Here is a 52,530-nt window from a genome sequence, read left to right on the forward strand (position 1 = left end):
GGAGATCTGAATGGCGTCGCTCACCGTACAGGTACCCTGCGTCACCGTCACCGAATAGCTGCCGGGATTGCCTATGGTGATCGTCGCGGTCTGCGCACCCGTGCTCCAGAGGTAGCTTGATGCCCCGGCTATGGTGGCATCCAGCACGAGCAGGTCCCCGTTGCAGATCACGGCGTCTGGGCCGAGGTTCACAGGGGTAGGGGAAGTCACGGTCACGGTGATTGCGTCCGTTGCCTGGCAGCCATTCGCGTCGGTCAGTTCAACGGCGACAATTCCGGCGGACCCCACCTGGTAAGTCGGACCCGTGCTGCCGTCCTGCCATAGGTAAGCCGCTCCGGCTTGGGTCACATCCAGGAGCACTTGGTCGCCGGGACAGAGGACCAGGTCGCCACCTAGATCGACTTGGGCGGAGGGGTGGGCGCCGATGACGATGGCGTCATCCGCCGAGCAGCCGTTCACCGTCACCTCCACGCTGTATGCGCCGGTGCCCGCCAGGAGGGTTGGCCCCGTATTGCCGGTGTTCCACAGGTAGGTGGCCCCTGGAGCGGTAGCATCGAGTATGGCCTGTTCCCCGGGGCAGAGACTGAAGTCGCTGCCCAAATCGACCGAGGGAAGGGGAGTTACCGCGAGCATGATGGTATCACGCACCGTGCAGCCATTCGTGGTGACGTCCAGCCAATAGGTCCCGGCCGCACCGGTTTGCAGGCTGCTCGCGGTTGCCCCTGTATTCCAGAGGTAGGTGGCGCCAGGGACGTTGGTGCTGAATATGGTCAGCTCTCCTTCGCAGATAATCTGATCCGGGCCCAGGTTGAAAACGGGCAGGGCGTGGTTACCTAGCGTCATCACATCGACTGTGGTGCAGCCATTGACGGTCACCTCAACGGCATAGACACCTGGGGTGCCAACCGTGATCGCCGAGGAGGTGGCGCCATTGCTCCAGAGGTAGGTAGCCCCGGGTACCGCAGCGTCCAGCGTAATGGTCTCGCCGGGGCAGATGGTCTGATCAGGCCCGATATCCACCACGGGAAGCGGGGTCACGTCCACATTCACCGCATCGGAGGCGCTGCATCCGTTGAGGTCAACCGTGACCCCATAGGTCCCTGGGGCGCCCACGGTCAGCACCGGATCCGTGGAACCGTCGCTCCAGAGGTAGGAGGCTCCCGGCAGCGTGGCATCCAGGAAAAGGAGGTCCCCCTCGCAGATGGACTGGTCCTGCCCCAGGTCGACGTTCGGCGTGGGATTGTAGGTGACTTCGGCCTCATCGTAGGCCGAGCAGCCGTTCACCGTAACCGTTACGCCGTAGATACCGGGGGCATCCACGCCATGGGTTGACCCCGTGCTTCCATCCATCCACAGGTAGGTGGCTCCGGGCGTGGTGGCATCGAAGCCGGTACTTTGACCGGAGCAAAGTGTCTGGTCCGGCCCCAGATCCACCACGGGGGTGGGATTGTAAGCGATATCGACGAGGTCTGACGCGGAGCACCCGTTGGCCGAGACGGTTACATCGTAGGTGCCGGGAGCGCTTACCGTGTACGTGGCGTTCGTGCTGCCGTCCTGCCACGCGTACGTGGCACCTGGCAGGGTGGCATCCAGAACCACCGACTGCCCGGTGCAAAGGGTTTGGTCGGGCCCCAAGTCGACCGCCGGGAGGGGGGTGACGAAGACATCCACTTGGTCCGTAAGCACCACGTTCGCTGAAATGGAGACATCATCGAAGCCGAAATCATTGCCGATTCCGTGGCCAGAGGATACCTGCACGCAGAAATCAGCCGAGGTGATGCCTGCCGGTGCTGTCCAAGTGGTGCTGAAGGTCTGCCAAACCCCCTGTGCACCTGGGGTGATGAAGTCCACGCCGGTCCACACGTTGTTCACGAACACCGCCAAGGTCGGATTCCCCTGGCCGGCCAGTGACGCGGCCCGGAAGGTCATCGTATAGGTCTGGCCTGGGCAAACGCTGATTGTCTGGCACCAGAACCGGAAGCCGGGATGCATCCATCCGGCATTCACCATCAGGAACGGGCCGTTCCCTGTCCCGCTCCATTGATTGTGGAAGGTGTTCGCATTTGATCCGATCCAGTAGTTGCCATCCGTGGTCAATGGCAACGTGTAGTTGAACATGGAGGAAAATCCCGTGTTGCCCGCACTGAAGTTGCCATTCACTGCCAGATTGCCCGTCGGGTAGCTCACCTGGCAGGTGTAGGTGCCGGCCGTTGAAACGGTGATGTTCTGGCTCGAAGCCCCGGTGCTCCATGCGTAGGACGGGAATCCCGGAGGCCCTTGCAGCTGCGCGGTCTGGCCGTCGCAGATGGTCGTATCGGGCCCCAAATCAATGGAGCAAACCTGGGCCGAAGCGGGTGGAATTCCGAAAAGGAGCGGAACGGCTCCCCATAACAGCCACTGTAATCCGCTGAGCTTCGGTCGATTCATTCTGAGCGCCGGTTCACAAAGGTCGGGCCATTCGGGTACTCCTCGGCGAATCTTGGCGAACTGCATTCAGCGGGCGATGAACACCCTATTGACGCCTTCCAGCCGCCATTCGTCCACCGAAGTGAAGACCCGCTCAAGGTTCGCCTTCACCTTGTCGCAACGGCGCCGGCTTGGACCATTGTAAGCCACTGTGTTGAAGCACAGTACGCCCTCGCACCGATTGCGGAGCGCGTGGGCGAAACCCATTGTATCCACCCCATTCGCAAGATCAAGGTCCGCGAAGAGGTCCACCACCACCAGGTCGAACCGTCCGGTCAGTCCATGGGCTTGGATTATCGCGTCCCCTTGGATGATTCTTAGCCCCGTGATGGCATCCAATTGGAAGTACCGCTGGGCCAGTTCCACCATCGCCGGGTCGATTTCCACGGCCGTAATCGGTGCCGCCACTCGGAGTTCTTGCCGGAGGATGCGTGCCACGCTGCCGCCCCCCAAGCCGAGCAGCAGTACATTCTGCGGGGGCGAATCCTTCAGGTTCAGCCGGTTGAAGACGGACTGCCACACCCGATGCAGGCTCCCGAACGATTGGTTTCCGCTGGGACTGTTGAGGACGAGCTGGCCGGCCTCATAACGCACCTCCAGCGGTCCATGCTTGCCCATCCGCTCTGCCACGGGTATGGGCCATGCCCAACTGAGCCACTTGGACCAAGGCCTTCGCATGCATCAAAGGTGCGGATCATGCAGCATGGTGCGCAGCACCGCCGGCCCAGACGATCTTAGCGGCATGAAGAAGCTTCTGGTGCTCGCCCTGCTGCTTGCCTTAGCCACGGCCGGTGCCGCGCAGACGGTCCATGAGTATGCATCGGTCGAATTCTCACCGGGCATTCGCAAGCTGGGCGTGTTCAGCACGGCAGCGCCTTCCAAGGTCATCGACCTGAAGACCGTGCACATGGGAAAGCGCGAACTGGACATGCTCTCCTTCTTCAAAGAGGTGCAGGACTTGGAGGGCCAAGGCTGGCAGGTGCTGAGCCAGGATGTGGTGGCGCTGGACAAGGGGGTGCACCTCTATGTCTGGACGCTGCGCCGACCGAAGAGCTGATCATCCGGCATCGCGGATCCGCTCGCCGCGCATACCTTCCGCACCGTGAAGGCAAAGGGCATTGGATCATTTCAGCTGCTGGATGGCCGTGCCTGCAGCGAGGCGCTCAAGGGTGTCATCGCCCATGAGGCCGCAGCGGTGACGGCCAGGAGGGGCAGGGCCCCGCATCTGGCCGCTGTGCTCGTGGGCGAGGACGGTGCCAGCAGGACGTACGTGGAGGCCAAGGTGAAAGCCTGCGCTGCCGTTGGCTTCCGCAGCACTTTGGTGCAGCTGCCCGGAAGCACCACCGAAGCGGAGCTCTTGGAACGGATCCAGGGGCTGAATCAGGATCCGGGACTGGATGGCTTCATCGTTCAGCTGCCCCTTCCCAAGCACATTTCAGCTGACCGGATCACATTGGCTATTCGGCCCGAGAAGGATGTGGACGGCTTTCATCCCGTGAACATCGGCAACATGGTGCTCGGGCACGACGGGTTCCTGCCCGCTACACCCAGCGGGGTCTGCGAACTGCTGAAGCACTTTGGCATCGAGACCGATGGCCGGCATTGCGTGGTGGTGGGGCGCAGCCACATCGTGGGGACACCGATGAGCATCCTGATGAGCCGGAATGCCGAGCCTGGCAATTGCACGGTGACCTTGGCTCATAGCCGGACCCGCGACCTGTCTTCCATCACCCGGCAGGCCGACATACTCATCGTGGCCGCGGGAAAGCCCGGAATGATCGGCGCGGCCATGGTGAAGGAAGGCGCCGTGGTGGTCGATGTGGGAATCCATCGCATCAAGGACGAGAGCCGCGCTTCGGGGTTCAGATTGGTGGGCGATGTACGATTCGATGAGGTGGCGCCCAAGTGCGCATGGATCTCTCCCGTTCCGGGAGGGGTGGGCCCCATGACCATCACCAGCCTGCTGCTCAACACCTTGAAGGCTGCGCGATAGCCTCGGCTCAGGCTCATCGGCGTTTCGTCGGAACCCCCGTCCTTTGCGGCATGCTTCGATTGCTCGTTGTCCCGGGCCTTCTCCTGGCCGCGGTTCCATCCAGCGGGCAGACGCCGATCTGCTCCATCCAAGGCAACGGCGCCAGCAGCCCGATGGCGGGCCAAACCATTACCGCAGTGGGCATCGTCACCGCTGTGTTTCCCGGCTCCGGGTCGCTCCAGGGCTTCTTCATGGAGGATCCAGGCTGCGATGCGGACAACCAGACCAGCAATGGCATCTTCGTCTATCAGCCGGGCGCCATCCCAGTTGTCCCGGGCCAGCGCGTCAGCGTGAGCGGCACGGTGGTGGAATTCCAGGGCCTAACGGAGATCGCGAGCGTAACGGGAATCACCGTGGTCGGTTCGGGTTCTGTTGCGCCTACGGACGTGAGTCTGCCCATTCCATCCGTGAATGACTGGGAGCGATTCGAGGGCATGCTCCTCCGGTTCCCCCAGCCGCTGATCGTGAACGGCAACGACGATTGGGCCCAGTACGGCGAGCTGACCTTGGCACCCTCCCGCCTGTATCACCCCACCGAGACCATCGATCCCAACGACCCTGTGGCCAGCGGCACAACCAGCACAGGGGGCATCAATGTGGCCGCCGTCAATGCCGCGGTGGATTTGCAGGCGAGGAGCGCCATCCTGCTCGATGACGGGATGACCGATTCCTACCCCGATCCGCTCCCATTCCTCGGTCCAGAAGGCACTGTCCGGTGCGGCAGTTCGATCACCGGGCTCACGGGCGTGATGCACTATGCCTTCTCCGCGTATCGTATCCAACCGACCGGTACGGTGCCGTTCCAGCACGCGTTACGCCCTACGGCACCATCAGTGGGAGGGGGACTGCGCGTGGCCTCTTGGAACGTGCGGAACTACTTCACGACGCTCGGGTCCAGCGGTGCCCAGTCCCCGTCGGAACTTGCCCGTCAGCGGACCAAGCTCGTCGCGGCCCTGCAAGCCCTCAATGCAGATGCAATCGTCCTCTGCGAGATGGAGAACAACTCCGCTGCTTGGCAGGATCTGCTCACCGGGCTCAACAGCGCCGTCGGTGCGGGCACCTACAGCGGCATCGATCATGAAGCACCCGGGTCGTATACCCGGTCGGTCATCTTTTACAAGCCATCCGTCCTCACAGCGGTCACCGCCACATTCGCCATCAATACGCCCACGTTCCAGCGGGCACACCTGACCCAAGGGTTCCAAGTGAATGCCACGGGCGGCCGCTTCCTTATCAGCACTGCGCACCTCCGCAGCAAGCTCTGCAACGATGCTTTCGGAGGCAACTTGGACCAAGGCGATGGTCAGGGCTGCTATAATGCACTGCGCCGGTCACAGGTACAGGAGCTCATGGGCCATTGGTCGGGCTTGCGGGCCAACACCTTCATCGCATCGCAGCTCATCGTGGGCGACTTCAATGCATACGACCAGGAGGACCCCATGGACCTGCTCCGGGCGAATGGCTACGTCGATCTCATCAGTGCGCTGCCGCAGCCGTGGACCTATCGGTTCGGCGACCGCTTCGGCTCACTGGATCATGCGTATGGCACGTCGGAGATGGCCGGTGCGATCACCGGCGCCGCCCCGTGGAACATCAATAGCGACGAGCCGCCCGCACTGGATTACAGGAGCTCGGCCTTGTTCCAGTCCGGTCCGTTCCGGAGCAGCGACCATGACCCCGTGGTCGTGAGCATAGATGCTGCCATGATACCGACCGGTATACCGGCTAACCCCGAGGCGCCCATCGTGCGATTCCGGTTCGACGGCATCCAGGGGCTAGCGGAGTGGGAGGGCGATGAGCCTTTCACGCTCGAAGTCTACGATGCCGCGGGCCGAGCGGTGATCCTACCCAGCCAGGCGCAGGGGCATCAACGCCGGGTCCGGCTCTCCGGTTTGTCGGCAGGAGCCTATGTGTGGCGCTGCAGGACCGCCGTAGGAAGTGGCACGGCCTTGGGACGCTTCGTGTCGCCCTGACTGCTAGTCCTGAAGGGCTTCCGCTCGCTTGATCTCCTGGTCAAGGATTTCATCCATCACCTTGAGTTCCTGTTCAGTCACCTTCGCATCCGTGCGGGCCTGCTTCTTCATGAACCGGAACATGGCCGCCTTCTTGATCTCGTAGGCCACATAAACCGTGTACTCTTGGCTGGTTTCATTGAAGAAGGTCTCTTCACCGACCTTTCGGAGATCGGCGAGGTCTGTGTTCATCACCTCCCGGATCAGGCTCTGGAACTTGTCCGCAACGTCCGCTGCGCGGGCATTCTCGGTCTGCCCCAAATACTGATCCGTGACGGCGCGCATGTTGGTGCCCACCTGAGCCGCCACCTGGTTCTTGGCGTCGATATCGGCCTTGCCCCGGGCAATGTTCTGCTTCACGCTGGCTCCTTGTCCCGTGCCGCGGAACCAGTTCGCGTTGCTCTCATACTTGTTACCGGAGAAGGGGGTCTTCACCTTCGTGCCTTGCGGACCGGCTTGCTTGCCCTTGCACGCGGGCAAGGAGGCCGCTCCGATCAGGATCATGAACAGGAGCGAGGGGAGTCGGAGGGTCTTCATAGCGATTGGGCTGAGGCCACATGTGAAGTGACCGATGGTTGGGCCAAGGTGTGAAAAATCCGTGCCGCGATGGGTGCCCCACTGATCTGGATCACTCATCTTTAGGTACCAAACCATCCTCCCATGAGAACCCTCAAGATCATCCTCATCCTCCTCGGCGCCTTGGTCCTGCTGGGCGTCATCCTAGTCGCGCTGGCCGAGCCAAGGTACCGCGTGGAGCGGAGCATCGTGGTGCATGCGCCAGCGGCAGCGGTCTATGCGAATCTGAGCAACCTGGCCGCCATGGACAAATGGGGACCTTGGAAGGAGGAGGAGCCCGACATGGTGGCCACCATTTCCGGTGCAGCGGATGGACAGGTCGGCGCCATCAGCCATTGGACGAGCAGTAAGAGCGAGGGCGAACAGGAGCTCGTTGAACTCGTTCCGGATCAGAGAGTAAGGACCAAGTTGCGCTTCATGAAGCCGTTCGCCTCGGAGAGCGCTGGGACCTTCGACTTGGAGGCCATGGGCGACAGCACGAGGGTCACCTGGGGCATGGAGGGGGAGAACGGCATACCCGGTCGCCTCTTCAGCCTGTTCATGGACATGGACAAGGCCATCGGGTCCATGTTCGAGAAAGGGCTGGCGAACCTCAAAGCCATCACGGAAAAGGAGCACGCGGATGCGGCGTCGGCGTTCCCCATCCAAGCGATCGATCGCCCGGCCATGCTCTACATCGGGAATCGGAAGCTGGTGAAGTGGTCGGAAATGAAGGCCTTCTTCACTGAACAATTCAGTGCAGGCATGGCTGCGCTCGGGAAGTCTGGATTGGCGCCGGCCGGTGCGCCGACCGCCATTTATTTCGAGTGGAACGAGGCCGATCAGACGGCTGACATGATTGCCGGCATACCGGCTCCGATGGAAGCCAAATCGAGGCTCAAGGGAGTGGATCTGTACGAGACCCCCGCCAGTAGAGCGTTGATCATCGACTACACGGGCGGCTATGCTGGAATCGGGAAGGCCCATGAGGCATTGGATGCGCACATGAAGGCCGCCAACCTGGAGTTCAATGCGAATGTCCTGGAGGAGTACATCACCGATCCCGGCAGTACCCCGGATAGTGCGCAATGGCACACCAACGTGGTTTATCTGGTGAAGTAAGCCAGCGCTGTTGATGAAAGCCGAAGCCCGGGCCATCCCCGGGCTTCGGGATCCATGGAAATTCGGCTGTGATGCTGCGCATCAGCTACTGCCCGTACCGCCTGCTGTTCAAACGGCCATTCGGCACCTCACACGGGGAGCGGAATGGCACGGACAGCCTCTTCATCCGCATCCGATTCGATGGAATAACCGGTTTCGGTGAGGTTACATTACCCCCTTACGTTCAGGAGGATGTCGTCGGAAGCGTGCGTGCGCTCTTGAGCATTGCAGGTCAGGGGGTTTGGGACATGCATGGTCTGATGGCATCCCTTGACCGCCTTCCGGAGTTGAAGGAAAGACCTGCGCTGCGGGCAGGTCTCCACATGGCCTTGGTGGATGCCTCGAGCAGGAAGATACAGGAACCTATTCACCAACTGGTGGGCGCAGCAAACCCCAAGAAGAGTTTGATGCTCATGACCTTGGGCATCTGCCCGCTGGATGAGGTTCCAGAGCGGCTGCGCGAACTTCCCGATACCGGTGCCCTGAAGCTGAAAGTGGGTGATGATGAGGGCCTCGCCAGGACCCAGGTGGTCATGGCCAGCTCTTCGGCCCGGATCCTCTTGGATGGCAATCAAGGACTGAGGTCCGTCCAAGAAGCTTCAGAGCTGGTCCGGGTGATCGGGGCCGATCGGTTATTGGGATTTGAGCAACCTTTCGAAGCGACCGATCGTGAGCGGTCGGCATCCTTGGCACGCGAAGCCGACTGCGTGATCTATGCCGATGAAGCCATTCAGGGATTGGCGGACCTCGAAGCCGAGGTAGGCATATTCCAAGGGGTGAACCTGAAACTCATGAAGTGCGGCGGCCTGGACAAGGCAGCGGCTATGGCGCGTTTGGCACAGAGACAGGGAAAGACGATCATGCTCGGCTCGATGAGTGAGAGCAGCTTGGGCTGCACCGCCATGGCGCATCTTTCCGGATGCGCCGAATGCCTGGACTTGGATGGCCCATGGCTGCTGCGCAATGATCCTTGGGCTGGCTTATCGCTGAGCCAAGGCCAGTTGGTAATGCCCGCTGGACTAGGCCTCGGGGTTGAGCCGGTCAGCGAACTGCCTTGGATTGACGCATAATTTATACTTCCGTAACCTGCACCGGCCTGGGCTACAGGCCGCAACGGGCGCGGCATGCAAGCGGCCTCGGGGCATGATGCAAAGCGCCTAGGCCCTTTGCACGGCTGCGCGCTGTTGCTGGCTTGCGGCTTGCCGGTCATGGGCTCAGCGCTTGCGCTCCAGTTCGTCCATGCGGCGCTCCAGGTCCTCGATGCGGTCCTCGATGTAGCGGCGCCGATAGTTTCCGGGCGGGTCCGCCGTTACGGTGGTGGCGGGCTCGGCATCGGCGCCTGGCTTGGGCGCTGGTGCGCTGAGCAGCTGCACCACCGTTAGGCCCATGGCCTCGGCCACGCGGCGCAGGAAGTCGTAGCGCTCGCTTCCGCGCTGGAAGATGCCGTAGTAGCTGCCGTTGGTCATGCCAAGGCGCTTGATCAGCCAGTCGGCCGGCAGCTTGCGGGCCGCCAGGTGCCGCTCGATGGCCAGCTGGGCCTCGGTCTTGCCCTTCTGGTCTTGATTCCGCGATGAAAGTCGCTTTTCCACGATCACCTGTTGAGAAGTAAAAGTCTCGGTTACACGACCTTGTGGGTCTCGAATCCATTACTTCGCCATCACCAAAATAGGTCATCAAATGCCCGTTAAGACCAACCACACAGCACAAAGTGCCGCCACTATTGGACTGTGGCCCAAGCTGGCGGAGCTCTACAGCGTTTATCAAAGCGCGCCCGGGGCACTCCGGCTTGACACCGAACGCGCGCCAATCAGGCTGGAAGCGCTCATGCGGCTCACCGATGCCGGCGAGCGCACCCGGCTCCTGGACAAGTACGGTTGGAGTCTCAGCGCCTGGCGCAAGTGGTGCGCCCGGCCGGTGAACCTGCCGGCGCCACTCTTGGGCGACATCATCGCCTATTGGGAGCATCGCACCGGCGAGACTATCCCGGTGGCCGAAGTGTGGATGCCCCTCAACGACTGAAAGCCCCCCCCCTGGCCATGCTCAACATCACCAAGGCCCCCATCGAGGGCACCTACGCCATCCACGGCATCACCTACGCCCAGCTTGTGCTGCTGCGCGACTTTTTCATGCTCGGGTGCGAGCGCATCCAGCACGGCCTGGCCGACAACGGCGGCCTGCCCCGCAACGAGGATGAGGCCGCCGGCGCCGCCTTCGCCCAGGACCTCTACCTGAAGCTCCGCGATGCGGCCCGCCGATGAAAGTGGAGCGCACAGCCGATAGCCTCGGCACCAGCTACGACCTGCTCGGCCTCACGCCCGCCCAGATGGAGTGCATCATTCAGGCCCTGCGCCGCGATGCCGCCAACCTGCGCCGCGAGGTGGCCGGCTATGAAGGCACCCTGTTGGGCCGCCGTGTAACGGAGGCCGCCATTGAACGCAAAGAGGAGATCATCAACACCATCAACGCCGCACTGCGATGAACCTGAGCCTCACCACCGCCAGCACTGGCAACGGAAAATGCTACACCCTGGCCTACGACTGCCTGGGCGAGCCTACCGAATCGAGCATGGAAACCACCCGCTCCGGCAGCGAAGAGCGCCGCCTGATCGTGGGCACCCTGCTCGTTCACGCATTCACCCGTAAGGCCGACCGTTTCGTGGCCACCGGCATGGACCTGGTGGCGCCCAACGATGGCGACCTGCGCGCCATGGCCGACAAGTGCGCGCACCTCGTCATCTGGCTCGACGAGGGATCGCACAGCAGCGCCGAGGCCCTGGAGGCCATCCGCAGCCGCCTGCCCCTCTTTGTGCGCCTGGTTGGGCACAAGGAGAGCATCAACCACGGCATGCGCCGCAGCGAGTGGCTGCAGCTCAACGACCTGGCCGCCCTCATCGGCCGCGTGGTGGAGGGCGAGGATGTATTCACCCAGTCCGGCCAGCTGAAGGCCGCCTAGCCATGAGCAGCCCGCAGCACCAGCCCGTTACGCACGAGCTGAAGATCTGGACCACCTTCTACGAACCACTGGCCAGCGGCCTGAAGCCATTTGAGGTGCGCCGCAACGACCGGCATCCGCGCTTCGAAGTGGGCGACATCCTGCGCCTGCGGGAGTGGCGCGTGGGCGCCCAGGAATACACCGGCCGCGAGTGCCTGCGCACCATCGCCTACATCCTGGCCGGTGGCCAGTTCGGCATTGAGCAGGGCTATGTGGTGCTCGGCTTCGAGCCGCAGCCCGCACCGCACCGGAACCAGTATGACGAGCTCATCCACTTCGTGCAGTGGCTGGCCGAGGCAGACCCCGTTGTGGGCCTTCGCCCTATGGCGCCATCGCCGGAGGCCGTCGCTGCATACTGCCGCGCCTTCAGCATCCCAATGCCCGCGGGAGCATGATCGACAAGCGCAGCATCGACGACCTGCTGGCCATGGTGCGGCTGGATGAGGTGGCCAATCACCTGGGCCACGGGCTTACCGTGAAGCGCGGCTATGCCCGCGGCAACTGCCCGGTGTGCAACGGCGCCGACAAGAAGACCAAGGAGCCCTTCAGCATCAACATGAAGGAGGGCTACTGGAAGTGCTTCAAGTGCGACTTCAAGGGCAATCGCGCCGTGAAGTACCTGCACGCCACCAAGGGCCTGGAGTGGCTGGATGCCATCAAGTGGCTGGCCGACTTCTACAAGGTGGAGCTGGCCCAGGCCACCCCCGGCGCCGAAAGCGGCGACACCGAGGCGCATGCCTACTTCCACCAGCGCATGGGCGAGCTAGGCTATGACCCCGCCAAGCCCGAAGAGAAAGGCCTGTTCCGCCCGCGCAGCGATGGCGGCATAGACATCCACTATCCGGCACTGCAGGCCGGCGCCTGGCAGGAGGTGGATGGCAAGCCATTCGTGCGCACCCGCCTGCACCCCACGCGCTGCACGCCCAGCCAGAAGTACAGCCAGAGCAGCGGCAGCGGCATCCACATCTTCATTCCGCCCGTGGTGGTGGCCGACTACCTCGCCGGGGTGGAGTGGCCCGCCATCGCCGTGGTGGAAGGCGAGTTCAAGGCCTACGCGGCCGCGGAGCCGGGGCGGCCTGTGGTGGGCATCGGCGGCATCGACCTCTACAACGCGGCCAAGGGCGATCGCACCCTGCACCCCGACCTGGAGGCCCTGCTGAGCCGTGCCAAGTGCGTGCATCTGGTGCACGATGCCGATGCCATGCAGGTGAAGTGGGACCCGGTGGCCGAGCCCGACAAGGACCTGGGCAAGCGCCTGCGCAAGTTCGCCGGCGCCGTAACCGGCTTCCGCAGGGCCGTGGGAACACTGGTGCCCAGGGTATGCTACCGCACCATCCGCAGCCCGTGGATCGCCACCGCCAAGGGCCTGGACGACCTGCTGCGCGTGGAGGACCGCGCCGCCGTGCTCGATCACCTGTGGGATGCCCAGCGCGCCAACAGCCACTTCGACCTGTACGACCTTACCGATGCCGACTGGCAGGAGGTGAACCGCATCTTCCGCATCAAGCTCAGCTACAACGTCCCCACGGACTTCTACGACAAGTACCAGGCGCTCATCGGGCAGCGTGAATTCCGCTTCCTGGGCGGCCGCTATCAGTACCGCGAGAAGTTCGACGTGAAGAGCGGCGCCACGGTGATGGGCCTGGAGCAGCTGGAGCACCCGGACAGCAAGCGCTTCGTGGCCGTAGGCACCGACTGGTACAAGCGCTGTTACCGCCTGGATGAGAACAACAAGCCCGTGCCCTACCTCGAGCACTGGAGCGAGAGCCGCCTGAAGCTCGATTACGTGCGCCGCGGGGTGCCGAAGTTCCTGGAGACGGTGGAGCATTTCGATGGCTTCACCAATCACCCCGGGCACCACGAGGACTACAAGGCCACCGTGATCGTGCAGCCCGAAGAGTTCGGCCCCGTCACCAAGCTCTACAACCGTTACGCCCAGCTCACCCATCCGGTGCGCAAGGGCGGCATACCCAACATTCAGCGCTACCTGAAGCACGTCTTCGGCACGCACAAGGTCTTCACCCTTGCCGCTGACGGCACCGTCCTGGCCGAGAGCGAGGCCTGGGAGGTGTACATGGACCGCTGGACAATCATGTACCGCATGCCCTGGGTGAAGCTGCCGGCCGTGGTGCTGGTGAGCGAAGAGTTCAACACCGGCAAGAGCACCCTGCTCTGGCTCAACCTGGCCATGTGGCAGCAGAACGCCGTGGTGATCGGCGGCGAGGCGTTCACCAGCAACTTCAACGCCCACTGGGTGGACAAGAAGTACGTGGGCGTTGACGAGGCGCTGATCCACAAGCGCGAGGACACCGAGAAGGTGAAGAGCCTGATCACCGCGCCCACCACCCAGCGCCGCGGCATGTACAAGGACAGCGAGGCCGCCACCAACTTCACCACCTTCGACCTTACCAGCAACAACGAGGACGGCAGCATCAACATCGGCGAGAACGAGTACCGCTACTGGGTGGTGCGCGTGCCCAAGCTGAGCGATGCGGAGAAGGATCCCGAGCTGCTGAGCAAGATGATCGCCGAGCTGCCCGCGCTCTTCTACGAGCTGCGGCACCGCGCCATCATCCACCCCAATCGCGACCGCCTCTGGTTCGCCGACAGCGTGCTGGAAACGGAAGCCCGCCAGCGCGTGGCGGCCGCCAGCGTGCCCTATCCCCAGCGCATGATCGCCGAGTTCGTGAACGATGCGATGTACGAACACCAGTGGCCCGAGCTCATCTTCACCCGCAAGCAGATCACCGAGGGCGTCAACAAGGTAGCCAGCCAGCGCATCGGCCTGCACGAGGTGGGCAAGCACCTGCGCATGATGAAGCACGTGGGCTTCTTCAAGGGCTGGGCGCGCAAGCCGCGCACCTACGCCCAGCGCAAGGAGAGCGGCATACTGGCCGACGAGCCGCTGAGCCAGGAGTGGTGGGTGTTCCGCGCGCACGACTTCGTAGGCGCCGAGCTGGCCGAGAAGTGGCGCGAGGATGCCGCTGCCGAATGGGTCAACAACGCCAAGAACGCCGACATCCTGGGCAAGCGATCGGCCGAGGGCACGCTGCCCGTGTACTTCAAGAGCCAGGAGCGCTACCAGGCACGCCAACCCGTGGAAGCATGAACCCCAAGGCATTCCGCAATCATGGCGAGTGGCTGGTGCTGGCCAAGGACCTGCAGCCCGGCGACCGCATCAAGCCGCTCTTCCGCAGCGAAGTGGAAGAGGTGGCCGCTGTTGAACTGTACGGCATAAGCGCCAGCATCACCTTCGTGAGCGGCGCCGCCGGCAGCGTGATGAACCAGAGCCAGCGCGTGGCGCTGCAGGGCGTGGGCAAGGTGAAGGCCAAGGCCAAGCCCAAGAAGCCTGACGTGCCGAGCACGGCATCGGTAAAGGACGCGCGCGCGGATGCAATGGCGCAGTTGCACCAAGACTTGTATGGAGAGCTTGACGAGTACGCCGGCATAACGCCACCTGCGCCGGTTGCCCTCTGGAAACCACACCCCGAGCACCCGGGCACCACATTGCCCAGGGACTGGCAGCACCCCAATAGACCCGAACTGAAGGGCTGGAACTGGTACCCTGTTGTGCAGCACGACGTTGAGCCTGTCCATATCATCCAGGTGGGAAAGAGTTGCATGGCTCAAGTGGAAGTATGCCAGCAGGATGGCTGCTGGGTAGAGGGCATTGATTACCGCATGGTGGACGGTGGCGGTGGCTACGCGCCTGGGCGTACTGGTGGCGAGCATCCGAGCGCCGTGCATGCGGAGCTATATGGGTGGGAAAGTGTTGTCAGGTCGATCGGCCGGCATCCAGAGAGCTCCAGGAACGCCAAGGATAGCCTGAAGCTGGTGGACGCCGTGAAGACCCGCATCCATGAGTTGCGCATGGCGCTTGGCATGCCTGCAGAAGCACCTGCAGCGCCGGCCGCACCCCTCGTTCCTGCCAAGCCCAAGCGCCAGGCCAAGCGCAGGAAGCCCCGCCAACTGGGCGACCTGCTGCCCGGCGGCGAGCTGGTGGCCGACCCCGCCAATGCCCTGCTGGAGCTCCACGACCAGGCCAACGGCGCACCGGCTCCGCAGCCGGCGCCAAGGGTAGACCATGTGCAGGTGTTCCATTGGCCCACCCCGCCCGTGGCCGTTGAGCGCCCCGCCAAGCTCTGGGACGTGGTGAGCGCCATCTACCCCACCAAGCCCCAGCGTGAGGCCGCCAAGCGCCGCCTGCGCACGCTCACCAACAAGCTGCAGCGCCTGCCCGATGCCGAGCGCCGCGCATTCCTCCAACACCTCAACACCCTTTTCCCATGAAGTTCAACCTGAAGGCCGACAAGATCGAGCTGGAGTTCAGCGACGATCAGCCCATCGTGGTGCATCCGGAGCCCCGCCGTTTCGTGGCCGACGTGCTCAACCGCCTGGTGAGGGCCGGCAAGCTGAAGCCCGAGGATGCCGCCAGCGCCCAGCACGAAGCCGAGCAAGCCCAGCAGCCATGAGCCTCAGCCTCTGCCCCTGTTGCAACAAGCTGGTGCCGCCCTCGCACTTCCGCCGGGCGTGGAGCCGCGAGGACCTGGCCGAACTGCTCAACAGCCCGCAGTTCCTGGGTATGATGCGCAGCGCCATCAAGGCCGAGCTGCTGGCCACGGCGCCAACGGAGCAGCTAGGGCCAGAGCGCTACTTCGTCAAGCTGGTGCCACCAGGCTGGTGGACCAACGAGCAGGCCGCCGCCGAGCTGCGCAAGGCGCACCCATCGGCCACCCGCTTCACCCAGCGCAGCATCGACAAGCTCATCTGCATGGGCCGCGTGGAGGGCGGCAAGGGCTTCGTGCTGGCCAGCAGCATGCAGGCCTACATACAGCGCTACGATGCCGCCCGCGGCGTGCGCCGCAGCCGTCAACGCAAAGAAGAGCTTCAGCGATGAGCATCACCACAGACATCAACACCTTGGCGGCCATCGCCGCCATTTGCACCACCTGCGTGGCCATCGTGCTGGTGCGCACCAGCTACCAGCTGGCCAGGCTGCGCCATGCGGCAGCCAGCGCCGCCCAGTGGGACCGACTGCAGCGCGATGTGGTGCAGGAAGTCATCAACCGCAACCGCCCGGTGCAGGTAAGCGCCGATGGCATCACCATCAACCCCAAGTAGCGCCATGCGAGCAACCCTTTCCCTGTTCTTCGCGATCAACGTGTACCTGTGCCACGCCCAGGAGCCCTGCACCGTGAAGGCCGGCAAGTGGAGCCGGTGGAGCACCTGCCGCTGGATGCTGGTGCCCTGCGCCATCATCGCCTGGCCCGATACCGTGGTGGTAAAGGACACCGTGGAGTGGCGCTGGGTGCAGCTGCGCACCGCGCCCAACAAGCTGCAGCCCGGCAGCCCCAGGCCATGCCGGCGCAACACCTACGGCCGCCGCAGCGAGTGCCGGGACTGCGTGCCGGCGCAGCTCATGCGTAGGGAGTAACGAACCTGCCACCAACCGCGAACGACGATGGTGATCATCAAAGACAGCGATGGCAAAGCGGTGCTTCAGCTATCAGCACAGGAGGCATTCGATGCGTCCCAGGGCTTACGGCATGGCCTTGACACCAATGATGGCGGTGGATGGGTCAAGTCATATAGGAATAAGCTAGTTCGGCTATACACCTTGCTTCGATATGCACATCAACAGATCAGCGATAATCCGCCCGAGTACATCCATGTAATGAACGAGAACATGGAGAGTTACGAACGACAGTTGCTACGTGAGTATCCGGGCGAGTAATTGCATGGCGCAGAACGGTCCAGCAGCTATGCGGCGTGAGCATCGGTCGTGCGTTCGGAGAATGCCGCATAGGTGCATGTTCTTGGCAGGCGTGGTAATTGGATTTCAAGCAAACGGCCTTGGGCGGCCTTGTAAAACCCGATCAAGATGGAAGAGAAGACGTTGCACAATTCAGATGTGTCCGGAGCGCGGCAGAATGTCAAGGACATTCAGGTCGTAGGTAACGGCGATATGTTCCGCCTGCTCTGCAAGGCATCGAGCCAAGCGCAGGGGTGGATGAAGAGCACAAAGGCGATGGAGGTGCCGGGCGGGTGCGTGGTGCAGGTGACTACCCAGCAGCGGAACCCTGACGGTTCCTATGCCGTTGCCGAGGCCCTGACGTATGTGCCTGGCGTGCAGATCGTGAACGATGTGGATGGTGGCCGCAAGCTCATTGACATCAACGCGAACCACGGAGGGTAGGTCGTTTTGCCCCGGCGCGTGGGATGGGCCTGCGCGTCGGGGCATTCGCTTGCCAAGAACGTCACAGCAGCTATGCGGCGTGAGCATCGGTCGTGCGTGGGGAAAATGCCGCATAGGTGCATGTTGTACGCCGCCTTTTCATTCTCTGAACCGCTGAACAATGGACTACCGAATTATTGAAGGGGACTGCATCGAAGGCATGCGAAGGCTTGAAGTCCAGTCGGTGCATTGCGTGGTTACAAGCCCGCCCTACTTCGGGTTGCGCGACTACGGCGTCGATGGGCAGATCGGCCTGGAGCCGACGCCGGCCGAGTACGTGGAGCAGATGGTGGCGGTGTTCCGTGAGGTGCGCCGCGTGCTGCGCGATGACGGCACGGTGTGGCTCAACCTGGGCGACAGCTACGCGAATGGTGGGCGGGCCACACGGGACGCCGACGACAAGCTACTGGAGCGCGGAATGAACACGAGGCCGGATGACGGTGCCAAGCCGAAAGACCTGTTGGGCATCCCGTGGCGCGTGGCTTTCGCCTTGCAAGCGGACGGATGGTACTTGCGGCAGGACATCATCTGGCACAAGCCAAACCCGATGCCTGAGAGCGTGCGCGATCGCTGTACCAAGGCGCACGAGTACATCTTCCTGTTGAGCAAGTCGGAGCGTTACTACTTCGACAGCGAGGCGATGCAGGAACCAGCCGCGAAGGGGGCAGCGGGAAGCGAGTTTCACACCGGAAAGACGGGGGCGCATCAGCTCGGGCGGGCAAGCACAAAGCCGCGCACCGCTGGCAATAAGTCGCACAAGTACGTGACGGCCTACGATGGCAGCGACACGGAAGAGCACAGGACCAAGGCCGGACTGATGAAAATTGCGGACACGCCTTGGGAAACTCGCAACCGCCGATCGGTATGGACCGTGGCCACCAAGCCGTACAAGGGGGCACACTTCGCCACGTTCCCGCCGGACCTTATCCGCCCGTGCATCTTGGCCGGTTGCCCGAAGGATGGCACCGTGCTGGATCCGTTCGGCGGGTCGGGCACTACGGCATTGGTGGCATTGGAGGAAGGCCGAAAGGCTTTGTTGTGCGAGTTGAACACCGACTACATCGCACTGGCCCACAAGCGCCTCGAAGGGCTGCAACTCCGCATCGCATGAGTTCACAGGCCATTGGTCAGCGGTTCAGGGTCAGCCGATGCGGTTGCTGGCAATGCGGCTCGGATTGCCGCAGCCGGTTGGCCGAGGCGCAGACGTTCTCTCAGGTGGCGTACAACTAGGAGATTGACGCCCCCACCATCCAACAACCGACTGCAAACGATAGCCCAATGGCACCTAGCGAGACCCGCAAGCTGATTGAACGCCGGCGCAAACTAGCTGAGCTGGCCGAGCGTGGCGTAGACGGTGAGCGCGACAACGCCCGCCGCCTGCTGGCCGAGTTCGATGCGAGGCACCCCACGCTTCGGGACTATCCCCCAAGGGCCTCGCAGCTGCCCTTCAACGTCACCCCAGAGCAGGCAGCCTACATCGTGGCCTACGTGCTGGAGCAACTTGCGCGGCGCCATAGGCAGCGCCGCAATGGCCAGGGCGGCGCCCCCGGCCCCAACCAGTAGCCCGCACTGCAGCTGCACCCGGTGCGCCCTGGCCCATTCGGCCGGGGCGCCCTGCTTTCCGTCCAGGGCATCCAAGGCCCGCCAGGGATCGCGGTAGCGATCACGGGCGGAACAGCCTTGGAATGCCATGCGTTCCGCTTGCATTTGCCTCAAGGCAGCACTGCCGCTTGCAAGCCTTGCCAGCCGGGCTTTTCAGCGCCGCCCCCTGGGCGAGGTGAAAGGTACTCGTGGAGAACGTGGATTATTACGCCAGATTGGCGCATTCGGCTACCCCCCTCGGCAAACTCCACAAACTCCACAGACTACACTACTAGACTCAGAATCAGAAGAAAGAGGATGTGTAATTTGTGTAATTCGATGCCTGAACAGGGCGCTTTTCCGTGTAATTTGTGCGGTTTGGCCGTGGAGAATGTGCAGTCCGTGGAATCTTGGGCAGGCAAACTGCACGGCACTCAACCTTCACTGGCTCAGGTAGAAAAGCGTTGAGCTTTACGGCTGTGCGGTTCGTGGGGTTTGCCGGATCCAACCTTTAGCCGCAGAAGTTGGCGGATAATTCTGGCTTCGATTCCTACCGCATCCTCGGCACGGTAATCAATTACCTGTTGAGGTATGGAAAGAAAGCCAATAACATCCTAGTGCTCAGCGGCATGCAAGGCGTGCTGGCGGCCCAAATTGCGCGCCGCAACACCCCCGCATCCCCATGGTACAGATCAACGGCCCGGTGCCGGCCGGCACGCAAGAGGCCCTTCAGCAGCAGGTCGATGCCTACGCCAAGGCCAACCCCTCCATTTCCATGGCGGGCAACCTGGAATTCACCGTGCAGGGCGCCGATGGCCCCGTAACGGTGAAGGGTGCCCTGCAGCGCATCGGTGCGCAGCTCATCTTCATGGTGGCCCGCGAGGCGGTGCGCTTCGTGGCCGACCGCCTGAGCCGCCGCCAGAAGGTGAAGCAGGGCAAGAGCAAGCGGATGCCGCCCCAGATGGGCGGCGGCGGCATGCCCGCGGCTGCGCCCGCTGAGCAGAGCCCCGAGCAGGCCTTCGCCGACCTGCTGAAGATGGGCATGATCCGCACGGCCGGCAAGGGCTGGGAAATGGCCGGCAAGCCGCCGCTGAAGTTCGAGAGCAAGGAAGCGCTGCTCGATCACCTGGCCGGCAAGGCGCCCCGCAAGGAGGTGCGTGCCGCCAAGAAAGCCGCGCGCAAGGCCCAGAAGGCGGTGAAGAAGGAGGCCAAGGCCGCCACCAAGGCCGCCAAGAAGAGCGGCAGCAAGCGCTAGTTGAGGCCAGGGCACCCCGAAGGCTAGGCGGGGAATGGCAAGGGGAGCGTGGCCGGTTGCCCAACCGGCCACGCATCGCACGGCAAAGCAGATGAACGACCGCATCAGCATAGAGCTCTTTGAGGCGCCCGAGCTGCCCACCTGCGACGTTGTGGTGGTGAACAGCCGGGGCGCCGATAACCCCTGGTTCGTGGCGTGCTGCGAAACGGTGCGCGCCCAGACCCATCCGGGCACCCGGTTGCTCGTTGTGGACAACAACGACCACGGCCTGAGCATCGGCGCCGCCTGGAACCTGGCCGCCGATGCCAGCAGCGCCACCTACATGCTCATGGTGGGCGACGATGACCTCATCATGCCCGACCTGGTGCATACCCTGGTGATGAGCATGGAGGCGCTGCGCCGCCGCCCAGGAGGGGAGGAGCTGGTGCAGCTGCAGAGCCCCATGACGGCGATCGACATCAACGGCCGCGTGATGTGCCTGCTGGAGCAAGGGCACAGCGGCCTGTGGCTGCGCGAGTACGTGGCCCGCGAGCGCTTCAACGAGGCGCTGGAGCGGCACGTGGCCCCCGAGCTGCAGCAGCGCATGGACCTGCGCAGCTCGCTCGACCTCAAGCTGCGCCACGCCAGCATCGGCCACCACTACGGCTACCGCTACCGCCAGCACCCGGGCATGGTGAGCGGCATGAAAGTGAGCTACCAGGAACCAGCGCCCACCGGCATCACCGTGGTGAAATGATGGCAGAGCCCTACCACCTGCACAACCGCCTGCACTACCCCGGCAGTCTGCTGGAAGTGATGAGCGTACTGCGCCGCGCCACCTCGCCCATGAGCACCGATGCCATCACCGATGAGCTGATGAGCCTGAAGCCCGACGAGGACCGCAAACGCCTGCGGGTGCGGGTGCGCAGCGCCATCAAGGCGCTCTACAGCCAGGGCCGCCTCACCCGCAGCGAGCGGCGCACCGAGAAGAACTTCATCCAATACCTCTACACATGTTCGACTGGACAAAACTGATCCCCGCCGGCCAGGTGGAGGAACTGGCCCGCGGCTTCGGCCCCGACCTAACCAAGATGCTCATGCGCATGGCCGCCGTGCAGTACCAGCTGCAGCCCGGCGAACGCATGGCCTTCATCATCACCGAGCACATGGAGAACGGCAAGCCCACCGTGGTGGCCCTGCCCATGGCGCTGCCGCCATCGCTGAGCGTGGCCGAGGGCCGCAAGTTCAAGTACCACGACCTGCCGGCATTCCTGGCCACCGCGCCCATAGCCAAGTGGATCCGCGAGCTGAAGGAGGGAATGAAGTTCGACGAGCAGATCACCAAGCTGCGCGAGGAACTGGTGAAGGCCAGCGAGCGCGGCGATCGCGACAAGGTGATGCGCCTGGTGAAGGAGGTGGAGGCCATGAAGGCCAAGATGCCCAGCATGGCGCGCATGATGGACGAGCTCACCGACCGGGTGGCCGCCAGCAACCAGCAGCCGGCGGCCGCTGCGGCGCCCACCGCCGAGCCGCCCGCACCTGCGCCCGCCACCGAAGAAGCAGCCGAAGGCCATGAGTGAAGCCGCGAGCAACGGGCTACTGGATGGCGTAGAGGCCGCCAAGCCCTTCGATATGGATGCCTACGTGGATGAGGTGTCCAAAACGCCCAAGCAGGCCTATGAGCCGGAGTGGAAGGCGCCGGAAGTGGAGCCGCAGGCCGCACCACCGGAGGACCCAACCGTAGCCGAGGCCCGCGGCAAGGTGGTGGCCAAGGAGCGGGCCCGCCGCCGTGGCAGCGAAATGCTCATCGGCATGGTGGACCGCAGCCAGGCGGCCGTCTTCACCTGGTTCGGTGCCAAGGGACGGGAGAGGGAGTTCCGCTTCCGCCAGGACGATGCCGAAGAAATGACCGAGTACCTGGCCGAGGCGCTGCCGGAGGACTTCTACCTGAGCCCGTGGATCCCGCTGGCGGTGATCATGACGGCGGCCATCGGCGCCAACGTGGCCAAGCTGCAGGAGATCCGCGCCGAGAACAAGCGCCAGGCCGATGCGCTGGCCCGCAAGGCGCGCGAAGAGGCCGCAGCGGCCGAGCAGGAGCGCATGGAGCGCGAGCACGCCGCCCAGCTGCGCAAGGATCGCGATGCGAGGCTGGCCGCCGCTGAGGCCGAGCTGGCCCGCGTGAAGGCCCAGCAACAGGCGCCACCGGCCGCGCAACCCAGCGCCACGCAGCAAGCGCCAGATGGCGGCAACCTGTGCGAAGAGTGCCATACCAACCCCGTGGAGCCCGGCAAGCGCTTCTGCAGCCTCAGCTGCAGGGGCAAGGCCAATGGGCGCCGTAGCAAAGCGAAGTGATGCGCGAGCGCCTGGTACGCTTCGACATCTTCCTGGGCATGAACGGCAGCGGGAAGAGCTACCAGATGGCCAAGTGTCGCCGTTTCAACGAGCGCAACCTGATCCTGCCGGCCACCCGGGCCGATAAGGTGTGGAAGGGCATCCCGGAGCTGAAGGCCGTCGTGGGCTTCAAGGCGGACCCTATGGACCCCGCCGGGCGCCGCCGCGTGCCCGTGGTGTACTACCCGGAGATCAACAGCTTCAAGGGCGACCGCGTGATCTTCCTGGAAGGCAGCGACCGCGACCGCGCGCTGGCCTTCAACAGCATCATCCACCCCGAATGGGGCTTTCACCGCGGCGGCTTCTTCATGGACGACAGCAAGCGCTACATCCATACCAAGGGAAGCCTGCCCCACAACGTGCGCGAGTTCTTCGGCAACCGCCGCCAGAACGCCGTGGACATCTTCCTGGCCGGTTGGCAGTTTCAGGACATCAACAGCGACTTCTGGGGCTTCGGCGGCATGCAGCTCTGGATCGGCAACGTGCAGCGCCAGCCCACCAGCATGCTGCTGGAGAACCACCCCAACCCCAATGGGGTGATCGCCGCGTACCTCTTCAGCCAAGCCATCAATGGCAAACTGCCCACCAGCCAGCGCTGGCACTTTGAGCCATACCCCAACCCACCCCTGCGATGAGCACAGCACTGCGCACATTCCTGGTTGCCGTGAAGGAGCGCGGCAGCCGCGGCTACCAGCCGCCCTTCAGCCAGGGCGAAACGGCCCGCCTTGCCTTCCGCGATGGCCTGGTGACGCGCGAGCGCGGCCTTACCGCCTGGCTTGGCCCGGCCGAGCCCACCTACTACCTCACCGCCGCCGGCACGGACTGGCTGGCGCGCACCGCGGAACCCGAACCTCCGCCTGCCCCGGAGCCAGTGGTCGAGACCGCAACGGTGCCGCCAGCCGCTCCGCCGCCTCCGCCACCGGCGCCTGCCCCTCAGCCGGAGCCGGAACCGGAGCCGCCGCCCGTGGCGCAGGAGCTGCCCCCGCCGCCGCCCGTGGCCGAGCCCGAGCAACCCGCCCCGGTGCAGGCCCCGGCCAAGCCCCAAGGCGTGCGCATACCCGGCGCGGTGCCGCCCATTGGCGAACGCCAGCGGGCCTTCGTGCAGCGCGTGCGGGCCCTGGTCGCCAATGCGCTCAACATGGCCGAGCTGCATCAGCAGCTCATCGCCGCGGCCCGCGATGGCCGCGCCGATGGCGTGCTCACCGGGGGCGCCGCCCGCGAATCGCTCAAGCTCACGCGCACCAACGCGGTGCGCTGGGCGGTGAACCCCCAGCTCTTCGCCCTCAAGGGCGTGGATGAACAGCCATGAGCACCCCTGGCATCATCTGCCTTGCGCTGGCCGCCGTGTATGCGGCCGTGTCCTTGGTGCATGTCACCGATGGCGAGCTGGACATCCGTTGGGCATGGGCATCTGCATGGGTGCTGGTGGGCGTGCAGGTGATGCACATAAGGGCGCAGCCCCCGTCCGATGGTTTTCCCGATGGCATCGACGGCCACACCGATGTAGAGATCGGCTGCGGCCTCTTCGCCGTTTGGTGCTCCTGGACGCACCGCCCCAAGCCCCCCAAGCCATGATGATGCTCCGTGGTGGCCAGCACCTGCGCACGCCGCTCACCGATGAGCACCGTGCGGCCCTGCGCGGCATGGAGGAGGCCCTGGCCGTGCATTGCTACAAGCGCCTGCAGGAGCGCTTCAGCGTTGAACCCTATGCCGCCGCTGCGCTGGTGATCCAATGGATCAACGAGGTGGAGGCCGCCAAGCGCGGCCCGGTGCCGCCCCGCGCCAAACGCTGAGCCCATGCGCATCGTCATCATCAGTGAGTGCGATTATGCGGGCAGCGGCCAGCGCTTCGCCCAGGCCCTGCGCAGCGCCGGCCATACCTGCGTGCAGGTGGCCTTCCGCCGCAACAAGTATGAGTACCGCGTGGACCTGCTGGCCGGCGCCCACAACCTGCACCAGGTGCAGGACCTCATCGATCACGCCGATGTGGTCCACTTCAAGGGCGACAACCTGCCCAGCCACTTCCCCCAGCTGCGCACCGATCACAAGCCGCGCGTGATCACCATGGGCGGCAGTGCATTCCGCCGCCCCGCCAACAAGTACCACAAGCGCCCGTGGGAGCTGGCCCTGTGGCCGCTGGCCGAGTACAAGCGCCAGGCGCATGCCCTGGGCGCCCTTACGCCCGATCTGCTCTACCCCGGCCTGGGTGCAGTGTGGACCCCCCACGCCACCAAGGTGGCCCGGCGCTGGAAGGCCCCGCGCAAGGGCGAGCCCATCATCATCGGGCACAGCCCCAGCAACCCCGAGGTAAAGGGCACCGACACCCTGGTGAAGCCCGCCGTTGCAGCGATGAAGCTGCTTGGCCACAACGTGGAGCTGCGGGTGATACGGGGCAAGAGCAACGCCGAGTGCCTGGAGGCTAAGGCCGCCTGCCACCTCTTCATCGACCAGGGCATCATACCCGCCTACGGGCTCAGCGCCGTGGAGGCCATGGCCATGGGCATACCCGTGATCACGCTGCTGCCCGAGTGGCATCCGCACATGGTGCCGTGCCCCATCTACGGCATGCAGGAGAGCAGCCCCAGCGAGCTCTATGCAGAGCTCGATCGGGCTTGCTACGATATGCAGCTGGCCTACCGCCACAAGGTGGTGGCCGCCACGCTGGCCTACGCCGAGCGCGTGCATGGCTACAGGGCCGTGGCCAAGCGCCTCACCAATCTGTACCGCACGGCCATGGCCCGCGCCCAGGAGAAGCAACCGCGCACGGCAGCAGCCCGCACCGGCGGACCCGGTATGTAACCAACACCATCAACACATGTCGAAGATGGCCAGGAAGAAGAAGGGGCGCACCCCGCCCCGCACCGCCAGCGGACGCTTCCGCAAGCGCAAGGGCACCGCGCGCAAGAAGGCTGCCCGCAAGAAGGCCGCGCCCAGGAAGGCGGCCCGCAAGAGCACCAGCAAGCGCCGCGTGCTCAAGGTGCGCAAGCAGACCGGCACCAGCAACCGCGCAGCGGATAGCAAGCGCAGCGCGCTGAAGCCCGGCCGGCGGTTTAGCCGCACCGGCCGCGTGTACAGCGAGCGCCGGGCCAACCGGAGCGACCGCAGCAAGTGGCTCTGACCAACTGCGCCCCGGCCACCCGGTGAAATGGTGAGGCCGCAAGCAGAGGCGAGGCCCCCGAATCGGGGGCCTCGCTGCATTCGGCCCCGGCCCGCGCGGTCAGTATATGTACAAAATAATTATTATGCAAGTGCGCAAACATTGAAAATGGGTCTACATTTGTCCCGGTCGGTCAAACAACCCCCGGCCACCGGAACCGATGAACACGATCAGCAAGACCGCAGCGCGCACCCTGGAGCAACTGGTGAACATGGCCAAGGCCAGCGGCCGCAATTACGTGAAGGTGGACGCGAACGGCCCCGAAAGCGGGATTATGCCCGTAACCGTGGAACTGGTGAACAGCTACCCGGCCGCCCATGGCTTGGATGGCCTGGAGCTGTGGAGCGTGGCCCACTACTACACCCAGAACGGTGACGCTATGCGGGACCCCGAGATCGTGTATGCGGTCCCCGTGTACCAAGGGCGGCGCGTGTTCGAGTTCGCCTACCCGCAGGAATGGACACAGGACGGCCTGGCCGGCCTGGGGCGCATGGGCGCGGCCATGAGTTATCAGCGGCTCGTTGAGCTGGACCGATCCGGAAAGCCCGTGCGCTGGATGCCCAAGGTGCAAAGGAACGCGGCCACGTTCACCACCACCTGGATGCGCAACATCAAGGCTCAGCAACTGGACCGCCTGAACCTGGCCGCTTGAACATGAACCAAGGGGGGCGGGAACCCGCCCGGCCCCCGCAACACTGAACCCCGAAACATGAGCAGCTACGTTTGCCCCCCGACCCATTTTGCCGCAATCCGGTCCACCCTTCGCGCTATGTTGAACCCAGGGACCGAAAGGGACCGCCGCGCCCTTTGGCCCTTGGTGCTGGAGCTGGAGAACAGCTTAGGGAAAACCCCCTTTTCCAGCGCTTCCGACCTGGTAAATGAGTGGCATGAACTGAACATGGACAGCGTGGCCATACAGTACCGGCAAAACCGGGACAAGCTGGCCGAACTGGCCGAAGTTGAGCAGGCCCACAAGCGCGGGGAGGTGCTGGACCTTGGCAGCCTATACAATGCGCTGCGATGCTTGCTGTACCAGATCGAAGTTGAAACGATCGAAGAGCTGCGCCCCCTGAAACCACGCGAAAGAAAGGCCATGGAGCTACTGGAGCGCACCCGCAATGCGGTGGCCTATGTACTGGCCGAAAGTTCGGACGAGTACCAGCATGCCCGCTACAACTGGACCGTTGAACCCTGAAATAATCCAGGGGGCCGGGCGGGTTCCTGGCCCCCGCAACACTGAACCCATGGAAGCTTTGATCACTTATCACGACCGTGATGATGCTGGCCGTCACTACATGTGCGCGCTCGTCGATGGTCAAGAAACGCGCTTGACCTTCTACCCGGATGGCAGCGTGAACGTGTGCGTGTTGAACGCTTCGGCCCGTGTGTGGAGGATGGCCGCCGGGCGCCACTTTGCCACGGTTCGGGAAGCCATGGCCGCATATAAGACGGAACGCACGCGGACGGCCATTGCATGCGCTGAGGCGGTGGCGCATGATACGAACCGGATAACAGCTTGACCGATGACAACCCCCATGAACCCCGCCCCCCTTCACCAACTACTGCAAGCCCTGGCCACGGCCCACCGCAACGGGGCCAGCTTGGCGCCGCTTGGCGCGCAAGTGGACCCAGACGGCCAGCTGACCATCCACACCGATCGCGGCCCCCTGCACCTTTGGCTGCACAACCTGGAGGCCGCTGCAGCCGGCGCCATGCTGCGCGAAGAGGCCCGCCGGGAGCGCTTGCGCGATCGCTTGCACCAGGCCCCGCGCATTGCACCCGCAGCCGCTCCGGCTCCGGTTGCGGCGCCAACGGCCAAGCCCATTAAGCACGAGCCCCTGCCCAGCTGGAGCGCTCACCGCATGCCCCTGGGCCGCGCGCCTAAGCGCGCCGTGGGCAACTTCACCACGGAAGAGCTGCGCCAGCGCACCATCCATGATCTGAGCGCTAACCTGCACACGGCCATGGCCAACGGCTGCGAGGCCCTGGCCAAGGTGATGCGCGAAGCGCTGGCCGTGGCCTTGGAGCGGCCGGTGGATGAACGCTGCCCGCGCACCGGCCTGGTGAGCATTCCCAAGGGCGTGAAATAGTGAACACATCTGCCACTATCTTGCACGCCATGAGCACGGCCAAGCGCACCCCCGGAGCCCCCGCCGGCAGCACCATCTGGCGCGAGGGCGTGGACCCCATCATCATTCAGCTGCGCACCGAGCAGGTGCGGCAGGGCCTCAGCGACTTCCGCTTGGGTCAGCGCACCGGCCTTTCGCCCAGCCGCCTGGGCCGCGTCTGGCGCGGCAGCATGCCCAGCCTGGCGGTGGTGCGCCGCATCCTCACCGCGCTCCGCGAAGCGAACCCCACCTACACCCTCACCGATCCATGAAGCACGCGATCCTGGCCATCGCCCTGGCCTTGCTGGCCACGGGCTGCAAGAAGGAAGAGCAGGAAGGCCCCAGCAGCACGCCCTGCACCTACACCGTGAGCCCCTGGAGCACCTGGAGCAACGGCTACCGCACGCGCGAGGTGCTGGCCAGCCCCATCGGCTGCACGGGCACCGCCCCCAGCACCATCGAAGAGCATGGCTGCGTAGCGCTCAACCGCGGCTGGCTGCGCGTGGTGAACATGAGTGCCAATCCCTACCAGGTAACGGTGAGCGGCCCCACGGGCGTGCTGCCCTTCACCCTGGCCGGCGGCTATGCCCGTGACAGCATCTATGTGGGCGTGGGCACCTACGCCCTGCACGCGCTGCAGCTGAGCGGCTACGTGCTCTTCCCCAGCGAGTTCAACGGTGCTCGCACCGTGGCCCGGTGCAACAAGGTGGCGTGGTCCTTCCCGTGAGCGGCCCGTAAGCCGCTGCGTACCGAGAGGCCCTGGCGAAAGCCGGGGCCTCTCGCTTTGTGCCGCCCAGCATCGTTGCGCCCGGCCCGCCACGTGCCGCGCGCAGCGCACTATGCGCGGCGGCCGCAGGTATCGTTTCGCGCTGGGCGGCCCCGGTTGGTTTGCGGCACACACAAAGCCCACGAAATGGCAACCCTCCTTTCGCCGAACGGCAAACCCATCGCCCGAGTGGCCACCCGCGAAGAAGTGGTGGCCAGTGAACTGCGCCAGGCCCCCATGCGCGTAGGCCAGCCGGCCTTCAACGTGGGCAGCGTTGCGCCCATCGCCAACGCGCCCACCAGCATCGGTGCGCTGGACAACTTCACCGTGGAGCTGCAGAACACCTGCAGCGCCACCCAGAGCTTCATCATCGGCGACCCCAGCCAGGGCATCGCGGCGCTGAGCGGCCTCACGCTGCTCGACCCCACCGGCTGCAGCCTCGACGGGCCCGTGAAGGGCAGCGGCGTGGCCGCCATGAAGCAGCTGTTCGGCTTCCGATCGGTGAGCGTGAACTGGTTCAACTACTTCACCAGCTCCTCCGCGCTGCAGTTCAACCAGCGCATGCGCCGGGCCGTGATCGAGATCGACGGCACCCTGAGCTTCAAGCCGGTGAACATCGCCATCCAACTCCGCAACAACCAGTTCGACGACCTGCTGGTGACGCCGGACATGAGCGCCAACCCGCTCATCTTCAATTGGAACCAGGCACTCATCGTGCCGGTGCTCGCGGGCGAGACCGTGACGCTGGAGATGAGCCCCGGCATGGTGGCCTGATCGCGCTGCGCAGCCGTGCGCAACAACTGGTGAGCCGGGCCGCGCCCTACGGGGTGCGGCCCGGTGAACCGCACCCAACAGAACCACATGGCAGCCTTCGGCCCCCTCAGCGCAGAGCGATTCCGCGACCTCCTCATGGGCGATGCCTCGTTCGCCACGGAGTTCGTGGTGAACAACAACCCCCAGGAGGTTGCCGACCGCCTCAACGATCTCGGCCTCAACCGGCCGGTGGGGCCCAACACCATCTGGGAGTGCCTGCAAGCGCTGCTGAACAACGGTGACGATGGCGCATTCGTGGACGCGCTGAGCGTGAGCCTGGACACCGACGGCATGCCCATGGAGTACCGCCAGGTGCTGCTCACCCTGGTGCAGCAGCAGGGCGGCAACACCGTGGTGGCCGGCGGCCTGCCCAGCCAGCGCATCAGCAACACCATCGCCCAGCAGGCCCTGGCCAACTACAAGGCGGCCAGCGCCAGCGTGGATGCCCAGGCCAGCACCAACGGCATGGGCGACGATGGCGCCTCTTCCTTCCTGGACTTCTACAAGCCCAAGGCCGGCACGCCCGCGGCCGACAAGCGCAAGCGCGTGATGCGTGCCTTGCTCTGGGGCGGCCTGGCCATCGTGGCCATCGTGGGCGTGGCGCTCCTGATCCGCAACCTGAAGAAATGAACCTGAACGGGCACATGTTCGGACTGTTCCCCATGCTGGAGCCGGAAACGGCGCTGGTTCCCGAGTGGGACAGCCCCGGCGGCGCCAAGGCCCTGGATGCCGCCACCGCCGCGCAGCTGGGCAACAGCCTGGGCGGTGCCACCGGCGGCTTCTTCAACCTGGCCGGCGAGCTTCTCTTCGGCGGCCGCCGCGCCGACCAGCAGCAGCAGCTCTGGGGCCAGCAGCTCGATGCCCAGATGATGGCCGCACAGGCTGAGCGCGATGCCCGCGCCCAGCGCACCGCCATGGTGCTGAAGGTGGTGGCCGCCATTGCCGTGCTGGCCTTCTTGGCCTTCATCCTCTACCTCATCCTCCGATGAACACCAGCAACGCCCTCGATGCCGTGATGCACCGCCTGCGCACGGACGCCTACTACGCCACGGAGGTGATCACGCGCAACAACCCCGATGGGGTGCTGCAGCGCTACGTGGCCCTCACCGGCGCCGCCGCACCGCCCAACACCGAGGCGCTGCTGGGCAAGCTCAACAGCCTGCGCGCCGGCGGCCGCAGCAATCTGGTGCGCGACATCCTCTGGGGCGTGAACTGGCGCTACGGCGTCAGCTCGCCCACGCTGGATGAAGTGTTCCGCAGCTGGCAGGGCGAGGTGGCCAGCCGCCTCAACGATCCGGCTGCCACCGCCAAGAACCTGCCCACCACCGGCAACGGGGTGTTCGATCCCACCGGCGGCGCCGGCTGGGGCAGCGGCACCAGCGACGGCACCGTGTACGGCCCCGAGAACCAGGCCGGCGGCTCTGCTTCAGGCGGCGGCAACGCCCTCAGCTGGGCCGAGGCCATCACCGCCGGCATGGGCAGCCTGGCCGGACTGCTGCACGTGATCAACGGCGGGCAGCTGCCCAGCCCCGGCGGCACGGGCAACCAAGCCCCCCCGCCCCAACCGGCCACCAACTGGGGCAAGGTGATCCTCATCGGCCTGGTGGTGGTGGGCGTGATCGTAGGCATCGCCTACGCCGTGAAGGCCCTGAAGAAGTGATGCACCATGAGCGCCGCAACCGCCATCCGCAACCCCTGGCTCTGGGGCGCCATCGCGCTCCTGCTGCTGGTGGCTGCCCTGGTGTGGTGGGCGCGGCGCAGCAACCTCATGGCCAAGCTGCTGCCCAATAGCCCCGTGTGGCCCGTGGCCGGCCATACGCGCGTGAGCAGCCCGTTCGGGCCGCGCCAGGCACCGCTGCCCGGCGCCAGCACCAACCACAACGGCATCGACATTCCCGCGCCCGTGGGCACCATGGTGCTCAGCCCCCTGCCGGGCGTGGTCAACTACATCGGCACCAGCAGCACCGGAGGCAAGCAGATGCGCATTGCGCACGACAACGGCGCGGTGAGCGGCTACGCCCACCTGCACGAGTATTTGGTGGACCTGGGCGAGCGCGTAGGCAAGGGCGAGCCCGTGGCGCTGGTGGGCAACACCGGCAACAGCACCGGCCCGCACCTGCACTTCACCTGGAAGGAGCGCGAGGATGGCCCCTTCGTTGACCCCATGAACAACTACGCATGAGCGCCTTCGCCATCATCCTCGGCAAGCTGCTGCGCAACCCCTGGTTCTGGGTGGCGGTGGCCGTGATCATCCTGCTGCTGCTGGCGCGCAAGCATGCCGCGCGGTGGAGCGCGGCGCTCAAGCGTGCCTTCGCCCGCGATGCCGGCGACTACAGCGTGGGCCTCACGGACGGCGCGGGAAGGCCGGTGCAGCCGATGAGCGCAGAAGCGCAGGCCCGCCAGCAGGAGATCAAGGACATGGCCCAAGAGGCCTACGCCCAGATGAACGCCGGCATCACCGATCCGGGCGCCCGCCAGGCGGCCCTGGAGCAGCTGCTGAGCCTGAACGATACCGAGCTGCGGCTGGCCGCGCGCGAGTACAACGCGCTGAGCCGCAACGAGAGCCTGTATGCCGCCATCGCCAACGAGTGGATGCCCTTCACCGAGGTGGATGAGCAGCTGATGGCGCGACTGGCGCGCATCGCCATGACCTGAACGAAACCTGCAAACACCCATACCATCATGAACAAGTTCCTCACCGCCCTCGGCACCATCGTAATGGGCGTGGCCATCCTGGTCACCAGCGCCCTCATCTACAACGCCATCGAGCGCAAGCGCAAGGCCATGGCCGACAAGAAGGCCGCCGATGCCGTGGCCGCCAGCGCGGAGGCCACCGATGGCATGCGCATCGCCGCCTGAGCCATGGATGCGCTGCAGGACATCGCGGCAGTGGCCGGCGGCAACAAGCCGCTGGTGGTGAGCATCGACAACTATTCGTTGGTGCTCCTGGGCCTGGCCGTGTTCATCGCCATGCTGCTGGCCGCCCTGGTGGCCGGCTTCATCATCACCTAAGATGACGACCAACCCCTACACGGCACAAGTGGCCGACCTCATCGCCCGCATCGCTCAGCTTGAGCAGCAGGCGCGCGACCTCCGCAACAGCGAGGCGTCCTGGTTCGCACGTTACCAGGACTGGGGCGCCAATACGCCGCAGGGGCAGGAAAGCCTGCAACAGGCCCGATCGCTCAGCAGCCAGGCCGCCGGCATCGACACGCAGGTGGCCGCCCTGAAGAGCCAGCTGGCCACCGCCCAGAAGGCCGAGGCCGACTTCAACGCCGCCTTCACCAGCGCCATCGCCCAGGGCCTTTCGCCCGAGGCGGCCGCCATTGAGGCCCAGAGCCAGGCCGACCGCCGGGCGCTGCTCAACAAGGCGCTGCGCATCGGCCTCATCATCGCCGGGGTGGTAGCCGTTTTCGGCGCCGTGTGGCTCATCAAGCGCCTGCGCAAGGGATGACCCGCAACCTCATCATAGCCGCCGTGGCCCTGCTGGTGCTGGTGCTGGCCCTTACGGTGCTGCGCAAGCGCTGGTGGCGCAACCGCGTGGTGGCCAAGTGGGGCGGCAGCAACCCCTACCTGCGCACCCAGGGCGATGCCTACTGGGGCACCTACAGCCTCGGCGGCCTCATCGGCCTCTACTACAACGGACTGGAGAGCTGGCAGCCGCCCGGCCCCGCGCCCAGCGAAGAGGGCGAATTCAGCGGCCAGTTCTGACACCGAAACACCCGAACCATGAGCACCCGCAACATCATCATCGCCCTAGTGGCCATCCTCGCCATCGCCGGCATCGTGTACGGCTACCGCCGCTACAAGGCCAGCAAGGCCGCCAGCAAGGCCCCCGTGAAGACCCCCGACGCCGTGGCTGACGGCGATCGCGTGCGCCCCGGCACCCCCGTGGTGGACGTGGCCGCGAGCGAGCTCACCAAGATGCGCTATGCCTGAGGAGAGCAAGCCCAAGCGCCTGGATGCTGAAGGCTGGGCCCGCATGCTCGTGGGCACGGCCATCACCATCGTTACCGCCTGGCGCCTCTTCGTGGCCGACATACACGGCTACATCGACACCGTGAGCGAGCGCGAGCAGGAGAAGGTGACGAACGCCGTGCATGGCCACATGCTCATCCTCATGGACAGCATCAATGCCGCCGCCGTGGCGCGCGACAGCGCCGTGTGGCAGCGCATGGACCGCATGGACAGCACCCACCGCGTACTGCAGGACCAGAACAGGGCCATTCTGCATGGCCTTGAACGCATGCTGGACGTAGGCTATGCCCCCAACTAGCCGATTCACCCCTTTGGCTGCCCTGCTGGGCGGCGGACAGGCGGCCACGCTCACCACGGCGGCCACCCCGCTCAGCGCGCTCTTTGCCGTGCCGGCCGAGGCCAGCAGCCTGTGGCTGCAATGCACCAGCAACGCCAGCATCGAGTACCGGCTTGACGGCGCCACTACCGGCGCCGGCTGGCTGCTGCTGCCGGCCAATGCCGTGCTGCCCCTGGCCAACCGGCCCAGCATCAACCAGCTGGTGCTGCGCGCCGTGGGCGGCAACGCTACGGTGGCCGTGGCCTTCAGCTACGGCAGCACGGGGCCCATCCCGCCCATTCCGCAGGTAAGCGGCACCGGCGGCGTGGTGCCGCCTCCGCCGCCGGGCCTCAGCGCCATTCCCACGCCCAACGTGCTGCATGTGATGCCGGCGCCCGTGGGCAACGATGCCACCGGAGCGCCTTACAGGCAGGACCTGCCCTACGCCACGCCCATGGCTGCGCAGGCCAATGCCCAGCCCGGCGATACCATCATGGTGTGGGCCGGCGACTACGTGGGCGAGAACCTGGGCGCCGCGCAGGTGAACTGGCTGCTCGTGGGTGCCATCCTGCGCGACAATGGCACGGACCCCGTGTTCAGCTTTAGCGCACAGGGCTTCACGGTGGCCGGGGCAGGCTTCATCATAGCCGACCAGGGCGCTCCGTACGCTGTCGATTGCATCGACACGGGCGCATCACCAGTGATCTGCCAGGTGCCGATCGAGGGCGGTACGCTGCATGCCCTGCGGGTGCTCAACGGCCGATGGATACAGCAGGCGCCTGTAACCGGCTACGGCAGCGGGATCCTTGCCACGGGCCGCGTGGAGGTGTACGGCGCGGTGCGCAGCTTCGGCACTGCATGCATCGAGAGCGGCACGGGCGCAAGCATACTGGTCGAGGGTGAACTGGTCGGCGATGGACAATGCATCGTGTGCAACGATGGCAGTGTTACCGTGCGCGGCAACGTTACCGGATCGGGCAGCGATACGGTGGTTTGCGCGACTGGCACCGTAGAGATTCAAGGCAATGTCACCGGCACGGGCAACAATATCGTATTCTCCAACGGCGGGCGCATAACGGTGTTCGGCGATATCACTGGCAATGGCGATGTCGTGTTCGCCTCCGGCGCGCAGGCGGCAACCATTACCCACGGCGACATCATCAGCAGCGCTTCGTATGGCCTCTACGCCGAACAAGGCGCCTATCAGGAGCATCACGGCGACATCCTGGCCAGTGAATACGGCGCCATCGCCGTTGATGCCGGCACGCGGCAGCTAGTCTTCGGTGATATTGAGGCCAATCGTATCGCTGCCACCTGTAATCAGGCGACGCAATCGGTCACGGGCGTCCTCACCAGCGCCAGTGACATCGGTGCGCTCTGCACCACAGGCACGCAGGCTATCCAAGGCCGCATTGAGGCAGACTTGGATGCCCTGCAGTGCGACGGCGGCGGCACTCAGGAATTCTATGGGCAGGTGACGAGCACCACGGGCATTGGCGCGAACTGCCTGGACGGCAGCATACTGGTGCATGGCATGATCAATTCGCTGGCGAGTTGGGGGGCTCAGGTGGTTATTGGAGAGCTGCGCATCCGAGGGCGCATCAAAAGCTGCAGAGCGTGCGTCGCCATCGTGGACAGTACGCAGCCCTACACCGTGATCCTGGGCCCTGCGATTGATCTGGTGGCCGATGGCGGCGGCCCGTGCGGTGCCGTCGGGTCCGTGCAGACCATCGACGGCAATCCTGTGAGCGTCACCTGCATGGGCGTGTTCCAGAACCTGCCGCTGGGTCCCAGCGTCACCGCGGTGGTTCAGGCGCCTGTCACTGATGTGAACGTGACATGATAGCCAGCCGCTACACCCCGATCGAAGGGCCGGAGGGCACCCAGGTGGCAACGCTCCCGGGTACCACCGAGCTGGTGCAGCCCATTACCGTGAGCGTGAACGTACAGTAGGCCATGATAGCCAGCCGATACACGCCCATTGACGGTGCCGATGGCACCCAGGTGGCCACATTGGGTGGCACCACCGATCTGCTCAGCGATCTGGTCACCATCCCCAGCGGCGCCGCACAGGCCAGGGTGCAGGGGGCCGGCAATGCCGAGTTCGCCTACCGCCTGGATGGATCGGTAGGGGAGGGCCCGGCCGCGTGCCTGCGCGCCACCGAGCTCACCCTGGCCAACGGGGCGAGCATACAAGGGGCAGCCGTGTGCAGCAGTGGGGGCGCCACGCAGGTGGTGGTGCAGTTCTTCCGCGGGGCTATCGGTCCGTAGCGCCGTAGGTGGCCAGGCGCTGCAGGGCCTCCAGGCAGCGGCGCCTTGCAATGGCGGCCTGGTGGCGCCAAACGCCTTGCGTTTTGTAGGCATACCAATCGGCCAGCACCGCGTAGTAGGCGCCCAGCGCGCCGATGGCATTGCCCAGGTGCAGCCAGGCGAAGTGCATGCGGTTGGGTCCGTTGGGGCCCTCAGCGGCCCGGTCTAGCGCTTCGGTGGCCGTGCGCAGCTGCAGGGTCATAGCCTGGTCGGGGCTGGTGCCGCGCTGCATGGCCTTCAGGGCCGGCCAGGCCATACGGTAATCGTGCAGGGCCTGAGCCAGCAGCCCGTTGGCCTCGTGCAGCAGCTCATTCAGGAACTGCTCGGTTGCCGCCTGGAAGGCCTTGGCATCGCGCCGGCTGCTGAACGGCACGCGCCGCCGGTTGCCCAGCACCACGTAGTAGGTGCGATGCGCCGTGTAGGTGCTGGTGGCGGCCGGTTCCAGCACGCCGCGGATGGTGATGCGCTTCATGGCTAGCTTCGTGCAAAGTTCCTAGGCGCTTGGCGCCGTGCAGCATGTGCTATTTGGCCCGGTATTGCTGGGAGTTAGGGCTGGTTGGGCGGGGCGGGTTGGCACATAATTTATATTATGTTAACCTGCATTCGGCTGGATATCTGAGCCTTAGTGGCGGAGAATCTCCTCTTGATTCGTCCCTGCCCACCCACCTACCCGCCTACATTCGCGCCCATGGATTTCCTGAAGCATGCCGGCCAGGCGGGATTACGGTGGTTCACGAGGCACGTGCCCATTCGCGGTCGGCACCGCTTGGCCGATACCGTCGGCCGGTGGGTCTCCGACCCTGTCACGGTGCGCTCCATCAACGGGATCAAGGTGGAACTGGACCGTGACATCCAGTACCACCGGATGATGCTCTTCGACCTGTATGAAGAGAATGTCCTGAATTACCTCCGTCGCCGCCTTAAGCCAGGGATGGTGGTATTCGACCCTGGCTGCAACATCGGCTATTTCGCAGCCCAGGTGCTTGGGATGGTCCAGCCCGGCGGCCAGGTCTGGTCATTCGAGCCCTCGCCCACCTGCCTTACCCGCATCCGCCGGCACAATCCGTCCGGATCGGTGCCGGGTTGGAGCCTACAGGCCGCGGCACTCACCAACCGGTCCGGGAAGCTCACCTTCTTCGATACGCCGCGGGTGGTAACCCATGGGTATGCCGTGCTCGAGGAAGCCTGCAAGCCGAACGACAGGGTTCCGGTCGAGGTCGCTGTCACCAGCGTCGATGATTTCTGCGCCGCGCAGGGCATCAGCCACATCGACTTCCTGAAGCTCGATATTGAGGATTCAGAGCTTCCCGCCCTGCAAGGGGCCGCCCGCATGCTGGCGGAAAGGGCCATCGATACCATCCTGGTGGAGACCGAGGTAAGGCCCGATCGGGTTAAGCTCAATGATCGGATATTCAAGCTGTTGCGTGATTCCGGGTTCCGCCCGCACCACGCACGCCGCGATGGTACTTTGGTGCAGGTGGAGCCCGAGCGCATGCCCCCGCACAAGGAGGACATTATCTGGGAACTCCAGCGCTGAAAGGCGAAGGCCGGGTTGCCCCGGCCTTCGCGCATGCATGGCTTCCCAGGCTTATTGAAGCTTGGCAAGCTTGTCCTTCATGACCTGGTACTTGGCCTGGTCGTTGGTCTTGCCATAGAGCTTGATGAGCTGTTGGATGGTCTGCGAATCGTTGGCGTTCAGCTCGTGGGCCTTCTCGAAGAACGGCACGGCCTGCAGGTAGATGTCGTCCGCCACCTTCTTGCACTTCATGTACTCGGTATCGCTCTTGATGGCGTTGCACTTCTCATACTCCGTGGCTGCCCGATTATTGAACAGCACGCCGATGTTGAAGTGGGCATCGAACGAGGATGGGTCCACCTCGATTGCCTTGCGATAGGCCTCTTCCGCCTTGGAGTACGCTGCGGTGCGGGTGGCATCGTCCTTGGCATCGTTGGCCTTCTTATCGTGCAGGCTCCCGAGCACCGACCAGAGGGCGGCATTCCGCGGGTCCTTCTCGAGGGCTGCCATAACCCCCCCTTCGGCCTCCTCGCTCCGATCAGCGGCAAGGAGGAAGGTGATGCGATCGAGCATGAGGTCCTTATTGCCGGGGAAGGCATTGAGGCCCTCCTGAGTGGTGGCGATGGCGCCATTCAGATCCTCCGACTTCCGCTGCAAGCTGGCGATGTAGCGGTACACCTCGGGCTTCGAATAGCCGGCCGCAATCGCCTCGCGATAGCTGCTGATGGCGTTCGTGGCATCCCCTCCGAGCTCATAGGCCAGGGCACGATTGAAGATGGCATTGGTATCGACCTGCCCGAAGGATTTCGCAATAGACTCCGAACGCCGGTATCGGGCAACGGCCTCTGTGTAGTTCTTGGCCTGGAACGCATCATTGCCGGCATTGAGGGATGCGCCCTGCAGGGCCATGAGGGCCTGCCCGTTCTCCCGCTTGTATGCGCCCTTGGCGTCCAGTTCATTGGCCTTCATATAGCTCTCGGCCGCCTTGTCGATGGCATCGGGGAATTGCTGCTTCAGTGCAGCGTCCTCTCCGAGGGCGATCATGCGATAGATGTCGCCGCGGTAGCGCCAGGTCTTCTCGCTCAGTCCGGTCTTGGCATCCTGCGTGGCGGGCTCGATGTACTCAACGGCTTTCGCAAGCTGGCCGTCCTTCATGTAATTGAAGGCGTTCACCACGTTGGCGTTCTGGGCCTGAAGGCCGAATGCCAAGGCTGCTGCGGTAAGGGTGAAAAGGGTCTTCATGGTTGTTCGTCTGCGGGTATTGCTCATTCCTGGTCCTCCCCTCCGGCAAGTTCAGTGCCATCGACGGGTGGTGCCTCGCCACCGTGGTCCGGCGCATCGGCCCCTTGCGACTGCTCATCGGTCTGAAGATCGCTGTCCACCTTGGCCACGGCAGCAATCTGGTCGTTGCCGCGGAGCTCGATGAGTCGCACGCCCTGGGTGGCCCTCCCCAGCACCCGGAGTTCCTCCAGGCTCATGCGGATGGTGATGCCATTGCGGGTGATGATCATGAGCTGGTCCGCATCGGTGACATCCTTGATGGCGACCAGTTCGCCGGTCTTCTCGGTCACCTGAAGGGTCTTCACGCCCTTGCCTCCCCGGCTTACCATACGGTAGGCATAGTCGCCGTTCTCATCGAGGATGGCCGACCGTTTGCCGTAGCCCTTCTCGCTCACAACCAGCACCTGGCGCGTGGAGAGTTCGCTGCTGTCGATGGCAATCATCCCGATTACCTCATTCGCCTCGCCGCCGCCCTCCAGGTTCATGCCGCGCACCCCGCTGGCGTTGCGGCCCATGGGACGCACATCCTCTTCTTGGAAGTGCACGGCCAGGCCTTCGCGGCTGGCCAGGATGATGTGGCTCTTCCCCGTCGTAAGGCGAGCCTCCAGCAGTTCGTCGCCCTCCCTGATGTTGACGGCGATGATGCCGCTCACGCGCGGCCGGCTATAGGCCTCGAGGGTGGTCTTCTTGATGATGCCCTGCTTCGTGCAGAGGACCACGTAATGGTTGTTGAGGTAGTCCTCGCTCTTGAGGTCCGTGACATTGAGGTAGGCCACCACCTTGTCGTCCCCCTCGAGCTGCACGAGGTTCTGGATCGCGCGTCCCTTGCTCTGCCGATTGCCCTCGGGAATGTCGAATACACGCATCCAGTAGCAGCGGCCCTTCTGGGTGAACACGAGCAGGTAGTTGTGATTGGTGGCCACGAAGAGGTGCTCCAGGAAATCCTCATCGCGGGTGCTGCTGCCACGGGTGCCCACACCGCCCCGGCCCTGGGTCCGGAACTCGGTGAGCGATGTGCGCTTGATGTAGCCCATGTGGCTGATGGTGACCACGACGGCCTCATCGGCGATGAGGTCCTCGATGCGCATGTCGCTACTGGCATGCACGATCTGGGTACGGCGCTTGTCGCCGTATTTCTCCTTGACCTCCAGCGTTTCATCCTTGATGATCCGCATCCGCAGGCCCTCATCGGCCAGCACCTCTTTCAGGTAGGCGATGGTCTTCATCAGCTCGGCATGCTCCTCCCGGATCTTGTCCCGCTCGAGCCCTGTGAGGCGCTGCAGGCGCATGTCGAGAATGGCCTTGGCTTGGACCTCCGAGAGCCCGAACTGCTGCATGAGCCCGTCCTTGGCCTCCTCCGGCGTCTGGCTGGCGCGGATCAGCGCGATCACGGCATCGAGGTGGTCCAGCGCAATGAGCAGGCCTTCCAGGATGTGCGCCCGCTCCTCGGCCTTGCGCAGATCGAACTTGGTCCTGCGCACCACCACATCATGGCGGTGGTCCACGAAACGCGCAATCAGCTCCTTCAGCCCCAACAGCATGGGGCGACCATTCACGAGCGCAATGTTGTTGACACTGAAGCTGGTCTGGAGTGCGCTGAACTTGTATAACTGATTGAGCACCACGGTTCCCATGGCATCTCGCTTCACCTCATACTCGAGGCGGATGCCATTGCGATCGCTATAGTCATTCACATCGCTGAGCCCCTCGATCTTCTTCTCATTCACAAGGTCCGCCACGCCCTTGTAGAGTTGGACGGCCTTGTTGGTCTGGTAGGGAATCTCCGTACAGACGATGGTCTCACGTCCGGTCTTCTGGTCCTCCTCGATGCTGCACTTCGCCCTGAGCACGATGCGGCCACGCCCGGTCTCATAAGCCTCGCGGATTCCATCCACGCCGTAAATCACCCCGCCGGTGGGGAAGTCCGGACCTTTGATATGGTGCATGAGGCCCTCCACATCGATGTCCTTGTTGTCGATATAGGCCACGATGCCGTCGCACACCTCGCTCAGGTTGTGCGGGGCCATGTTGGTGGCCATGCCCACCGCGATGCCGGCCGCACCATTCACCAGCAGTTGCGGGATCTTGGTGGGCATCACACTGGGCTCCTCGAGCGTATCGTCGAAGTTGGGGCGCATGTCCACCGTTTCCTTGTCCAGATCGGCGAGCACCTCTTCGGCGATCTTCTTCAACCGGGCTTCGGTGTAACGCATGGCCGCCGGGCTGTCCCCGTCGATGCTGCCGAAGTTGCCCTGGCCGTCCACCAGCGGGTAGCGAAGGCTCCAATCCTGCGCCATGCGCACCATGGCATCGTACACGCTGCCATCGCCGTGCGGGTGGTACTTCCCCAGCACCTCCCCCACGATACGGGCGCTCTTCTTATAGGGACGGTTGCTCAAGACGCCGAGGTCCTGCATGCCGAAGAGCACCCGGCGGTGCACCGGCTTCAGGCCATCGCGCACATCGGGCAACGCCCGGCTCACGATCACCGACATCGAGTAATCGATGTAGGCGGTGCGCATCTCGTTCTCGATGTTGATCGGGATGATCTTCTCTCCTTCTGCCATGGGTCTTGATACGGTCTGATGGACCCTTTTCCGGCGGCGTTCAACCCTCCGGAAAAGGGAGCCCGAAAGTATCCTTATCCGAAAGAACCGCCGATGCCTTGTTTTCCACATCGCCACAGCGCCCTGTGGATAATTGGATTTCCCCGTTCGGGAGCAGCCGGACCCCGGATCGATAGCTTGGCCCGCGGCCTTACCGCTTAACTTGTGCTCCGTCGCATCGTGTCGGGCACGGCTTGCTTAACCCCCAACTTTGCGACCATACAGCATGGACGCCAAATTCACCCCCCGTGTCCGGGATATCATCGGCTACAGCCGTGAAGAGGCCTTGCGCCTCGGGCACAACTTCATCGGTATCGAGCACATCCTGCTCGGGCTGTTGCGGCATGTGGAAGGCAACGCCTTGCGCATCCTGCAGCGCCTCGAGGTCGACCTCGATGAGCTGCGGCGGTCCGTGGAGCGCGGCATGGAGCCCCCCAGTGCGACCCGCCCCACCGACAAGGAGAGCATCCAGCTGCTGAAGCAGGTGGAGAAGATGCTGAAGATCACCTACCTCGAAGCCAAGCTCTTCAAGAGTCCGCACATCGATACGGAGCATCTGCTGCTGAGCATCCTCAAGGATGAGGACAACCTGGCTACGCGCACCCTGAGGAAGTTCCATGTGGACTACGAGTCCGTGAAGAACGAGCTGGACATGATTCTCGCAGATGGGTCTGCGCCCGGCTCCGCATACACCAGCAAGCCTAGGGCACAAGGGCCACAGAGTGCCGATGACGACGACGACGACAGCGGCTCCTTCTCCGGCGGCGGGGCAGGTCAGCGGAAGCAGGGCGACAGCAAGAGCAAGACACCGGTCCTGGACAACTTCGGCCGCGACCTCACCAAGCTGGCCGAGGACGGCAAGCTGGACCCGATCGTGGGCCGCGAGAAGGAGATCGAGCGCGTGAGCCAGATCCTCTCCCGCCGTAAGAAGAACAACCCCGTGCTGATCGGCGAACCCGGCGTGGGCAAGAGCGCCATCGCCGAAGGCCTCGCCCTGCGCATCATTCAGCGCAAGGTGAGCCGCGTGCTCTTCAACAAGCGCATCGTGGCCCTGGACATCGCCAGCCTGGTGGCCGGCACCAAATACCGCGGCCAGTTCGAGGAGCGCATGAAGGCGGTGATGAACGAGCTGGAGAACAGCCCGGATGTGATCCTCTTCATCGACGAGATCCATACCATCGTTGGGGCCGGTGGTGCCAGCGGCAGCCTCGACGCCAGCAACATGTTCAAGCCCGCCCTGGCGCGTGGCGAGATCCAGTGCATCGGGGCCACCACGCTGGATGAGTACCGCCAATACATCGAAAAGGACGGGGCCTTGGAGCGCCGCTTCCAGAAGGTGCTGGTGGAGCCCACGAGCGTGGATGAGACCATCCAGATCCTCAACAACATCAAGGAGAAGTACGAGGACCACCACAACGTGAACTTCACCCCTGAGGCCGTGGAGGCCTGCGTGAAGCTCACCAACCGCTACATCACGGACCGTCACCTGCCCGACAAGGCGATCGATGCCCTGGACGAGGCCGGCAGCCGTGTGCACATCAGCAACATCGTGGTGCCCAAGAGCATCCTCGACGTGGAGCAGAAGATCGAGGAGATCAAGGAGGAGAAGAACCGCGTGGTGCGCAGCCAGCGCTACGAGGAAGCTGCCAAGCTGCGCGACCGCGAGCGGCAGCTGCTGGAGGAGCTGGACAAGGCCAAGAAAGCCTGGGAGGAGGAGAGCAAGAACAACCGTACCACCGTCACCGAGGAGAACGTGGCTGAAGTGGTGGCCATGATGAGCGGCATCCCAGTGACCCGCATCGCCGAGAAGGAGAGCGGCAAGCTGAGGCGCATGAAGGAGGAGATGGTCGGCAAGGTGATCGGTCAGGACGAGGCGGTTGCCAAGGTGGTGAAGGCCATCCAACGCAACCGTGCCGGCCTGAAGGACCCGAACCGTCCCATCGGCAGCTTCATTTTCCTGGGCCCTACCGGTGTGGGCAAGACCCAGCTGGCGAAGGAACTGGCGCGCTACCTTTTCGACACCGAGGAGGCCTTGATCCGCATTGACATGAGCGAGTACATGGAGAAGTTCTCCGTGAGCCGCCTCATCGGTGCGCCTCCGGGCTACGTCGGCTATGAGGAAGGCGGCCAGCTCACCGAGAAGGTGCGTCGCCGCCCCTACTCCATCATCCTGCTGGACGAGATCGAGAAGGCGCACCCCGACGTGTTCAACCTGCTCTTGCAGGCGCTGGACGATGGCAAGATGACCGACAGCCTCGGCCGCCACATCGACTTCAAGAATGCCATCATCATCATGACCTCGAACATCGGGGCCCGCGACTTGAGCGAATACGGCAAGGGGGTCGGCTTCGGCACTGCCGCCAGGTCCGCCGGTCAGGATGAGGCCAACCGCGGCATCATTGAAAAGGCCCTGCGCAAGGCTTTTGCCCCCGAGTTCCTCAACCGGATCGATGATATCATCATGTTCAACTCGCTCAAGCGGGAGGACATCCACAAGATCATCGACATCGAACTCGATCACCTCTACAAGCGCATCTCCGAACTGGGTTATGAGCTCAAGCTCACCGATGAAGCCAAGGACTTCCTGGCCGAGAAGGGCTACGATGAGAAGTTCGGTGCCCGTCCGCTGAAGCGGGCCATTCAGAAGTTCATCGAGGACCCCATGGCCGAGGAGATCATCAACCAGGGGATTGAGGAGGGCGATAAGATCTCCATTGGGCTCAACAAGGAGAAGACCGACGTGGCCATCAAGGTCACCAAGGGAAAGAAGAAGATCGCCAAGGGAGAGGGCGGTGAGCCGAAGGAATTGCCACCTGCGGAGTGAGCGAATAATCTCACCATGCGAAGGGGCCGCTTCAGGACGAGGCGGCCGCTTCTCCTTTATGACCGTCCTTGCCGCGTTCCGGGCTGGCAGCTCCCTTAGGCAGCACCCAGCGGCACATCGCCGCGTGCTGCACGCTTGCTCACCAGGTCACTGGCTCGCGCTCGCTTCTGCGCAGTCGGGTGCTGAATCCAAGGCCGAAGAGCAGGTTCTGGAAGGCGGTGCCTTCCACGCTCTCCCGGCGGCCGGGAAAACCGGTGGCCAACCCAAGGTCCTGAGCGTTGAAGGTCGCGCTCGCCCGGTCGTAGCCCAAGGTCAGTCCGAAGGCCAGATTATCCGTGGCGTGGACGTAGTAACCGAAGCCTACTCCCCAGAACAGCACGCCGTCCTTCGCACCGACACAGCTAGGGCAATCGAAGTCATAGAAGGCCATGCCCGACCGGAGGTTGACCTCGTAGAATGTTCGGTCGCCGGTGTACCGTTCGTATTGAAGCTTGCCGAAGACGATGGTGCGCCGCACATCCCCGGCCCCAACGAAGGGCGCCAAGGCCCGCTCCTTGAGCGTCGTCCACCACATGGCCCCGCCCGCGCCGATTCCCAAGCCCTTGCGGATGGGCACTTGGAAGGTGGCGCCCACTTGGCCGATGTTCTCAGTGACACTGGTGAACAGCGGGTTGCGCAGGGGGACCGGGAGCACGAGGTCGCCCTTGATCGTGGTGCTGACATCGGGGAGGCGGCTGCGCTGCTGTGCCGACGCCGGCAATACCTGCGCAAGGCCGAGCAGGATGGGGATGAAGGAGCGCATCACCGTTGAAGACGGAACTGCCTCACCGTCCGTTGCGTCGATGTGGCCATTTCGAGGTGGTAGAGGCCGGCATCGAGCGCAGGAAGCGCTCGGTCGAGTTCAGCCGTTCCCGCAGGCAGGGATTCGGGTGACCATTCATGGATGGGGCGATGGGTTTCATCCAGCAGGGTCAAATGAACCTCCTGCCGAGTGGGGAGGTGCAGTTCGATGAGCAAGCGCTCCGGGTGGTAGGCCAGCTTCAGCGCAAGCAGCTCAACATGCAGCGGCACCGGCAGGTCGTTCGCCACCACCTTGCGCCGGAACCGGCGGAGGACCACGATGACCAGCAGGATGCTGAGCGTGATCAGCAGTGCCGTGCGAATCGTAGCGACTTCCATGGGCGGGATCAGAGCGCGATGACACCGGAGATGCCGGCGGCACGGTCGTATCGCATCACCACGTCCTCGGCGGTCATCATCACCTCCTTCACCGTGATGCTGAGGTACTTGCCGCCGGCTGAATACTTCCGGAGCACCTCGCTTTCCGGGGGGAACAGCGAAAGCACCTGCTGCAGCCTTTCCGCATCGGGCTCCAGGATGAACTTGAACATGTACAATGACGGCCAAGCATGGACCTTATCCAAGCTCTGTCGCAATCGGTTCTTGGCCTCCTCGCTAAGCATCCCTCAACTTTGGCAAAGGTAGTCCTGTCATTGAACCGCTTCCCGTGTCGCGTGTACGGGTTGCAGAGTCGATCTTGGAGCCATGACCCGTCAGCTGCTCGTCCTAGTCTCGATCCTAGCACAGGCTTGCGTTTGGGCGCAAGCGGTGCCGGCGCCGGCACAGCGGGTTTCGCACGTGATGGATGCCTACCAAGGCGCCTGGTCACTCTCCATGTCAGCAAGGGAAAAGGAGCAGGCTTCGCAGCCCGCGTCTGCCCGCGATGCCCACGCTGAGCCGGTCGACGGGGCGGGCCCAAGGCTCGATGCCCTCCGCCAGACCCGGAATGCAGCCCTCATCCGCAGCCAGGGCAGCCTAGGGAGCGCGGATCGCGCTGCCATTCAGCAACAAGCCGAGGCCCTGAGCCGCGGTTTCCCCAACTCCTTTGAGGCGCATCTGGCGAACTACTATGCGGAATTCCCGACGGCAACGTCATTCAGCCACCTGGCCCTCGCCCATGCCTCGAACCCGGAACGCGACGAGCTGCTCGCTCCCATGCTCACCCTGGCCCTGCGCGATGGCGATGAGGGTCGCCTTGCCGCTGCTGCGAAAGCCATGAAGGAGAGAGGGCAGATGGCGGCCGGGCTAACCGATTTGGCTCGCGATATCCTGCTTGGCGTAGACAGGGGCGGAATCCTCGTCACAGCCGGTGAAATGGACGGCTTCCCAGTGCTCTTGAGGCAGTACGCCGAGGGAGAGAGAAGGGACGTGCTGGTCATCGACCTCCGTCTCCTCTCTGATGGGGACTATCGCTCGCGGGCATGGAGGCTTGCAGGGGCCAATGGTGATGCACCAGCCACTTCGGACGGCTTCCTGGGCAATGTTCACCTGGCCACGGCGCGACCGGTTCATCTCTCTCTGGCCGTGGGGCGGTCCATTGCGGCACCGCTCGCCGACCAACTCCATGTGGCTGGCCTTACGCTTCGCCTGACTGCTGCGGAGTGCTGCGACACGAACAAGCTCGAATCAGTTTGGAAGGCGATGCGGAAGACCAGGTCCGCTGGCCCGCTCAGCCGGAACTATGTCGTACCGGCGGCAGCGCTTCTCAAGCACTACCGCAGCGCAGGCGATGAATCCAAGGCGAGCGAACTGGAACATGAGCTGCGCCGACTGGCCAACGAATTGGGCATGACGCGTGAGTTGATCGCCAACGGCATCCTGCAGCACTGACCCCATGACCCTGCTGGGCAAGGACTACGAGCGGATGAGCGATGAACGGCTCATGGAGCTTGTCGTACGGGGCGATGAAAAGGCCTTCGCGGCGGTGTACGACCGATACAGCCGGCGCCTGCTCAACTATTTCCACCGAATGCTCTGGCAGGACCGCGAGCGGGCCCGGGACATGCTGCAGGACCTCTTTACAAAGCTTGCCCAGCGGCCGACCGGGTATGACCCTGCAAGACCCTTCCAGACCTGGCTGTTCAGCGTGGCGAACAACATGTGCAAGAATGCCTACCGGCACCAGGAGGTTGTGAAGGCCGCCACGCTCCACCTCCGGGCGGAGAGCGACCGCATCGATGCGCTGGACGGTGCCGGCGTAGACCATGAGCGTTTCCGGGACCGCCTCCAGGAGGAGTTGGGGCGCATCGACCCGGACCATAAGGCCACCTTCGTGATGCGGTATCATGAGGAAATGGCCATCAAGGAGATAGCAGCCGTATTCGGCTGCTCAGAGGGTACCGTGAAGAGCAGGCTCTTCTATACGCTCAAGAAGCTCGCCGAACGCATGAAGGAGTTCGACCCCAACGCCATCCACCATGGAAAACCGTGAGCGCTACGACCCCGAAGACATCGAATCCCTGCTTCAGGAAAGGGCCTTCGATGAGCTGCTCGATGAGGAGCGCGCCTACGTGCTGAGGCACCTCAATGGCCGCGCCGAGTATGAGGCGATGCGAATGCTGCTGAAGGATGTCCGCAACAGCGAGGAGGGCCGTCAGCCGCTGACGCCGGACCCCGATGTGCGGGCGGCGGTGCTCGAAGCCTTCCGCACCCAGCATCGGCCGCTTTGGCGCATTTGGCTCAATGCCGTCGGTCAGGCCCTATGGCCCAAGGACGCTTTCGCGCTGTGGCGACCCGCCCTGGCCATTGCCTCCTTGGCGCTGCTGGTGATGGCCGGGGTCCAGGTGGTACGGCACAGCGGCAAAGGCATGAAGGAGGTCGCCTTGGCCGAGTTGAAGGAAGAGGCGGCCGCGAAGAGCGACCCGGTCGTTGGCCCTGCCCATGCGCCCGGCGAAGCCCCGTCCGGCCCTGCCGGTGCGCCGGAGAAGCAGGCCAGCGAAGCCGCATCGGCAGCGCAGCCGTCCTCCCGAATCGCCGAGGAGTCCGCAGAAACCGGGCTTTCGGAAGCATCCCGCAGCATCGAATCGCCACTCACCGTTCCAGGTGCAGCTGCGTCGAAGGAGGATGCACAAGCGCACCTGGAGCCCGACGCCATGGCGGAGGCCCCAATCCGGTTGGACTCCGAAGCCACCAGGGAATCGCATACAGTCACCGCCGATGAACTGGCGGTGAACATGAGCCTCGCAAATGCCACGGGGGCCGCCGCGAAAGCATCTCGCAAGGCAGCGGACAGAAAACGTGGAGCACCGACGCTATCGGATGCACCCGAGCTGCTGGCCCTGATGGCGACAGGATGGTAAGACCTAGTCGATCGTGAATGCCTGCGAGAGCGCAAGGTCCTTGCCCTGCACCGAAAGGACATGCGTGCCGCGCGGCAGGACCGCCTTGTCAAGGCGACGAACCAGCTCATCAGTCAAGGCCTTGCCCTCTTCGCGATAGAGCACGCGCCCATCCTTGTCACGAATCTCCAGCGCCACCTTGCCGATCTTCCGGATGTGCGCGATCTGTATGTTCACGAAGGCCGACGTACGCGAGCATTGAACGCTCAAGCGGGCATGTCCACCAGTGTCCCCGTGGCCAGCGACAGCAGCGGCAGAGAGCATTGCCGTAAAGGCAACTACGGCCACTCCCCGAAAAAGACGCACCACGCCCATCGCGGCGAAGATAAGGCAATCCCGGCGAATCCACCAGTGAACGCTAGGGCAATTCACTCCCCGCCGTGTAGAGGTCACCCCCTTCCGCCGCGCGCAGGGCGATTGAGAACCCAGGGCGCAACGACCATCCCCCATGGTCCCCATCCGCCCGAATGGCCAAGAAGCCCACCTGCATGCCATCCAAGCTGCGATGCTTGCGGGCAATCCGCCGTGTGGCTTCCTGGCAAGCCTCTATGGCGGTGCGCCCCTGGCGCATGAGTTCCACCACCGTATGGCTCCCGGCAGTCCTTATGACCAGCTCCCCTACCCCTGTGGCGCATGCTGCGCCGGCCTCGCCATCCACGAACAACCCCGCGCCGATGATGGGGCTGTCGCCCACTCGGCCATGGACCTTGAACGCCATGCCGCTGGTGGTGCATGCGCCAGCCATCACACCTTGGGCATCCATGGCGATGAGTCCGATGGTGTCGTGGTTCTCGACATTCGCCTTCGGTTTGTAGTCGGAAGTTTTCAGCCACTCTTTCCACTCGGCGCGCACCTCTGGAATCCTCACCTGCTTGGTCCGGAATCCGTTCGCTAAGGCCCATCGCTCGGCCCCCCGCCCTACGAGCATCACGTGCGGGGTACGCTCCATCACGGCCCGTGCGATGCTGATCGGGTTCTCGAATCCCTGCACGAAGGCCACCGCACCCGCACGCCCTTCGTGGTCCTGGATGCATGCGTCCAAGGTGACATGGCCGTCCCGGTCGGGCCTGCCGCCCAAACCGACGCTGCGATTGGAGAAATCGCTCTCCACCACACGCACGCCCTGCTCTACGGCATCAAGCACGGTGCCCCCCTGCTCCAGCACCCGCCAAGCTCTTTCATTGGCCGGCATGCCATGATCCCAAGTGCTCAGGATGAGCGGCGTCCGTGCCGAAGGCTGCACGAAGGTCTCCCGGGCTTCAGCCTGGGATGAGCGGAAAGTGAATAGGCCGGCTGCGCCTGCCATCCCCAGCTTCACGAAGCGTCGACGCCCTTCCTGCATGTCCGCAAAATAGCACGGCGCACGCCCGTATGGCCCGCAGGTGCCGAACTTCGCCGCTGGCCACGAATCGGCCCCAGCCATGCGCAACCTGATCCTCGCGGCCCTCTCCCTCCCGGCATCGATGGCCATCGCACAACCGCCCGCGGGCTATTATGCCGCTGCTGAAGGCCTGACTGGCGAAGCGCTGCGCTCGGCCCTGAATGACATCATCAGCCCGCACTCGGTGGTAGCCTACAGCGCACTCTGGAGCGCCTTCGCCCGCACCGATCGGCGGCCGGATGGCGCTGTGTGGGATATGTACAGTGATATCCCTGGAGGCGCACCGGATTACCTCTTCCAATTCGTCACCGACCAATGCGGGAGCTACAACGGTGAAGGGGATTGCTTCAATCGGGAGCACACCTTCCCGGTCAGTTGGTTCGATGATGCGGTTCCGATGCGGTCGGATCTCCACCACATCTATCCGGCTGATGCATGGGTGAACCAGCAGCGGGGGAATTGGCCTTACGGGGTCGTCGGCTCTGCTGATTACACAAGCAGCAATGGCAGCAAGCGAGGGCCCTGTATCTACCCCGGCTGCTCAGGCACCGTGTTCGAGCCCATCGATGCCTACAAAGGCGACCTCGCCCGCGCCCATTTCTACATGCTCACGCGTTACCTGGACGAGTCCACCGGCTGGGCTGCATCGGTCTTGGCGCAGGGCGAGTTCATCCCATGGGTTGAAAGCCTCTTGATGGCCTGGCATTCCGCTGATCCCGTAAGCGACAAGGAAAGGGCCCGCAACGATTCGGTCTTCGTGATCCAAGGCAACCGCAATCCATACATCGACGAGCCCCAGTGGGCGAGCAGCATCTGGGGGCCGCAGGCCTCCATCAGCGAGTCCGCTGCCATTGCGGGCCGAGCATGGTACGCCGACGGATACCTGCATATCCCAGCAGCAGCAGGCTGCCCGGGGTGCATCCTGCGGGTGCATGATGCCACGGGCCGTGCGGTCACAGAGCTGACTCTATCCCCTGGAGCAGCCTCAGCGCCGTTCGAGGCCTCCCCAGGATATTATGTTGCCGTGCTGGCCGGCGAGCATCAGTCAGTGCTGCGCTTTGTGCGCTAATCGGCCTTCAGCAGACGTACGGCGCCCAGGTCCGGATTGGAAGGGCGAACCGTGTAGGCCCCGGCCGGCAGGTTGGTCAGGTCCAGCTCAACGGTCCCTATGCACCCCCTGATGCGCTCCACCACCCTCCCCTGCATGTCAATCACCGAGAGGTCCGAAGCGCTGGGCAAAGAAAGACGGGTGGTGGTTGAGGCCGGGTTGGGCGTGCACTGCAAGGGTTGGGCCTTGCCGACCTCCGCAACACTGGTGCTCAACCCGCAGGTCACCGATTGGCCGCAGACCAGTTCGCCCATGAATACGGCCACATAGTCGAGTGCATTGGCCTGGTCGCTCTGGAGGTAGCCCACGTGCGCATTGGCGTCATATGACTTCAGGCAGTTGGTGATGCCGATGTGCCCCGCCCGCAAATGCAGGTCATGGCTGCCGCTGGCCGTAAGTCCGGTGGGGATGCCTCCAACGAATACCGGAGCGGTATAGTAGGGAACGATGTTGTCCCCTACTTCGTGCAGGCTCACCAAGGGCTCATCCCCCGGCTCGATCCAAGCGGAGTCGCCCAGGGCACCGCTGAAGCTGTAGCAAGCCATGGCCCGGCTCGAATAGCCCGGGCTCCCGCTGCTGCCCTCCAGGCCGCCAAGGCCGGGCAGCTCCGAGGCCAGCACGGCGGGGACCTCAGCGTCCTGGTCGAGGTACATGGCATGCAAGGCACTGATCGCGCCTGCCGACACGCCGCCGATGATGATCCGCGTCGTATCGATGCGGTATGGGTTGCCCATCTCGGCCACACTGCGACGGAGGTATCGGACGCATGCACGCATGTCGTGCGCTCCGCGCATCACGGCCCTGGTGGTGGTTGTCTGGTTGGGCAGGAAGAAGCCGACCCGATAGTCATTCGCCACCGCTACGTAGCCGCGCTTCGCCAGGTCGTTGCAGATGAAGGCCACATCGCCCCTCGTCCCCGTGATGAAGGATCCGCCGAAGGCGACCACCACCACCGGACGGAGCTGCTCAGAATCGCCCGACGGCTCGTAAACGTCCATCCGCAAGGTCTGGCTGCTGCCAGAGACGCCGGTGTTGCTGCCGAACACCACTCCCTGGGTGACGTTGACATCGGCAAAGAGGTTGGCATTGACATAGCGCCCCGTGGAGCAGTCCTGCGCCACGGCTGTGAATGAGGCGAGGGTCATGGTGAGGAGAGCGGAGAATCGTGCCATGCGCGTAAGTGGGTGATGAACCGTGGCAAGATAGACGGAAGCGCGGTCCCGGCAAGGGGAGGGTGCGCCACGTGGCGGAGGCCTCTCCTCCTTGGCACGTCATTCGCTTACCCGCCTGTACCAATCGGAACCAACATGAAAAAGCACCTGCTTTCCCTCGCCTTCGGGGCCCTGGCCATGGGCGCCGCCGCGCAGTTCCAAGTGAACCCGCAGGCCGGGATCAATTTCCAAGGACTCACCAGCCCGGAGCCGGGAGTCCAATACAAGGCCAATATCGGCTGGCAGCTCGGCGCTGACTTCCGCATCGGTGACCGCTTGTTCTTCCAGCCCGGAGCCCACTTCGGTCGAAGCGCCACCG

70 protein-coding genes (2 of these 70 cut by a window edge) are annotated in these 52,530 nt (G+C 64.2%); 57 read left to right on the plus strand and 13 right to left on the minus strand.

The features are described from left to right. Both QY325_04145 and QY325_04150 read right to left on the minus strand, forming a co-directional pair. Positions 1-2,325 carry the 5' portion of a gliding motility-associated C-terminal domain-containing protein gene (locus QY325_04145; GenBank protein WKZ67121.1) on the minus strand. It extends 2,373 nt beyond the left edge of the window, so only the first 2,325 of its 4,698 coding nucleotides appear in the window; its start codon is at positions 2,323-2,325; its stop codon lies beyond the left edge, outside the window. 168 nt (positions 2,326-2,493) lie between these two features. Further along, positions 2,494-3,084, minus strand: a complete 591-nt coding sequence (locus tag QY325_04150) for a fused MFS/spermidine synthase (protein WKZ67122.1) — start codon at positions 3,082-3,084, stop codon at positions 2,494-2,496. 124 nt (positions 3,085-3,208) lie between these two features. Here QY325_04150 and QY325_04155 point away from each other — a divergent pair, with 124 nt between their 5' ends. Genes QY325_04155 through QY325_04165 form a run of 3 tightly spaced genes read left to right on the plus strand, consistent with a single transcriptional unit; the run spans position 3,209 to position 6,471 of the window. Then, positions 3,209-3,523, plus strand: a complete 315-nt coding sequence (locus QY325_04155) for a hypothetical protein (protein WKZ67123.1) — start codon at positions 3,209-3,211, stop codon at positions 3,521-3,523. 45 nt (positions 3,524-3,568) lie between these two features. Beyond that, positions 3,569-4,459 carry a bifunctional 5,10-methylenetetrahydrofolate dehydrogenase/5,10-methenyltetrahydrofolate cyclohydrolase gene (locus tag QY325_04160; GenBank protein WKZ67124.1) on the plus strand — a complete coding sequence of 297 codons (891 nt, stop codon included), beginning with the start codon at positions 3,569-3,571 and terminating at the stop codon, positions 4,457-4,459. Positions 4,460-4,509: 50 nt separating this feature from the next. Then, complete coding sequence (locus QY325_04165) at positions 4,510-6,471, plus strand: ExeM/NucH family extracellular endonuclease (GenBank protein WKZ67125.1); 1,962 nt, start codon at positions 4,510-4,512, stop codon at positions 6,469-6,471. A 3-nt stretch (positions 6,472-6,474) separates the two neighbouring features. Here the strand turns inward: QY325_04165 and QY325_04170 are convergent, their stop codons facing one another. Further along, positions 6,475-7,146, minus strand: coding sequence for a hypothetical protein (locus QY325_04170; GenBank protein ID WKZ67126.1), 672 nt, complete (start codon positions 7,144-7,146; stop codon positions 6,475-6,477). A 24-nt stretch (positions 7,147-7,170) separates the two neighbouring features. Between QY325_04170 and QY325_04175 the strand changes: the two genes are divergently transcribed. Both QY325_04175 and QY325_04180 read left to right on the plus strand, forming a co-directional pair. Then, complete coding sequence (locus QY325_04175) at positions 7,171-8,187, plus strand: SRPBCC family protein (GenBank protein WKZ67127.1); 1,017 nt, start codon at positions 7,171-7,173, stop codon at positions 8,185-8,187. A 71-nt stretch (positions 8,188-8,258) separates the two neighbouring features. Beyond that, positions 8,259-9,296, plus strand: coding sequence for an enolase C-terminal domain-like protein (locus QY325_04180; GenBank protein ID WKZ67128.1), 1,038 nt, complete (start codon positions 8,259-8,261; stop codon positions 9,294-9,296). Between the two features lie 144 nt (positions 9,297-9,440). Here the strand turns inward: QY325_04180 and QY325_04185 are convergent, their stop codons facing one another. Continuing rightward, positions 9,441-9,815, minus strand: coding sequence for a hypothetical protein (locus QY325_04185; GenBank protein WKZ67129.1), 375 nt, complete (start codon positions 9,813-9,815; stop codon positions 9,441-9,443). An 88-nt stretch (positions 9,816-9,903) separates the two neighbouring features. On the opposite strand from QY325_04185, the gene QY325_04190 reads away from it, so the two are divergent. From QY325_04190 to QY325_04410, 45 genes are all read left to right on the plus strand, one after another. Then, entirely contained in the window at positions 9,904-10,245 is a 342-nt protein-coding gene (locus QY325_04190) for a hypothetical protein (protein ID WKZ67130.1), read from the plus strand. Positions 10,246-10,262: 17 nt separating this feature from the next. After that, positions 10,263-10,484 (plus strand): hypothetical protein, encoded by a 222-nt coding sequence (locus QY325_04195; GenBank protein WKZ67131.1) that lies wholly within the window; start codon positions 10,263-10,265, stop codon positions 10,482-10,484. Then, positions 10,481-10,705, plus strand: coding sequence for a hypothetical protein (locus QY325_04200; GenBank protein WKZ67132.1), 225 nt, complete (start codon positions 10,481-10,483; stop codon positions 10,703-10,705). Before QY325_04195 ends, QY325_04200 begins: the two co-directional genes overlap by 4 nt. Beyond that, entirely contained in the window at positions 10,702-11,178 is a 477-nt protein-coding gene (locus QY325_04205; GenBank protein WKZ67133.1) for a hypothetical protein, read from the plus strand. The genes QY325_04200 and QY325_04205 overlap by 4 nt, the downstream gene beginning before the upstream one ends. 2 nt (positions 11,179-11,180) lie before the next feature. Next, complete coding sequence (locus tag QY325_04210) at positions 11,181-11,612, plus strand: ASCH/PUA domain-containing protein (protein ID WKZ67134.1); 432 nt, start codon at positions 11,181-11,183, stop codon at positions 11,610-11,612. Then, positions 11,609-14,326, plus strand: coding sequence for a DUF5906 domain-containing protein (locus tag QY325_04215; protein ID WKZ67135.1), 2,718 nt, complete (start codon positions 11,609-11,611; stop codon positions 14,324-14,326). Before QY325_04210 ends, QY325_04215 begins: the two co-directional genes overlap by 4 nt. Continuing rightward, complete coding sequence (locus tag QY325_04220; GenBank protein ID WKZ67136.1) at positions 14,323-15,507, plus strand: hypothetical protein; 1,185 nt, start codon at positions 14,323-14,325, stop codon at positions 15,505-15,507. The genes QY325_04215 and QY325_04220 overlap by 4 nt, the downstream gene beginning before the upstream one ends. Then, entirely contained in the window at positions 15,504-15,689 is a 186-nt protein-coding gene (locus tag QY325_04225; GenBank protein WKZ67137.1) for a hypothetical protein, read from the plus strand. Before QY325_04220 ends, QY325_04225 begins: the two co-directional genes overlap by 4 nt. Then, positions 15,686-16,114 carry a hypothetical protein gene (locus tag QY325_04230; protein WKZ67138.1) on the plus strand — a complete coding sequence of 143 codons (429 nt, stop codon included), beginning with the start codon at positions 15,686-15,688 and terminating at the stop codon, positions 16,112-16,114. Before QY325_04225 ends, QY325_04230 begins: the two co-directional genes overlap by 4 nt. Continuing rightward, positions 16,111-16,338: a hypothetical protein gene (locus QY325_04235; GenBank protein ID WKZ67139.1), complete on the plus strand. Its 228-nt coding sequence runs from the start codon at positions 16,111-16,113 to the stop codon at positions 16,336-16,338. The genes QY325_04230 and QY325_04235 overlap by 4 nt, the downstream gene beginning before the upstream one ends. Before the next feature lie 4 nt (positions 16,339-16,342). Next, a complete protein-coding gene (locus QY325_04240) occupies positions 16,343-16,651 on the plus strand; it encodes a hypothetical protein (protein WKZ67140.1) in 309 nt (102 codons plus the stop codon). 447 nt (positions 16,652-17,098) lie between these two features. Further along, positions 17,099-17,413: a hypothetical protein gene (locus QY325_04245; protein ID WKZ67141.1), complete on the plus strand. Its 315-nt coding sequence runs from the start codon at positions 17,099-17,101 to the stop codon at positions 17,411-17,413. A 160-nt stretch (positions 17,414-17,573) separates the two neighbouring features. Next, positions 17,574-18,563 (plus strand): site-specific DNA-methyltransferase, encoded by a 990-nt coding sequence (locus QY325_04250; GenBank protein ID WKZ67142.1) that lies wholly within the window; start codon positions 17,574-17,576, stop codon positions 18,561-18,563. A gap of 167 nt (positions 18,564-18,730) precedes the next feature. Continuing rightward, positions 18,731-19,015, plus strand: coding sequence for a hypothetical protein (locus tag QY325_04255; GenBank protein WKZ67143.1), 285 nt, complete (start codon positions 18,731-18,733; stop codon positions 19,013-19,015). Between the two features lie 700 nt (positions 19,016-19,715). Further along, positions 19,716-20,288: a hypothetical protein gene (locus QY325_04260; protein ID WKZ67144.1), complete on the plus strand. Its 573-nt coding sequence runs from the start codon at positions 19,716-19,718 to the stop codon at positions 20,286-20,288. A 91-nt stretch (positions 20,289-20,379) separates the two neighbouring features. Then, positions 20,380-21,024, plus strand: a complete 645-nt coding sequence (locus QY325_04265; protein WKZ67145.1) for a hypothetical protein — start codon at positions 20,380-20,382, stop codon at positions 21,022-21,024. Then, on the plus strand, positions 21,021-21,302 hold the full coding sequence (locus QY325_04270) for a hypothetical protein (GenBank protein ID WKZ67146.1): 282 nt from the start codon (positions 21,021-21,023) through the stop codon (positions 21,300-21,302). The genes QY325_04265 and QY325_04270 overlap by 4 nt, the downstream gene beginning before the upstream one ends. Beyond that, positions 21,281-21,847 carry a hypothetical protein gene (locus tag QY325_04275; GenBank protein ID WKZ67147.1) on the plus strand — a complete coding sequence of 189 codons (567 nt, stop codon included), beginning with the start codon at positions 21,281-21,283 and terminating at the stop codon, positions 21,845-21,847. Before QY325_04270 ends, QY325_04275 begins: the two co-directional genes overlap by 22 nt. After that, positions 21,840-22,619, plus strand: a complete 780-nt coding sequence (locus tag QY325_04280) for a hypothetical protein (protein WKZ67148.1) — start codon at positions 21,840-21,842, stop codon at positions 22,617-22,619. Before QY325_04275 ends, QY325_04280 begins: the two co-directional genes overlap by 8 nt. Continuing rightward, the gene (locus tag QY325_04285; protein ID WKZ67149.1) at positions 22,619-23,293 is read left to right on the plus strand and encodes a hypothetical protein; all 675 of its coding nucleotides are present in this window, start codon (positions 22,619-22,621) and stop codon (positions 23,291-23,293) included. The genes QY325_04280 and QY325_04285 overlap by 1 nt, the downstream gene beginning before the upstream one ends. Then, positions 23,290-23,967 carry a hypothetical protein gene (locus tag QY325_04290; protein WKZ67150.1) on the plus strand — a complete coding sequence of 226 codons (678 nt, stop codon included), beginning with the start codon at positions 23,290-23,292 and terminating at the stop codon, positions 23,965-23,967. Before QY325_04285 ends, QY325_04290 begins: the two co-directional genes overlap by 4 nt. Further along, a complete protein-coding gene (locus QY325_04295; GenBank protein WKZ67151.1) occupies positions 23,964-24,233 on the plus strand; it encodes a hypothetical protein in 270 nt (89 codons plus the stop codon). The genes QY325_04290 and QY325_04295 overlap by 4 nt, the downstream gene beginning before the upstream one ends. Further along, a complete protein-coding gene (locus tag QY325_04300; GenBank protein ID WKZ67152.1) occupies positions 24,230-24,451 on the plus strand; it encodes a hypothetical protein in 222 nt (73 codons plus the stop codon). The genes QY325_04295 and QY325_04300 overlap by 4 nt, the downstream gene beginning before the upstream one ends. Before the next feature lie 4 nt (positions 24,452-24,455). Further along, positions 24,456-25,457 carry a hypothetical protein gene (locus QY325_04305; GenBank protein WKZ67153.1) on the plus strand — a complete coding sequence of 334 codons (1,002 nt, stop codon included), beginning with the start codon at positions 24,456-24,458 and terminating at the stop codon, positions 25,455-25,457. A 16-nt stretch (positions 25,458-25,473) separates the two neighbouring features. Continuing rightward, a complete protein-coding gene (locus QY325_04310) occupies positions 25,474-25,776 on the plus strand; it encodes a hypothetical protein (protein WKZ67154.1) in 303 nt (100 codons plus the stop codon). A gap of 199 nt (positions 25,777-25,975) precedes the next feature. Beyond that, complete coding sequence (locus QY325_04315; protein WKZ67155.1) at positions 25,976-26,467, plus strand: hypothetical protein; 492 nt, start codon at positions 25,976-25,978, stop codon at positions 26,465-26,467. A 57-nt stretch (positions 26,468-26,524) separates the two neighbouring features. Next, the gene (locus QY325_04320; GenBank protein WKZ67156.1) at positions 26,525-27,010 is read left to right on the plus strand and encodes a hypothetical protein; all 486 of its coding nucleotides are present in this window, start codon (positions 26,525-26,527) and stop codon (positions 27,008-27,010) included. A gap of 49 nt (positions 27,011-27,059) precedes the next feature. Continuing rightward, the gene (locus QY325_04325; GenBank protein ID WKZ67157.1) at positions 27,060-27,335 is read left to right on the plus strand and encodes a hypothetical protein; all 276 of its coding nucleotides are present in this window, start codon (positions 27,060-27,062) and stop codon (positions 27,333-27,335) included. Positions 27,336-27,350: 15 nt separating this feature from the next. Next, on the plus strand, positions 27,351-27,905 hold the full coding sequence (locus tag QY325_04330; GenBank protein ID WKZ67158.1) for a hypothetical protein: 555 nt from the start codon (positions 27,351-27,353) through the stop codon (positions 27,903-27,905). A 29-nt stretch (positions 27,906-27,934) separates the two neighbouring features. After that, positions 27,935-28,195: a hypothetical protein gene (locus tag QY325_04335; protein WKZ67159.1), complete on the plus strand. Its 261-nt coding sequence runs from the start codon at positions 27,935-27,937 to the stop codon at positions 28,193-28,195. Further along, complete coding sequence (locus QY325_04340) at positions 28,192-28,650, plus strand: hypothetical protein (GenBank protein WKZ67160.1); 459 nt, start codon at positions 28,192-28,194, stop codon at positions 28,648-28,650. Before QY325_04335 ends, QY325_04340 begins: the two co-directional genes overlap by 4 nt. A 186-nt stretch (positions 28,651-28,836) precedes the next feature. After that, complete coding sequence (locus QY325_04345) at positions 28,837-29,463, plus strand: hypothetical protein (protein WKZ67161.1); 627 nt, start codon at positions 28,837-28,839, stop codon at positions 29,461-29,463. A gap of 87 nt (positions 29,464-29,550) precedes the next feature. Then, positions 29,551-30,132: a hypothetical protein gene (locus QY325_04350; GenBank protein ID WKZ67162.1), complete on the plus strand. Its 582-nt coding sequence runs from the start codon at positions 29,551-29,553 to the stop codon at positions 30,130-30,132. A 14-nt stretch (positions 30,133-30,146) separates the two neighbouring features. Beyond that, the gene (locus QY325_04355) at positions 30,147-30,491 is read left to right on the plus strand and encodes a hypothetical protein (GenBank protein ID WKZ67163.1); all 345 of its coding nucleotides are present in this window, start codon (positions 30,147-30,149) and stop codon (positions 30,489-30,491) included. Further along, the gene (locus QY325_04360; protein WKZ67164.1) at positions 30,488-31,162 is read left to right on the plus strand and encodes a hypothetical protein; all 675 of its coding nucleotides are present in this window, start codon (positions 30,488-30,490) and stop codon (positions 31,160-31,162) included. Before QY325_04355 ends, QY325_04360 begins: the two co-directional genes overlap by 4 nt. 6 nt (positions 31,163-31,168) lie before the next feature. Then, entirely contained in the window at positions 31,169-31,684 is a 516-nt protein-coding gene (locus QY325_04365; GenBank protein WKZ67165.1) for a M23 family metallopeptidase, read from the plus strand. Continuing rightward, entirely contained in the window at positions 31,681-32,157 is a 477-nt protein-coding gene (locus QY325_04370) for a hypothetical protein (protein ID WKZ67166.1), read from the plus strand. Before QY325_04365 ends, QY325_04370 begins: the two co-directional genes overlap by 4 nt. Positions 32,158-32,184: 27 nt before the next feature. Next, positions 32,185-32,361 (plus strand): hypothetical protein, encoded by a 177-nt coding sequence (locus tag QY325_04375; GenBank protein ID WKZ67167.1) that lies wholly within the window; start codon positions 32,185-32,187, stop codon positions 32,359-32,361. A 3-nt stretch (positions 32,362-32,364) separates the two neighbouring features. After that, positions 32,365-32,514, plus strand: coding sequence for a hypothetical protein (locus tag QY325_04380; protein ID WKZ67168.1), 150 nt, complete (start codon positions 32,365-32,367; stop codon positions 32,512-32,514). 1 nt (position 32,515) lies between these two features. Next, entirely contained in the window at positions 32,516-32,956 is a 441-nt protein-coding gene (locus QY325_04385) for a hypothetical protein (GenBank protein ID WKZ67169.1), read from the plus strand. Next, entirely contained in the window at positions 32,953-33,213 is a 261-nt protein-coding gene (locus QY325_04390; GenBank protein ID WKZ67170.1) for a hypothetical protein, read from the plus strand. The genes QY325_04385 and QY325_04390 overlap by 4 nt, the downstream gene beginning before the upstream one ends. 18 nt (positions 33,214-33,231) lie before the next feature. Continuing rightward, entirely contained in the window at positions 33,232-33,441 is a 210-nt protein-coding gene (locus tag QY325_04395) for a hypothetical protein (protein WKZ67171.1), read from the plus strand. Further along, positions 33,434-33,778 (plus strand): hypothetical protein, encoded by a 345-nt coding sequence (locus QY325_04400; protein WKZ67172.1) that lies wholly within the window; start codon positions 33,434-33,436, stop codon positions 33,776-33,778. Before QY325_04395 ends, QY325_04400 begins: the two co-directional genes overlap by 8 nt. A gap of 13 nt (positions 33,779-33,791) precedes the next feature. Next, positions 33,792-35,639, plus strand: a complete 1,848-nt coding sequence (locus QY325_04405; GenBank protein WKZ67173.1) for a hypothetical protein — start codon at positions 33,792-33,794, stop codon at positions 35,637-35,639. Positions 35,640-35,752: 113 nt separating this feature from the next. Then, positions 35,753-36,067, plus strand: a complete 315-nt coding sequence (locus tag QY325_04410) for a hypothetical protein (GenBank protein ID WKZ67174.1) — start codon at positions 35,753-35,755, stop codon at positions 36,065-36,067. Here QY325_04410 and QY325_04415 read toward each other — a convergent pair. Next, on the minus strand, positions 36,054-36,578 hold the full coding sequence (locus QY325_04415; GenBank protein ID WKZ67175.1) for a hypothetical protein: 525 nt from the start codon (positions 36,576-36,578) through the stop codon (positions 36,054-36,056). The two genes, QY325_04410 and QY325_04415, sit on opposite strands and share 14 nt — an antisense overlap. Before the next feature lie 216 nt (positions 36,579-36,794). On the opposite strand from QY325_04415, the gene QY325_04420 reads away from it, so the two are divergent. Continuing rightward, positions 36,795-37,643 (plus strand): FkbM family methyltransferase, encoded by an 849-nt coding sequence (locus tag QY325_04420; GenBank protein ID WKZ67176.1) that lies wholly within the window; start codon positions 36,795-36,797, stop codon positions 37,641-37,643. Positions 37,644-37,694: 51 nt separating this feature from the next. Here the strand turns inward: QY325_04420 and QY325_04425 are convergent, their stop codons facing one another. Continuing rightward, complete coding sequence (locus tag QY325_04425) at positions 37,695-38,864, minus strand: tetratricopeptide repeat protein (protein WKZ67177.1); 1,170 nt, start codon at positions 38,862-38,864, stop codon at positions 37,695-37,697. A gap of 23 nt (positions 38,865-38,887) precedes the next feature. Then, complete coding sequence (gene gyrA, locus QY325_04430) at positions 38,888-41,470, minus strand: DNA gyrase subunit A (protein WKZ67178.1); 2,583 nt, start codon at positions 41,468-41,470, stop codon at positions 38,888-38,890. A gap of 265 nt (positions 41,471-41,735) precedes the next feature. On the opposite strand from gyrA, the gene QY325_04435 reads away from it, so the two are divergent. Beyond that, entirely contained in the window at positions 41,736-44,333 is a 2,598-nt protein-coding gene (locus QY325_04435) for an ATP-dependent Clp protease ATP-binding subunit (protein WKZ67179.1), read from the plus strand. Between the two features lie 139 nt (positions 44,334-44,472). On the opposite strand, the gene QY325_04440 is transcribed toward QY325_04435, so the two are convergent. From QY325_04440 to QY325_04450, 3 genes are read right to left on the minus strand one after another with little or no spacing between them, the layout of a single operon-like run. Continuing rightward, on the minus strand, positions 44,473-45,135 hold the full coding sequence (locus QY325_04440) for a hypothetical protein (GenBank protein WKZ67180.1): 663 nt from the start codon (positions 45,133-45,135) through the stop codon (positions 44,473-44,475). Further along, positions 45,135-45,512 (minus strand): hypothetical protein, encoded by a 378-nt coding sequence (locus tag QY325_04445; protein WKZ67181.1) that lies wholly within the window; start codon positions 45,510-45,512, stop codon positions 45,135-45,137. The genes QY325_04440 and QY325_04445 overlap by 1 nt, the downstream gene beginning before the upstream one ends. A gap of 8 nt (positions 45,513-45,520) precedes the next feature. After that, entirely contained in the window at positions 45,521-45,724 is a 204-nt protein-coding gene (locus QY325_04450; protein WKZ67182.1) for a hypothetical protein, read from the minus strand. A gap of 154 nt (positions 45,725-45,878) precedes the next feature. Here QY325_04450 and QY325_04455 point away from each other — a divergent pair, with 154 nt between their 5' ends. The 3 genes from QY325_04455 (at position 45,879) to QY325_04465 (ending at position 48,472) form a co-directional block, all read left to right on the plus strand. Then, positions 45,879-47,003 carry a hypothetical protein gene (locus QY325_04455; protein WKZ67183.1) on the plus strand — a complete coding sequence of 375 codons (1,125 nt, stop codon included), beginning with the start codon at positions 45,879-45,881 and terminating at the stop codon, positions 47,001-47,003. Positions 47,004-47,007: 4 nt separating this feature from the next. Next, the gene (locus tag QY325_04460; GenBank protein WKZ67184.1) at positions 47,008-47,604 is read left to right on the plus strand and encodes an RNA polymerase sigma factor; all 597 of its coding nucleotides are present in this window, start codon (positions 47,008-47,010) and stop codon (positions 47,602-47,604) included. A 124-nt stretch (positions 47,605-47,728) separates the two neighbouring features. Continuing rightward, complete coding sequence (locus QY325_04465; GenBank protein WKZ67185.1) at positions 47,729-48,472, plus strand: hypothetical protein; 744 nt, start codon at positions 47,729-47,731, stop codon at positions 48,470-48,472. A 3-nt stretch (positions 48,473-48,475) separates the two neighbouring features. On the opposite strand, the gene QY325_04470 is transcribed toward QY325_04465, so the two are convergent. Continuing rightward, positions 48,476-48,688, minus strand: a complete 213-nt coding sequence (locus tag QY325_04470; protein WKZ67186.1) for a hypothetical protein — start codon at positions 48,686-48,688, stop codon at positions 48,476-48,478. 181 nt (positions 48,689-48,869) lie between these two features. After that, the gene (locus QY325_04475; protein ID WKZ67187.1) at positions 48,870-49,853 is read right to left on the minus strand and encodes a N(4)-(beta-N-acetylglucosaminyl)-L-asparaginase; all 984 of its coding nucleotides are present in this window, start codon (positions 49,851-49,853) and stop codon (positions 48,870-48,872) included. Positions 49,854-49,932: 79 nt separating this feature from the next. On the opposite strand from QY325_04475, the gene QY325_04480 reads away from it, so the two are divergent. Beyond that, a complete protein-coding gene (locus QY325_04480) occupies positions 49,933-50,961 on the plus strand; it encodes an endonuclease (protein WKZ67188.1) in 1,029 nt (342 codons plus the stop codon). Here QY325_04480 and QY325_04485 read toward each other — a convergent pair. Then, entirely contained in the window at positions 50,958-52,172 is a 1,215-nt protein-coding gene (locus QY325_04485; protein ID WKZ67189.1) for a carboxylesterase family protein, read from the minus strand. The genes QY325_04480 and QY325_04485 overlap by 4 nt on opposite strands. A gap of 135 nt (positions 52,173-52,307) precedes the next feature. Here QY325_04485 and QY325_04490 point away from each other — a divergent pair, with 135 nt between their 5' ends. Further along, a protein-coding gene (locus QY325_04490) for an outer membrane beta-barrel protein (GenBank protein ID WKZ67190.1) crosses the window boundary here: on the plus strand, positions 52,308-52,530 show its 5' portion. The gene runs 383 nt beyond the window's last position; the window shows 223 of its 606 coding nt (coding positions 1-223); the start codon lies at positions 52,308-52,310; its stop codon lies beyond the right edge, outside the window.

The organism is Flavobacteriales bacterium, assembly GCA_030584065.1.
Classification (GTDB): Bacteria; Bacteroidota; Bacteroidia; order Flavobacteriales_F; family PHOS-HE28; genus PHOS-HE28.

What these genes read in the sequence shown, in the direction of transcription:
- QY325_04150 (WKZ67122.1), bottom strand. Translation starts at nt 3,084, where the DNA reads ATGGGCAAGCATGGACCGCTGGAGGTGCGTTATGAGGCCGGCCAGCTC.
- QY325_04155 (WKZ67123.1), top strand. Translation starts at nt 3,209, where the DNA reads ATGAAGAAGCTTCTGGTGCTCGCCCTGCTGCTTGCCTTAGCCACGGCC.
- QY325_04165 (WKZ67125.1), top strand. Translation starts at nt 4,510, where the DNA reads ATGCTTCGATTGCTCGTTGTCCCGGGCCTTCTCCTGGCCGCGGTTCCA.
- QY325_04170 (WKZ67126.1), bottom strand. Translation starts at nt 7,146, where the DNA reads ATGAGTGATCCAGATCAGTGGGGCACCCATCGCGGCACGGATTTTTCA.
- QY325_04175 (WKZ67127.1), top strand. Translation starts at nt 7,171, where the DNA reads ATGAGAACCCTCAAGATCATCCTCATCCTCCTCGGCGCCTTGGTCCTG.
- QY325_04180 (WKZ67128.1), top strand. Translation starts at nt 8,259, where the DNA reads ATGCTGCGCATCAGCTACTGCCCGTACCGCCTGCTGTTCAAACGGCCA.
- QY325_04190 (WKZ67130.1), top strand. Translation starts at nt 9,904, where the DNA reads ATGCCCGTTAAGACCAACCACACAGCACAAAGTGCCGCCACTATTGGA.
- QY325_04195 (WKZ67131.1), top strand. Translation starts at nt 10,263, where the DNA reads ATGCTCAACATCACCAAGGCCCCCATCGAGGGCACCTACGCCATCCAC.
- QY325_04200 (WKZ67132.1), top strand. Translation starts at nt 10,481, where the DNA reads ATGAAAGTGGAGCGCACAGCCGATAGCCTCGGCACCAGCTACGACCTG.
- QY325_04205 (WKZ67133.1), top strand. Translation starts at nt 10,702, where the DNA reads ATGAACCTGAGCCTCACCACCGCCAGCACTGGCAACGGAAAATGCTAC.
- QY325_04210 (WKZ67134.1), top strand. Translation starts at nt 11,181, where the DNA reads ATGAGCAGCCCGCAGCACCAGCCCGTTACGCACGAGCTGAAGATCTGG.
- QY325_04215 (WKZ67135.1), top strand. Translation starts at nt 11,609, where the DNA reads ATGATCGACAAGCGCAGCATCGACGACCTGCTGGCCATGGTGCGGCTG.
- QY325_04220 (WKZ67136.1), top strand. Translation starts at nt 14,323, where the DNA reads ATGAACCCCAAGGCATTCCGCAATCATGGCGAGTGGCTGGTGCTGGCC.
- QY325_04225 (WKZ67137.1), top strand. Translation starts at nt 15,504, where the DNA reads ATGAAGTTCAACCTGAAGGCCGACAAGATCGAGCTGGAGTTCAGCGAC.
- QY325_04230 (WKZ67138.1), top strand. Translation starts at nt 15,686, where the DNA reads ATGAGCCTCAGCCTCTGCCCCTGTTGCAACAAGCTGGTGCCGCCCTCG.
- QY325_04235 (WKZ67139.1), top strand. Translation starts at nt 16,111, where the DNA reads ATGAGCATCACCACAGACATCAACACCTTGGCGGCCATCGCCGCCATT.
- QY325_04240 (WKZ67140.1), top strand. Translation starts at nt 16,343, where the DNA reads ATGCGAGCAACCCTTTCCCTGTTCTTCGCGATCAACGTGTACCTGTGC.
- QY325_04245 (WKZ67141.1), top strand. Translation starts at nt 17,099, where the DNA reads ATGGAAGAGAAGACGTTGCACAATTCAGATGTGTCCGGAGCGCGGCAG.
- QY325_04250 (WKZ67142.1), top strand. Translation starts at nt 17,574, where the DNA reads ATGGACTACCGAATTATTGAAGGGGACTGCATCGAAGGCATGCGAAGG.
- QY325_04255 (WKZ67143.1), top strand. Translation starts at nt 18,731, where the DNA reads ATGGCACCTAGCGAGACCCGCAAGCTGATTGAACGCCGGCGCAAACTA.
- QY325_04260 (WKZ67144.1), top strand. Translation starts at nt 19,716, where the DNA reads ATGGTACAGATCAACGGCCCGGTGCCGGCCGGCACGCAAGAGGCCCTT.
- QY325_04265 (WKZ67145.1), top strand. Translation starts at nt 20,380, where the DNA reads ATGAACGACCGCATCAGCATAGAGCTCTTTGAGGCGCCCGAGCTGCCC.
- QY325_04270 (WKZ67146.1), top strand. Translation starts at nt 21,021, where the DNA reads ATGATGGCAGAGCCCTACCACCTGCACAACCGCCTGCACTACCCCGGC.
- QY325_04275 (WKZ67147.1), top strand. Translation starts at nt 21,281, where the DNA reads ATGTTCGACTGGACAAAACTGATCCCCGCCGGCCAGGTGGAGGAACTG.
- QY325_04280 (WKZ67148.1), top strand. Translation starts at nt 21,840, where the DNA reads ATGAGTGAAGCCGCGAGCAACGGGCTACTGGATGGCGTAGAGGCCGCC.
- QY325_04285 (WKZ67149.1), top strand. Translation starts at nt 22,619, where the DNA reads ATGCGCGAGCGCCTGGTACGCTTCGACATCTTCCTGGGCATGAACGGC.
- QY325_04290 (WKZ67150.1), top strand. Translation starts at nt 23,290, where the DNA reads ATGAGCACAGCACTGCGCACATTCCTGGTTGCCGTGAAGGAGCGCGGC.
- QY325_04295 (WKZ67151.1), top strand. Translation starts at nt 23,964, where the DNA reads ATGAGCACCCCTGGCATCATCTGCCTTGCGCTGGCCGCCGTGTATGCG.
- QY325_04300 (WKZ67152.1), top strand. Translation starts at nt 24,230, where the DNA reads ATGATGATGCTCCGTGGTGGCCAGCACCTGCGCACGCCGCTCACCGAT.
- QY325_04305 (WKZ67153.1), top strand. Translation starts at nt 24,456, where the DNA reads ATGCGCATCGTCATCATCAGTGAGTGCGATTATGCGGGCAGCGGCCAG.
- QY325_04310 (WKZ67154.1), top strand. Translation starts at nt 25,474, where the DNA reads ATGTCGAAGATGGCCAGGAAGAAGAAGGGGCGCACCCCGCCCCGCACC.
- QY325_04315 (WKZ67155.1), top strand. Translation starts at nt 25,976, where the DNA reads ATGAACACGATCAGCAAGACCGCAGCGCGCACCCTGGAGCAACTGGTG.
- QY325_04320 (WKZ67156.1), top strand. Translation starts at nt 26,525, where the DNA reads ATGAGCAGCTACGTTTGCCCCCCGACCCATTTTGCCGCAATCCGGTCC.
- QY325_04325 (WKZ67157.1), top strand. Translation starts at nt 27,060, where the DNA reads ATGGAAGCTTTGATCACTTATCACGACCGTGATGATGCTGGCCGTCAC.
- QY325_04330 (WKZ67158.1), top strand. Translation starts at nt 27,351, where the DNA reads ATGAACCCCGCCCCCCTTCACCAACTACTGCAAGCCCTGGCCACGGCC.
- QY325_04335 (WKZ67159.1), top strand. Translation starts at nt 27,935, where the DNA reads ATGAGCACGGCCAAGCGCACCCCCGGAGCCCCCGCCGGCAGCACCATC.
- QY325_04340 (WKZ67160.1), top strand. Translation starts at nt 28,192, where the DNA reads ATGAAGCACGCGATCCTGGCCATCGCCCTGGCCTTGCTGGCCACGGGC.
- QY325_04345 (WKZ67161.1), top strand. Translation starts at nt 28,837, where the DNA reads ATGGCAACCCTCCTTTCGCCGAACGGCAAACCCATCGCCCGAGTGGCC.
- QY325_04350 (WKZ67162.1), top strand. Translation starts at nt 29,551, where the DNA reads ATGGCAGCCTTCGGCCCCCTCAGCGCAGAGCGATTCCGCGACCTCCTC.
- QY325_04355 (WKZ67163.1), top strand. Translation starts at nt 30,147, where the DNA reads ATGTTCGGACTGTTCCCCATGCTGGAGCCGGAAACGGCGCTGGTTCCC.
- QY325_04360 (WKZ67164.1), top strand. Translation starts at nt 30,488, where the DNA reads ATGAACACCAGCAACGCCCTCGATGCCGTGATGCACCGCCTGCGCACG.
- QY325_04365 (WKZ67165.1), top strand. Translation starts at nt 31,169, where the DNA reads ATGAGCGCCGCAACCGCCATCCGCAACCCCTGGCTCTGGGGCGCCATC.
- QY325_04370 (WKZ67166.1), top strand. Translation starts at nt 31,681, where the DNA reads ATGAGCGCCTTCGCCATCATCCTCGGCAAGCTGCTGCGCAACCCCTGG.
- QY325_04375 (WKZ67167.1), top strand. Translation starts at nt 32,185, where the DNA reads ATGAACAAGTTCCTCACCGCCCTCGGCACCATCGTAATGGGCGTGGCC.
- QY325_04380 (WKZ67168.1), top strand. Translation starts at nt 32,365, where the DNA reads ATGGATGCGCTGCAGGACATCGCGGCAGTGGCCGGCGGCAACAAGCCG.
- QY325_04385 (WKZ67169.1), top strand. Translation starts at nt 32,516, where the DNA reads ATGACGACCAACCCCTACACGGCACAAGTGGCCGACCTCATCGCCCGC.
- QY325_04390 (WKZ67170.1), top strand. Translation starts at nt 32,953, where the DNA reads ATGACCCGCAACCTCATCATAGCCGCCGTGGCCCTGCTGGTGCTGGTG.
- QY325_04395 (WKZ67171.1), top strand. Translation starts at nt 33,232, where the DNA reads ATGAGCACCCGCAACATCATCATCGCCCTAGTGGCCATCCTCGCCATC.
- QY325_04400 (WKZ67172.1), top strand. Translation starts at nt 33,434, where the DNA reads ATGCCTGAGGAGAGCAAGCCCAAGCGCCTGGATGCTGAAGGCTGGGCC.
- QY325_04410 (WKZ67174.1), top strand. Translation starts at nt 35,753, where the DNA reads ATGATAGCCAGCCGATACACGCCCATTGACGGTGCCGATGGCACCCAG.
- QY325_04415 (WKZ67175.1), bottom strand. Translation starts at nt 36,578, where the DNA reads ATGAAGCGCATCACCATCCGCGGCGTGCTGGAACCGGCCGCCACCAGC.
- QY325_04420 (WKZ67176.1), top strand. Translation starts at nt 36,795, where the DNA reads ATGGATTTCCTGAAGCATGCCGGCCAGGCGGGATTACGGTGGTTCACG.
- QY325_04425 (WKZ67177.1), bottom strand. Translation starts at nt 38,864, where the DNA reads ATGAAGACCCTTTTCACCCTTACCGCAGCAGCCTTGGCATTCGGCCTT.
- gyrA (WKZ67178.1), bottom strand. Translation starts at nt 41,470, where the DNA reads ATGGCAGAAGGAGAGAAGATCATCCCGATCAACATCGAGAACGAGATG.
- QY325_04435 (WKZ67179.1), top strand. Translation starts at nt 41,736, where the DNA reads ATGGACGCCAAATTCACCCCCCGTGTCCGGGATATCATCGGCTACAGC.
- QY325_04440 (WKZ67180.1), bottom strand. Translation starts at nt 45,135, where the DNA reads ATGCGCTCCTTCATCCCCATCCTGCTCGGCCTTGCGCAGGTATTGCCG.
- QY325_04445 (WKZ67181.1), bottom strand. Translation starts at nt 45,512, where the DNA reads ATGGAAGTCGCTACGATTCGCACGGCACTGCTGATCACGCTCAGCATC.
- QY325_04450 (WKZ67182.1), bottom strand. Translation starts at nt 45,724, where the DNA reads ATGTTCAAGTTCATCCTGGAGCCCGATGCGGAAAGGCTGCAGCAGGTG.
- QY325_04455 (WKZ67183.1), top strand. Translation starts at nt 45,879, where the DNA reads ATGACCCGTCAGCTGCTCGTCCTAGTCTCGATCCTAGCACAGGCTTGC.
- QY325_04460 (WKZ67184.1), top strand. Translation starts at nt 47,008, where the DNA reads ATGACCCTGCTGGGCAAGGACTACGAGCGGATGAGCGATGAACGGCTC.
- QY325_04465 (WKZ67185.1), top strand. Translation starts at nt 47,729, where the DNA reads ATGCTGCTGAAGGATGTCCGCAACAGCGAGGAGGGCCGTCAGCCGCTG.
- QY325_04475 (WKZ67187.1), bottom strand. Translation starts at nt 49,853, where the DNA reads ATGCAGGAAGGGCGTCGACGCTTCGTGAAGCTGGGGATGGCAGGCGCA.
- QY325_04480 (WKZ67188.1), top strand. Translation starts at nt 49,933, where the DNA reads ATGCGCAACCTGATCCTCGCGGCCCTCTCCCTCCCGGCATCGATGGCC.
- QY325_04485 (WKZ67189.1), bottom strand. Translation starts at nt 52,172, where the DNA reads ATGGCACGATTCTCCGCTCTCCTCACCATGACCCTCGCCTCATTCACA.